The 55612-nt window shown below is 64.5% G+C and carries 56 protein-coding genes (1 of these 56 running past the window's edge); 30 read left to right on the top strand and 26 right to left on the bottom strand.

Going from position 1 to position 55612, the window contains the following annotated elements:
- Window positions 1-494: the start of a fibronectin type III domain-containing protein gene (locus ACZ5KP_RS08415; RefSeq protein ID WP_460922480.1), read on the bottom strand. 5704 nt of this gene lie to the left of the window's left edge; the window shows 494 of its 6198 coding nt (coding positions 1-494); it begins with the start codon at window positions 492-494; its stop codon lies beyond the left edge, outside the window.
- Window positions 495-897: 403 nt separating this feature from the next.
- On the opposite strand from ACZ5KP_RS08415, the gene ACZ5KP_RS08410 reads away from it, so the two are divergent.
- The 4 genes from ACZ5KP_RS08410 to ACZ5KP_RS08395 all read left to right on the top strand — a co-directional run bounded on the left by ACZ5KP_RS08410 (window position 898) and on the right by ACZ5KP_RS08395 (window position 5215).
- A complete protein-coding gene (locus tag ACZ5KP_RS08410; RefSeq protein ID WP_460922482.1) occupies window positions 898-2205 on the top strand; it encodes an adenosylhomocysteinase in 1308 nt (435 codons plus the stop codon).
- A gap of 554 nt (window positions 2206-2759) precedes the next feature.
- On the top strand, window positions 2760-2924 hold the full coding sequence (locus tag ACZ5KP_RS08405) for a hypothetical protein (RefSeq protein ID WP_460922484.1): 165 nt from the start codon (window positions 2760-2762) through the stop codon (window positions 2922-2924).
- A 95-nt stretch (window positions 2925-3019) separates the two neighbouring features.
- Window positions 3020-4207 (top strand): mandelate racemase/muconate lactonizing enzyme family protein, encoded by a 1188-nt coding sequence (locus tag ACZ5KP_RS08400; RefSeq protein WP_460922487.1) that lies wholly within the window; start codon window positions 3020-3022, stop codon window positions 4205-4207.
- Between the two features lie 60 nt (window positions 4208-4267).
- Window positions 4268-5215, top strand: a complete 948-nt coding sequence (locus tag ACZ5KP_RS08395; RefSeq protein WP_460922489.1) for a VOC family protein — start codon at window positions 4268-4270, stop codon at window positions 5213-5215.
- Between the two features lie 64 nt (window positions 5216-5279).
- Here ACZ5KP_RS08395 and ACZ5KP_RS08390 read toward each other — a convergent pair whose 3' ends face one another.
- Window positions 5280-5591, bottom strand: a complete 312-nt coding sequence (locus ACZ5KP_RS08390; protein WP_460922491.1) for a hypothetical protein — start codon at window positions 5589-5591, stop codon at window positions 5280-5282.
- Between the two features lie 62 nt (window positions 5592-5653).
- On the opposite strand from ACZ5KP_RS08390, the gene ACZ5KP_RS08385 reads away from it, so the two are divergent.
- Window positions 5654-5794: a hypothetical protein gene (locus tag ACZ5KP_RS08385; RefSeq protein WP_460922494.1), complete on the top strand. Its 141-nt coding sequence runs from the start codon at window positions 5654-5656 to the stop codon at window positions 5792-5794.
- Window positions 5795-6219: 425 nt separating this feature from the next.
- Here ACZ5KP_RS08385 and ACZ5KP_RS08380 read toward each other — a convergent pair whose 3' ends face one another.
- The gene (locus tag ACZ5KP_RS08380) at window positions 6220-6543 is read right to left on the bottom strand and encodes a hypothetical protein (protein WP_460922496.1); all 324 of its coding nucleotides are present in this window, start codon (window positions 6541-6543) and stop codon (window positions 6220-6222) included.
- A 114-nt stretch (window positions 6544-6657) separates the two neighbouring features.
- Here ACZ5KP_RS08380 and thiC point away from each other — a divergent pair, with 114 nt between their 5' ends.
- The gene (gene thiC / locus ACZ5KP_RS08375) at window positions 6658-8127 is read left to right on the top strand and encodes a phosphomethylpyrimidine synthase ThiC (protein WP_460922499.1); all 1470 of its coding nucleotides are present in this window, start codon (window positions 6658-6660) and stop codon (window positions 8125-8127) included.
- Between the two features lie 42 nt (window positions 8128-8169).
- Here thiC and ACZ5KP_RS08370 read toward each other — a convergent pair whose 3' ends face one another.
- The 4 genes from ACZ5KP_RS08370 to ACZ5KP_RS08355 all read right to left on the bottom strand — a co-directional run bounded on the left by ACZ5KP_RS08370 (window position 8170) and on the right by ACZ5KP_RS08355 (window position 12136).
- Complete coding sequence (locus ACZ5KP_RS08370; protein WP_460922502.1) at window positions 8170-8526, bottom strand: hypothetical protein; 357 nt, start codon at window positions 8524-8526, stop codon at window positions 8170-8172.
- 186 nt (window positions 8527-8712) lie between these two features.
- A complete protein-coding gene (locus ACZ5KP_RS08365; protein ID WP_460922505.1) occupies window positions 8713-10461 on the bottom strand; it encodes a potassium channel family protein in 1749 nt (582 codons plus the stop codon).
- A gap of 137 nt (window positions 10462-10598) precedes the next feature.
- Window positions 10599-11573: a homoserine dehydrogenase gene (locus ACZ5KP_RS08360; RefSeq protein WP_460922508.1), complete on the bottom strand. Its 975-nt coding sequence runs from the start codon at window positions 11571-11573 to the stop codon at window positions 10599-10601.
- Window positions 11573-12136: an amino acid-binding protein gene (locus tag ACZ5KP_RS08355; RefSeq protein WP_460922511.1), complete on the bottom strand. Its 564-nt coding sequence runs from the start codon at window positions 12134-12136 to the stop codon at window positions 11573-11575. The genes ACZ5KP_RS08360 and ACZ5KP_RS08355 overlap by 1 nt, the downstream gene beginning before the upstream one ends.
- A 192-nt stretch (window positions 12137-12328) precedes the next feature.
- On the opposite strand from ACZ5KP_RS08355, the gene ACZ5KP_RS08350 reads away from it, so the two are divergent.
- Window positions 12329-13411, top strand: a complete 1083-nt coding sequence (locus ACZ5KP_RS08350; protein WP_460922514.1) for a S1C family serine protease — start codon at window positions 12329-12331, stop codon at window positions 13409-13411.
- An 808-nt stretch (window positions 13412-14219) separates the two neighbouring features.
- Window positions 14220-14435, top strand: coding sequence for a hypothetical protein (locus tag ACZ5KP_RS08345; protein ID WP_460922517.1), 216 nt, complete (start codon window positions 14220-14222; stop codon window positions 14433-14435).
- Here ACZ5KP_RS08345 and ACZ5KP_RS08340 read toward each other — a convergent pair.
- Together ACZ5KP_RS08340 and ACZ5KP_RS08335 are read right to left on the bottom strand one after the other, a co-directional pair.
- A complete protein-coding gene (locus ACZ5KP_RS08340) occupies window positions 14426-15862 on the bottom strand; it encodes an argonaute/piwi family protein (protein WP_460922521.1) in 1437 nt (478 codons plus the stop codon). The two genes, ACZ5KP_RS08345 and ACZ5KP_RS08340, sit on opposite strands and share 10 nt — an antisense overlap.
- A complete protein-coding gene (locus tag ACZ5KP_RS08335) occupies window positions 15846-17231 on the bottom strand; it encodes a hypothetical protein (RefSeq protein WP_460922524.1) in 1386 nt (461 codons plus the stop codon). Before ACZ5KP_RS08335 ends, ACZ5KP_RS08340 begins: the two co-directional genes overlap by 17 nt.
- A 157-nt stretch (window positions 17232-17388) precedes the next feature.
- Here ACZ5KP_RS08335 and ACZ5KP_RS08330 point away from each other — a divergent pair, with 157 nt between their 5' ends.
- From ACZ5KP_RS08330 to ACZ5KP_RS08320, 3 genes are all read left to right on the top strand, one after another.
- Entirely contained in the window at window positions 17389-18267 is an 879-nt protein-coding gene (locus ACZ5KP_RS08330; RefSeq protein WP_460922527.1) for a hypothetical protein, read from the top strand.
- 4 nt (window positions 18268-18271) lie between these two features.
- On the top strand, window positions 18272-19042 hold the full coding sequence (locus ACZ5KP_RS08325) for a hypothetical protein (RefSeq protein WP_460922530.1): 771 nt from the start codon (window positions 18272-18274) through the stop codon (window positions 19040-19042).
- An 83-nt stretch (window positions 19043-19125) separates the two neighbouring features.
- Entirely contained in the window at window positions 19126-20160 is a 1035-nt protein-coding gene (locus tag ACZ5KP_RS08320; protein WP_460922533.1) for a Cdc6/Cdc18 family protein, read from the top strand.
- A 44-nt stretch (window positions 20161-20204) separates the two neighbouring features.
- Here ACZ5KP_RS08320 and ACZ5KP_RS08315 read toward each other — a convergent pair whose 3' ends face one another.
- A complete protein-coding gene (locus ACZ5KP_RS08315) occupies window positions 20205-20954 on the bottom strand; it encodes a hypothetical protein (protein WP_460922536.1) in 750 nt (249 codons plus the stop codon).
- Window positions 20955-21171: 217 nt separating this feature from the next.
- Here ACZ5KP_RS08315 and ACZ5KP_RS08310 point away from each other — a divergent pair, with 217 nt between their 5' ends.
- A complete protein-coding gene (locus tag ACZ5KP_RS08310; RefSeq protein WP_460922538.1) occupies window positions 21172-22203 on the top strand; it encodes a CRISPR-associated protein Cas4 in 1032 nt (343 codons plus the stop codon).
- 91 nt (window positions 22204-22294) lie between these two features.
- Here the strand turns inward: ACZ5KP_RS08310 and ACZ5KP_RS08305 are convergent, their stop codons facing one another.
- Complete coding sequence (locus ACZ5KP_RS08305) at window positions 22295-23197, bottom strand: restriction endonuclease (protein ID WP_460922541.1); 903 nt, start codon at window positions 23195-23197, stop codon at window positions 22295-22297.
- A 210-nt stretch (window positions 23198-23407) separates the two neighbouring features.
- On the bottom strand, window positions 23408-23872 hold the full coding sequence (locus ACZ5KP_RS08300; RefSeq protein ID WP_460922544.1) for a hypothetical protein: 465 nt from the start codon (window positions 23870-23872) through the stop codon (window positions 23408-23410).
- Window positions 23873-24112: 240 nt separating this feature from the next.
- Between ACZ5KP_RS08300 and ACZ5KP_RS08295 the strand changes: the two genes are divergently transcribed.
- Together ACZ5KP_RS08295 and ACZ5KP_RS08290 are read left to right on the top strand one after the other, a co-directional pair.
- Complete coding sequence (locus ACZ5KP_RS08295) at window positions 24113-25255, top strand: hypothetical protein (RefSeq protein ID WP_460922547.1); 1143 nt, start codon at window positions 24113-24115, stop codon at window positions 25253-25255.
- 148 nt (window positions 25256-25403) lie between these two features.
- Window positions 25404-27290 (top strand): transposase, encoded by a 1887-nt coding sequence (locus ACZ5KP_RS08290; protein WP_460922550.1) that lies wholly within the window; start codon window positions 25404-25406, stop codon window positions 27288-27290.
- Between the two features lie 430 nt (window positions 27291-27720).
- On the opposite strand, the gene ACZ5KP_RS08285 is transcribed toward ACZ5KP_RS08290, so the two are convergent.
- From ACZ5KP_RS08285 to ACZ5KP_RS08255, 7 genes are all read right to left on the bottom strand, one after another.
- Window positions 27721-28626: an outer membrane protein assembly factor BamB family protein gene (locus ACZ5KP_RS08285; RefSeq protein WP_460922553.1), complete on the bottom strand. Its 906-nt coding sequence runs from the start codon at window positions 28624-28626 to the stop codon at window positions 27721-27723.
- 412 nt (window positions 28627-29038) lie between these two features.
- Window positions 29039-29686, bottom strand: coding sequence for an ArsR/SmtB family transcription factor (locus ACZ5KP_RS08280; RefSeq protein ID WP_460922556.1), 648 nt, complete (start codon window positions 29684-29686; stop codon window positions 29039-29041).
- Window positions 29687-29848: 162 nt separating this feature from the next.
- Window positions 29849-31066, bottom strand: coding sequence for a cation:proton antiporter (locus tag ACZ5KP_RS08275; protein ID WP_460922559.1), 1218 nt, complete (start codon window positions 31064-31066; stop codon window positions 29849-29851).
- Window positions 31059-31217 (bottom strand): hypothetical protein, encoded by a 159-nt coding sequence (locus tag ACZ5KP_RS08270; RefSeq protein ID WP_460922562.1) that lies wholly within the window; start codon window positions 31215-31217, stop codon window positions 31059-31061. The genes ACZ5KP_RS08275 and ACZ5KP_RS08270 overlap by 8 nt, the downstream gene beginning before the upstream one ends.
- Entirely contained in the window at window positions 31218-31706 is a 489-nt protein-coding gene (locus ACZ5KP_RS08265) for a cation:proton antiporter regulatory subunit (RefSeq protein WP_460922565.1), read from the bottom strand. It abuts the gene before it with no gap.
- 580 nt (window positions 31707-32286) lie between these two features.
- A complete protein-coding gene (locus tag ACZ5KP_RS08260) occupies window positions 32287-32787 on the bottom strand; it encodes a 2'-5' RNA ligase family protein (protein ID WP_460922568.1) in 501 nt (166 codons plus the stop codon).
- Window positions 32788-32925: 138 nt separating this feature from the next.
- Complete coding sequence (locus ACZ5KP_RS08255) at window positions 32926-33111, bottom strand: DUF7554 family protein (RefSeq protein WP_460922571.1); 186 nt, start codon at window positions 33109-33111, stop codon at window positions 32926-32928.
- 171 nt (window positions 33112-33282) lie between these two features.
- Here ACZ5KP_RS08255 and ACZ5KP_RS08250 point away from each other — a divergent pair, with 171 nt between their 5' ends.
- The 11 genes from ACZ5KP_RS08250 to argF all read left to right on the top strand — a co-directional run bounded on the left by ACZ5KP_RS08250 (window position 33283) and on the right by argF (window position 45648).
- On the top strand, window positions 33283-34665 hold the full coding sequence (locus ACZ5KP_RS08250; protein WP_460922574.1) for a helix-turn-helix transcriptional regulator: 1383 nt from the start codon (window positions 33283-33285) through the stop codon (window positions 34663-34665).
- A gap of 142 nt (window positions 34666-34807) precedes the next feature.
- Window positions 34808-35695, top strand: coding sequence for a hypothetical protein (locus ACZ5KP_RS08245; RefSeq protein ID WP_460922577.1), 888 nt, complete (start codon window positions 34808-34810; stop codon window positions 35693-35695).
- A 373-nt stretch (window positions 35696-36068) separates the two neighbouring features.
- Window positions 36069-37373: an argininosuccinate synthase gene (locus ACZ5KP_RS08240; protein ID WP_460922580.1), complete on the top strand. Its 1305-nt coding sequence runs from the start codon at window positions 36069-36071 to the stop codon at window positions 37371-37373.
- A gap of 4 nt (window positions 37374-37377) precedes the next feature.
- Entirely contained in the window at window positions 37378-39009 is a 1632-nt protein-coding gene (gene argH, locus ACZ5KP_RS08235; RefSeq protein WP_460922583.1) for an argininosuccinate lyase, read from the top strand.
- Between the two features lie 228 nt (window positions 39010-39237).
- The gene (gene lysW, locus ACZ5KP_RS08230) at window positions 39238-39402 is read left to right on the top strand and encodes a lysine biosynthesis protein LysW (RefSeq protein WP_248517699.1); all 165 of its coding nucleotides are present in this window, start codon (window positions 39238-39240) and stop codon (window positions 39400-39402) included.
- A 1-nt stretch (window position 39403) separates the two neighbouring features.
- Window positions 39404-40291, top strand: a complete 888-nt coding sequence (gene lysX / locus ACZ5KP_RS08225; RefSeq protein ID WP_460923432.1) for a lysine biosynthesis protein LysX — start codon at window positions 39404-39406, stop codon at window positions 40289-40291.
- 13 nt (window positions 40292-40304) lie between these two features.
- Window positions 40305-41366: an N-acetyl-gamma-glutamyl-phosphate reductase gene (gene argC, locus ACZ5KP_RS08220; protein ID WP_460922586.1), complete on the top strand. Its 1062-nt coding sequence runs from the start codon at window positions 40305-40307 to the stop codon at window positions 41364-41366.
- 39 nt (window positions 41367-41405) lie between these two features.
- Window positions 41406-42332 (top strand): acetylglutamate/acetylaminoadipate kinase, encoded by a 927-nt coding sequence (locus ACZ5KP_RS08215; RefSeq protein WP_460922589.1) that lies wholly within the window; start codon window positions 41406-41408, stop codon window positions 42330-42332.
- Between the two features lie 2 nt (window positions 42333-42334).
- Complete coding sequence (locus ACZ5KP_RS08210; protein WP_460922592.1) at window positions 42335-43483, top strand: aspartate aminotransferase family protein; 1149 nt, start codon at window positions 42335-42337, stop codon at window positions 43481-43483.
- Between the two features lies 1 nt (window position 43484).
- Window positions 43485-44645 carry a [LysW]-lysine hydrolase gene (locus tag ACZ5KP_RS08205; protein ID WP_460922595.1) on the top strand — a complete coding sequence of 387 codons (1161 nt, stop codon included), beginning with the start codon at window positions 43485-43487 and terminating at the stop codon, window positions 44643-44645.
- Window positions 44646-44721: 76 nt separating this feature from the next.
- Window positions 44722-45648: an ornithine carbamoyltransferase gene (gene argF / locus ACZ5KP_RS08200; protein WP_460922598.1), complete on the top strand. Its 927-nt coding sequence runs from the start codon at window positions 44722-44724 to the stop codon at window positions 45646-45648.
- A gap of 246 nt (window positions 45649-45894) precedes the next feature.
- Here the strand turns inward: argF and ftsY are convergent, their stop codons facing one another.
- The 4 genes from ftsY to ACZ5KP_RS08180 form a co-directional block, all read right to left on the bottom strand.
- Window positions 45895-47073 (bottom strand): signal recognition particle-docking protein FtsY, encoded by a 1179-nt coding sequence (gene ftsY / locus ACZ5KP_RS08195; protein ID WP_460922601.1) that lies wholly within the window; start codon window positions 47071-47073, stop codon window positions 45895-45897.
- An 11-nt stretch (window positions 47074-47084) separates the two neighbouring features.
- Window positions 47085-47531, bottom strand: a complete 447-nt coding sequence (gene pfdA / locus ACZ5KP_RS08190; RefSeq protein ID WP_460922604.1) for a prefoldin subunit alpha — start codon at window positions 47529-47531, stop codon at window positions 47085-47087.
- Window positions 47528-47704 carry a 50S ribosomal protein L18Ae gene (gene rpl18a, locus ACZ5KP_RS08185; RefSeq protein WP_460922607.1) on the bottom strand — a complete coding sequence of 59 codons (177 nt, stop codon included), beginning with the start codon at window positions 47702-47704 and terminating at the stop codon, window positions 47528-47530. Before rpl18a ends, pfdA begins: the two co-directional genes overlap by 4 nt.
- 125 nt (window positions 47705-47829) lie before the next feature.
- Complete coding sequence (locus ACZ5KP_RS08180; RefSeq protein ID WP_460922610.1) at window positions 47830-48057, bottom strand: hypothetical protein; 228 nt, start codon at window positions 48055-48057, stop codon at window positions 47830-47832.
- A 296-nt stretch (window positions 48058-48353) separates the two neighbouring features.
- Between ACZ5KP_RS08180 and ACZ5KP_RS08175 the strand changes: the two genes are divergently transcribed.
- From ACZ5KP_RS08175 to ACZ5KP_RS08155, 5 genes are all read left to right on the top strand, one after another.
- Complete coding sequence (locus tag ACZ5KP_RS08175; protein WP_460922613.1) at window positions 48354-49097, top strand: DNA polymerase sliding clamp; 744 nt, start codon at window positions 48354-48356, stop codon at window positions 49095-49097.
- Window positions 49098-49300: 203 nt separating this feature from the next.
- Window positions 49301-49471 (top strand): hypothetical protein, encoded by a 171-nt coding sequence (locus ACZ5KP_RS08170; RefSeq protein WP_460922616.1) that lies wholly within the window; start codon window positions 49301-49303, stop codon window positions 49469-49471.
- Between the two features lie 7 nt (window positions 49472-49478).
- A complete protein-coding gene (locus ACZ5KP_RS08165; RefSeq protein ID WP_460922619.1) occupies window positions 49479-50114 on the top strand; it encodes a class I SAM-dependent methyltransferase in 636 nt (211 codons plus the stop codon).
- Between the two features lie 118 nt (window positions 50115-50232).
- The gene (locus tag ACZ5KP_RS08160; RefSeq protein WP_460922622.1) at window positions 50233-51591 is read left to right on the top strand and encodes a sulfatase-like hydrolase/transferase; all 1359 of its coding nucleotides are present in this window, start codon (window positions 50233-50235) and stop codon (window positions 51589-51591) included.
- Window positions 51592-51693: 102 nt separating this feature from the next.
- The gene (locus tag ACZ5KP_RS08155; RefSeq protein ID WP_460922625.1) at window positions 51694-52227 is read left to right on the top strand and encodes a hypothetical protein; all 534 of its coding nucleotides are present in this window, start codon (window positions 51694-51696) and stop codon (window positions 52225-52227) included.
- A gap of 37 nt (window positions 52228-52264) precedes the next feature.
- Here ACZ5KP_RS08155 and ACZ5KP_RS08150 read toward each other — a convergent pair whose 3' ends face one another.
- The 3 genes from ACZ5KP_RS08150 to ACZ5KP_RS08140 form a co-directional block, all read right to left on the bottom strand.
- Window positions 52265-53722 (bottom strand): flippase, encoded by a 1458-nt coding sequence (locus tag ACZ5KP_RS08150; protein WP_460922628.1) that lies wholly within the window; start codon window positions 53720-53722, stop codon window positions 52265-52267.
- Entirely contained in the window at window positions 53722-54852 is a 1131-nt protein-coding gene (locus ACZ5KP_RS08145) for a sulfatase-like hydrolase/transferase (RefSeq protein WP_460922631.1), read from the bottom strand. Before ACZ5KP_RS08145 ends, ACZ5KP_RS08150 begins: the two co-directional genes overlap by 1 nt.
- A 293-nt stretch (window positions 54853-55145) precedes the next feature.
- Window positions 55146-55574, bottom strand: a complete 429-nt coding sequence (locus ACZ5KP_RS08140) for an HVO_A0114 family putative DNA-binding protein (RefSeq protein ID WP_460922634.1) — start codon at window positions 55572-55574, stop codon at window positions 55146-55148.
- Window positions 55575-55612: the final 38 nt, after the last annotated feature.

Below are 55612 nucleotides of genomic sequence, written 5' to 3'. Positions count from 1 at the left end.
ACGTCGAGCCCCGGGCTCCCGTCGTAGTCCACGGAGACGTTGCCGGTCTCGGCTGGGTTCGATCCCCAGTCCGTCGCGTAGAACGTCCGGAACCCGTCGCCGTTCTCCTTCGAGACGACCATCTGCGGGACCGCGTTGGTCATCCCGAAGCCGTCGGCGTACGGTTCGATGTCCGGGTTGTTCGCGGCACCGATCAGCTCCCGGGTCCACCACCCGTTCGTCGGATACGGCGCGTCGACGTCGTCGGTCGCGAAGAGCATGTTTCCGCCGGGCGGATCGTTGACGCCGCCGGGCTGGGCCGTCGCGTAGCTCCCGCTGCCGACGGTCACCGCGTTCGCGTCGTCGATCGCCCCCTGTACCTCGTCGGCTGACAGTCCGAGGCCCGCTACGAGCCCCGCTGCGCCGAGTCCCTTCACGTAGTCGCGGCGCGAGAGTCCGAGTTCGTCCCCCGCCGATCGGTCGCCGTTCGCTGGTGTCGCGTCGTGCTCTGTCATGGATGCCTATCTCTACCGCGCGGTACACTCCCACATGCACCGTCTGTCAGGTGCAACACGTACGGGAGTAAAATATTTGCGAACCGACAAGAAAATCGGTAGCGAGATTGCGAGTGGCTGTACTCTAGGTCGCTAGAAAGCAGTAATACGAATTATCCAACGTACTGAAGCCCGACAGTAACCTTTCGTGTGGATCACTGCAACGCTGATACCAACGGAAAGGGCGACGAAATTTCGCAACTTCCGAAGTGATATATCGAGAATCAAAACTATTCGCCGTGCGAGTCGTACGCGACTTGTACGCGAGTCGCGCGCGAGCGCGCTCGACTTCGCCCGCCACCACCCCTCCAGTCACCGTTCGCCCATCGCTACCGTTTAGGGCCCGCTACTCCTCGCCACGACCATGACAGCGTATCCGCCGATCCGTGAGCTGCTCGCGGAATCGGCTGCCGACGACGATCCCGACCCGGCCGACGCGATCGAGTCCGGCGAGCGCAAGCTCGAGTGGGCGCGCCAGCACATGCCGATCCTCGCCGCGCTTCGCGAGGACGTCCGCGAGAGCCAGCCCTTCGCCGGCCACACGATCGGGATGGCGATGCACGTCGAGGCGTCGACGGGTGTCCTGGTCGAACTCCTCGCGGAGGGCGGTGCGGAGGTCGCCGTCACGGGCTGCAACCCCCTTTCGACCCACGACGACGTCTCCGCCGCGCTCGACGCGATCGACGGCATCACCAGCTACGCCCGCCGGGGCGTCGACGACGAGGAGTACTACGCAGCGATCGAGTCCGTGCTCGCCCACGAGCCGACGATCACCGTCGACGACGGGATGGACATGGTCGCTGCCGTTCACGAGGACTACCCCGAGCTGATCGAGACGATCGTCGGCGGCGCTGAGGAGACCACCACCGGCGTCCACCGCCTCCGCGCGATGGCCGACGACGGCGCGCTCGACTACCCCGTCTTCGCCGTCAACGACACGCCGATGAAGCGCCTGTTCGACAACGTCCACGGCACCGGTGAGTCCTCGCTGGCCAACATCGCCATGACGACGAACCTCTCCTTCGCCGGGAAGACCGTCGTCGTCGCGGGCTATGGCTACTGCGGCAAGGGGATCGCTGCGAAGGCCAGCGGCCAGAACGCCGACGTGATCGTCACCGAGGTCGAGCCACGCCGCGCGCTCGAGGCCCACATGGAGGGCTACGACGTGATGCCGATGACCGAGGCCGCCGCGGAGGGCGACGTCTTCGTCACCGCGACGGGCAACCGCGATGTCATCACCGAGGAGGCGTTCGCCGAAATGCAGGACGGCGTCGTCCTCGCCAACGCCGGCCACTTTGACGTCGAGATCGACCTCGAGGGACTCGAGGAGCTGGCGGCGGACACCTACGAGGCTCGCGACGGCGTCCAGGCCTACGAGATGGACGACGGCCGCCGGATCAACGTCCTCGCGGAGGGCCGACTCGTGAATCTCGCCTCGCCCAACGCCCAGGGCCATCCGATCGAGGTCATGGACCAGAGCTTCGGCATCCAGGCCGTCGTCGTCCGGGAGCTGATCGAGAACGGCGACGCCTACGACGCCGGCGTCCACGACGTCCCCGACGAGCTCGATCGGGAGGTCGCGGAGATCAAGCTCGCCGCCGAGGGCGTCGATCTGGATTCGATCTCCGACGCCCAGGCGGAGTACATGGGCAGCTGGGATCACGGAACGTAGATTCGGTTTCTGGAGCGAGGGTTGGTGTGAGTTGTTTCGGCGGTATCGCTTCGACAGCAAACAGCCAGGAAGCCCCCTCCCGCTCGCGCCCGCTCGCTCGCTGTGCGCGGCCTCGCTGACGCTCGGCCGTGCTTACTTCGCGAGCGAACGCGAGCGGTCGGCCCCTTCCAGTCCCACCCGGATTCTCTGGCGGTGTCTGAGCGCGGTGGATCCTCCGGCTGCTGTAGCCGGTGGCCGACCCAATGCACGCAGCTCCGTGGACCGTCCACCGAGCTATGCTCTTTGGAATCTACCACAGGGCGGGACTTCGGAAGGGGCCGACCGGTCGCGTCCTCCGACGAAGTAAGCACTGCAGCGAGCGAACGGAGTGAGCGAGTGAAGCGCGTGGTTCGAAAGAGCTTCGCTCTTTCGTCATCTCGAAAATCTTCGATTTTCGGCGACAGCGAGTCAGAGGTCGCGAGCGGGAGGGGGCTTCCGTAGCGGTTCACGGTCCGTTCAATCCAGACTGATCACCATCCAAAACAACTACAGTAGCTCCATCTGACCTCCCATCCGTGATCACGTTCGGCCAGAAGCTCGTCGCGCTCGCCGTCGTGTGCGGGCTGAACCTCGTCTTCCTCTCCTTGAGCTTCGCGTACGGCTCCGGATTCCTCCTGCTGATCGCGATCCTGTTCGCGTTCTCCTCCGCCGCGTTCGTCCTCCGGCTGCTCGCGGTCTGAGCGGTCGACTCGTCGCCGATTGCTCCAGCTCTCAGCTCTCACCTTCCCTCGCCGCTGCCCCACCGTTGAAGCCCCCGGCCGCGAAACCCCGGCGCATGACCGACGTGGAGATCATGGACGTACAGACGACGCAGGTCGACGCCGACTGGTCGTGGACCTTCGTACGGCTCTACACAGACACCGACCTCGTCGGCGACGGCGAGTGCTACTGGGGACCGGGCATCGGCGACGTCGTCGAGCATCTCGCGGACCGCCTGATCGGCGAGGATCCCCGCGACGTCGATATGCTGGTGGATCGGCTGTTCGAGTCGAGCCAGCACCTCGGCTCGGAGGCTGGCGTCGTGGCCTCCGCGATCTCCGGGCTGGACCTCGCGCTCTACGACCTCGCGGGGAAGGTCATCGAGGAGCCCGCCCACCGGCTGCTCGGCGGGCAGTACCGCGACGAAGCGAGAGTCTACGTCGACTGCCACGCCGGGATCCACCAGACCGCTGCACAGCGCGGCGAAGACGAAGAGATCGGCGACGACCCCTACGCGCCGGAAGCCTACGCCCAAGCCGCCGAAGCGGCCGTCGCCGAGGGGTTCGACGCCCTGAAGTTCGACCTCGACGGCGACCACCGCTACGAACGCGATCAGCGCAATCGCCAGCTCGACGGCCGTGCCGTGGAGTACCGCCGGCAGGTCGTCGAGGCGATCGACGCGGCGGTCCCCGAGCACGTCAACGTCGCCTACGACTGCCACTGGCGCTACGACCGGGACTCCGCGATCCGGCTCGCGCGTGCGATCGAGCCCTACGACGTCTGGTGGCTCGAAGACGTGGTGCCGCCCGAGAATCTCGACGTCCAGCGGGAGCTCACTCGCGCCACCACTACCACGATCTGCGCCGGCGAGAACCGCTACCGCACCCACGGCGTCCGCCAGCTGATCGAGGAGCAGGCGGTCGACGTGCTCCAGCCCGACGTCCCGAAGTTCGGCGGCATGCGCGAGTCCGTCGACGCCGCCCGCGCCGCGGACGACTACTACCTCCCCGTCGCGCTGCACAACGTCTCCTCGCCGCTGGGGACCGTCGCGGGCGCCCACGTCGCCGCCGCGATCCCGACCTTCCTCGCGATCGAGTTCCACGGCCGCGACGACGAGCACTGGGCTGACTTCGTCGAAGAGGACGGGATCATCGCCGAGGGAGCGATTCCGGTGCCGGAGGAGCCCGGCCTCGGCGTTACCTTGAATCTGAATGCCATCGAGACGCACATGGCCGACAGCGAAACTCTCCTGGATCCGGCGTAGCGGCGTCGATCCGAATTCCGCGGCCCGTGGCGTTATTCCGCTCCGCCGCGTTGCGTTCGTATGTCCACGGACGCCCTCCCCGCCGCTGCCGGTATCGGCCGCGTTTCTCTCCGCGTCGCAGATCTCGCGGACGCTACAGCGTTCTACGAGGACGTACTCGGCTTCGAGCGACTCGACGCGGCGACGGTCGCCGGTGCGGCACCGCCAATCGACGGCGATCGCGCCGTCCTCGGTGTAGCCGGCGAAGCGCTGCTCGTCCTCAAGGAGGCACCCGACGCATCGACTCGCACCCCCGCCCAGGCGGGTCTCTACCACGTCGCAATCTGCGTCCCCGACCGCCCCGCGCTCGGCGCAGCGATCGCCCGCCTCCAGCAGCGGGATCTGATCGACGGCGCCGCCGATCACGGCGTCAGCGAGGCGATCTACTGTCGCGATCCCGAGGGCAACGGGCTCGAGGTCTACGTCGACCGCCCGCGTGCGGAGTGGCCGATGCAGGGCGACCGCGTCCAGATGGTCACCGATCCGCTCGACCTCGACGAACTCGTTGGGCTCGCCGACGCGAAAGTCGGTGACGACGCGGGGACTGGCGACGGCCCGGAGACCGATAGCAAACTCCCGGCGGGGACGACGATCGGCCACGTCCATCTGGAGGTCACCGACCTCGATCAGACGCACGACTTCTACGCCGACGGGCTCGGGATGGCACTTCGCCAGCGGATGGGCGACCAGGCGCTGTTCCTCGCCGCCGGCGAGTACCACCACCACGTCGGCGCGAACACCTGGCGGCGCCGTTCGGAGCCCGCGGGCGAGGACGCGCTCGGACTCGCGTGGTTCGAGGTGGTGGTCCCCGACGAGGGAGCGCTCGAGGCTGCCGAGACGTCGCTACGGGAAGCGGGCCACGACGTCGAGCGCGACCACGACGGCGCCGTGCTCGCCGTCGCCGATCCCGACGGAATCGGCCTCCGGCTGCGCGTCGACGACGCGATCGCGGCTCCCACCGGCGAGTAGGCCCGACCGGCAGTGATCGTCTGGTGTCGTGGGGGATTCCCCCGCGACGAATCGCCCGGCCCGATCAGCGCTGCACCTCTACTTCACTCACGTCCACGCCGAAGCCATCCGCGAGCCGCTGTCTCACCACCTCGTCGGGGGGTTCGTCGCCCAAGCGCTGGACGTCATCGACGACGCGAACCCGCGCCCGGACGTCCACGGAGAGGTCGTTGAGCCCGGGCTGCAGGCCCGCCACGTCGACGGGCTCGACGACCTCCACGCCGTCGACGCGGGCGAGCTGTGTCTCGGCGCCGTCGGCGAGCGTGCCGTCGGCGTCCCGGGCGACTTTGACCGTACAGTTCACCGTCGCATCGACCGCTTGCTGGCTGGTAGCCATAGACCCCCGGCGCGAGTCGAACGCGCGCCATCCGGCCGAGCACGTCGAACGGGCTCCGGCGGATGGATCCACGTAGCGGGGGCGATCGCCACGGCTGCCGACGGCAGGTGATCCAGACGAACCGGCGGCTCGCGAGTGGCGAGGAACGTCGGCAGCCACCGGTCGGCGAGCGGACTACGGAACTCGGCGACTGGTCGGCGTGACCGACGTGAAAACGTCGTCAGCGCTCGCCCGCTCCGGGGCGAACGTGGGTCCCGTCACGCCGCGGGCGTGACGACCAACGCGACGAGATTGCGGGACCGAAAGTGGGTGGGCCAGGAAATCGGGGCAATACTCCCCGAAAGAGCGGCCAGGGCGTCTCCGTTTGGAGTGGCCCCACCGGCCCGCTCTACCGCCCCGGCATACCCGCCGGCAAAATGCATACCTGCGGCTGCCTTCGGGGCAGCGAGCAGGTCTCGGCGGGCGCGGGATACGGTCGTCATCTGGTCACCACGGACGCCGACGCGGGTGGGCGTCCAAGCTACCAGCATCTGTTACCGGTTGAATAATAAAATTTGTGATAGAATGAGACGTGTTGACGTGGCACGAGGGCGTGCGCGCCTGGGTGCCGATAGCCCGTCCAGCGGGGTCATATTCCGGCAGCGAGCACCCAGTAGGCGCCCGCCCCGACGAGTAGCGCTCCACTGCCGATCACGATCGCGACGACCGGGCTGCGTTCTTCGAACTCCGCTTCCCACGTTTCGCGATCACGCAGAAGCGCCTCCCGACCGCTCGTGACGGCGAGACCGAGTCCACCGATCGACAGGAGCGCTGCGATCGGTGATACGTCGGTCGGTCCCGAGGCCTCGAGCAAGCGCGGCAGCTGTCCAGCGACCATCGCGAGCCCACAGATCACCAGCGAGCCGTAGAACAGTTCGAAGCGACGGCGTTCGAGCGGGGTCGGGAGGGCCATAACGGTTCTTCGTTCGGACGGCGACCCCGTAAACGCAGCGCACCCGCTGTCGATCACGGGTGCTGGACGGCCGGAGAACCAGATTTATCATCTAGTAATACAACCTAGTTATCTATGCCGCCGACACAGCTTCAGCGAGCCCGCGACGGCGAGGTCACCCCCGCGATGGAGCGCGTCGCCGAGCGCGAAAATCGCGAGCCAGAGTTCGTTCGCGAGCAGGTCGCGGAGGGCCAGGCAGTCATTCCGGCCAACCATTTCCACGACTCGCTCGATCCGATGATCATCGGCCGCGAGTTTGCGACGAAGGTCAACGCCAACATCGGCAACTCCGAGACGACCAGCGACCTCCAGGGCGAGCTCCGGAAGCTCCACACCGCGGTCCACTACGGCGCGGACACGGTGATGGACCTCTCGACTGGCTCGAACCTCGACGAGATCCGCGAGACGAACGTGGACTACTCGCCGGTGCCAGTCGGGACCGTGCCGATCTACGAGGCCGTCAAGGAGGCCGGCACCCCCGAGGAGATGACCCACGAGCTCCTGCTCGACGTGATCGAGAAGCACGCCGAGCAGGGCGTCGACTACATGACGATCCACGCGGGCGTGCTGATGGAGCACCTCCCGCTCACGGACGGTCGCACGACCGGGATCGTCTCGCGTGGCGGCTCGATCCTCGCGCAGTGGATCGAGGAGAACGGCATGCAGAACCCCCTCTACGCGAAGTTCGAGGAGATCTGCGAGATCTTCGCCGAGCACGACGTCACGTTCTCGCTGGGCGACGGCCTCCGCCCGGGCTCGCTGGCCGACGCCAGCGACGAAGCGCAGTTCGCGGAGCTGGAGACCCTCGGCGAGCTGACCCGCACGGCGTGGGACCACGGCGTGCAGGTCATGGTCGAGGGACCCGGTCACGTGCCGATGAACGAGATCGCCGACAACGTCGAGCGCCAGCAGGACGTCTGCGACGGCGCACCGTTCTACGTCCTCGGGCCGCTGGTCACGGACGTCGCGCCGGGCTACGATCATATCACGAGCGCGATCGGCGCGACCGAAGCGGGCCGGGCGGGCGCTGCGATGCTCTGCTACGTCACCCCGAAGGAGCACCTCGGCCTCCCTGACGAGGAGGACGTTCGCGAGGGGCTCGCGGCCTATCGCATCGCCGCCCACGCCGCCGACGTCGCCAACGGATTGCCGGGCGCACGGGACTGGGACGACGCGCTGTCCGAAGCTCGCTACGAGTTCGACTGGCGCCGGCAGTTCGACCTCGCGCTCGATCCCCAGCGGGCACAGGACTCACACGACCAGACGCTCCCCGGTGACAACTACAAGGAGGCCCGCTTCTGCTCGATGTGTGGCGTCGAGTTCTGCTCGATGCGGATCGACCAAGACGCCCGCGAGGCCGACGGCGAGATGAACGCGATCGACAACCGGACCGACCTCGACGCATCCCCCGCCGCGGACGTGAACCTCCCACCCGCCGGCACCCACGACACCAGTTCGGTGCCGGACCTCCCCGACTTCGTCGACGAGGCGGCCGTCCACGGCGGCGCCGAGCACGACGACGTCGAAGAGCCCGCCGACGACTGACGACCGGATCGGCCGGGTCATCGACGGTGCCGTCGGATACCCTTACGCTTCCGTCACGGACTGACAGTCTGCCAGCAGTCGAATCTCCGGCGTTCCGTCTTGGGCGCTCTCGATCCACACCTCGATCCCCGCCTCGTTCGCGTCGTTACACGGGAGTTCGGGGTGTTCGAAGCCAGGCCAATCGCGCTCGAACCGCGTCCCATCGACGGTCACGACGACGGTCTCAGGCTCGGACGATGCCGGGAACGTCGCGTCCTCGTCGGCCTCGTTGCCGTCGGAGAGCCGGTACTCCTCCTCGAAGACCGCGTTCCCGTCTCCGTTCGCGATCGTGATCGAGACGTCACGGGTCGTTTCGCGGTCCACGAGATACACCGTCACCCAGTGTGGATCGGGTTCCACACTGGCTTCGGCCGAAAACGGGTCGGCGCTAGTGCACCCAGCGGTAGCGGAGAGTGCGACACCGGCACTGGCGAGCAACGAACGTCGGGTACGAGAGGGCATTCGTCCTGAATACCACGATCGCTCCGCTTTAACAATTAGTAACAATTCTATATATTCGCACGTACCGCCCGATTCACTCCCGATCTAGCTCCTCGTCCGCTCGAACCGCTGGATCGCCTCGTCGCTGCCGGCGACGAACACCTCGTCGCCCTCGCGTACCGTCTCCCCTTCGTCAGTACGCACTGCGCCGTCCCGAACGAGCCCCACGACTGTCCAGTCGGAATCGTCCTCCTCTCCGCGGCCGCTGCCGTCCGCTCCGCCGCTACTGCGCCCCTCGGGCTCGCCACGCAGGTCGCCGAGTCGCTCACCCAGGAACGGATCGGGGCCGACGCGAACGACCCGGATCTGGCTGGCGAAGTCGACGACCCGCTCGCCGTGGACCTCCGCGGCGACGAGTCGCGCGCTGACCCGCTGGACGGAGAGCACGTAGTCCGCGCCGGCCCGGAACGCCGCGGCGGCCTTCTCACTCTCCGTCACTCGCGCGAGAATCTCGACGCCCGGCGAGAGCGCGCGTGCCATCGCGATCGTCAGCAGCGCGGTCGCGTCGTCGTCGACGGTCACGACGAGTGCGCTCGCGTCCTCGATCCCGGCGGCTTCGAGGATCTCCGGCTCCGTGACGTCGCCGACCACGTCCGGCTCCCGCGACTCGGTCTGGTCGACGGTCGTGAGCTCGACGCCGTCGGGCAGCACGTCCACCGCGGCACGGCCGCCCTCGCCGAGCCCCGCGACGACCACGGTGGGATGGATCCGCTCCCGCGGCGAGCGGACCGCCGACACCTCGCCGACGAGTTCGTCCATCTCCGCTTCCGGCCCGGCGACGACGAGCACAGCGTTGGGGGTCAGCCGTCGCGAGGCCGCGGGCGGCACCTCGAGGTGGCCGTCGAACCAGCCCGCGACCAGCGTCAGGTCTGGGTGGCTGGCGAGCGGCGATTCACCGATCTCCACGCCGTGGAGCGGGCTGTCCCGCCGGATCAGGATTTCGCGGATACCGACGCCGCTCGCGTCCGGCGGGGCCGCCTCGCCACCGTCCCCGCCCCAGTCGCCAGTACCGCCGTTCCGTTCCAGCGCCACCGGCGTCGTCGCCTTCTCCGCGAGTCGCTGGCCGATGAGCGCGTGCGGCGCGACGCTGCGATCGACGCCGACCTCGGCGAGCGCGGCTTTCCGGCGAGTGGACTCGGTGAAGCTCACGACGCGGAGCTCCTCGTTGCACTCCAGGGCGGTCAGCACCACGCTCGCGGTCCGGTCGCCGGCGTCGGTGATCAACAGCGTGGCGTCGCCGATCGACGCCCGCTCCAGGTCCGCGCGCTCCTCGGGATCGCCGTCGATCGCCTGGTAGCCCTCGTCGGAGAGCCGCTTCGCCTCCTCGATCTCGGACTCGAGGAGTACGTACTCGACGTCGAGCTCCTCCAGTTCGTCCAGCAGCACCTCGGAGTCCCGCTCGTACTCGGCGATGACGACGTGGTCGTGCTTGGGCGGGAGCCGGTCGTCGAGGTGGAGCGGCGTCTGTTCGAAGAGCGGGATGACGAGCACCCGGAGCGTCGCGAGCCCGATCAGGACGCCCGAGAACTGCATCATCACCATCAGGAGATTCATCCAGGGGCTGTCCCAGGACGCGTCCGAACCGTACCCGGTGGTCGTCATCGTCTCGACGACGATGTTCAGCGAGTGGAGGACCGTCCGGGGGCGATTCTCCAGACTCCGCATCCCCCAGTAGTAGAACAGCGTGTAGATCGCGACGACGGTACCGATGCCGATCGCGAGCCAGACGATCAGGCGCTGGCGCCGGGTGAGCTCGCTCGGCCGAAGATCGCCGATGGAGTCCGGTCCTCGCATGTGGTCGTTCGTCGGTCCGGTTCCCGCCGGATCGCCGTAAATGGTGGCGTCGTGACTGTCGGAAGCGCAACCGTCCGAAATCCCTCCGCAGAAGCGACCGCGCTGCCGTCCACTCCACCGGCCCTTCTCCCGGGGCGCTACTCCAGTCGCCCGACGTCGGCCAGCACCGCGGTCGCGGTCTCGGGCCCACCGGCGCCCCGTCCGGAGATGTTCAGTCGCCCTGCGTGCCCGGTATCGAGCTGGACGATGTTCCGGGTTCCCGTCACCGCGAGCGGCCCGTTCTCGGGCACGAGCCGCGGGCCGACGCGAACCGTATCCCGGGTCGCCTCGCCGATCAGCCGGACGGTCCGGCCCTCCTCCGTCGCCAGCTCCAGCGCGGAGCCGGGGACGTTCCGGATCCCCTCGACCTCGGCGTCGTCAAGGGAGAACTCCGGCTCACCGCCGGTGAGGACGTTCGCCAATATGACGCACTTGAGCGCGGCGTCGGTGCCGTCGACGTCGAAGCTCGGATCGGCTTCCGCGACGCCGAGGTCCTGGGCCTCCGCGAGCACGTGTTCGTAGCCCAGCCCCTCCGCGGCCATCCGGGTAAGCACGAAGTTCGCGGTGCCGTTGAGTACGCCGCGGACGGCATCGACGGTGTCCGCGCCGTAGTCCTCGATGGTGCAGATCGCCGGGATCGCACCGCCGACGGTCGCCTCGAAGCGGACGGTCCCGGCGCTGTCGGCTTCGAGCGCCCGGAGGTCGGCGTAGCGCTCGGCGACCGGCCCCTTGTTCGCGAGTACGACGTCGCGGTCCCGTTCGAGTGCGGCCTCGCAGTGGCCAAAGCCGGGCTCGGCGTCACCGAGCGTGGTGGGCGTCGCTTCGACGAGGACGTCGTAGTCGGCAGCGAGCGCGTCAGCAGGATCGTCGTCGCCGACGACGCCCTCGGCGTCCTTCCGCTCGAGTATCTCGTTCGCGTCCAGGGCAGCGTCGCCGTCTCCAGCACCGTCGCTGCCGTCGGCGACCGCAGCACTTCGGGAGTCCGCGACGGCGACGACCTCGTGGCCGTACTCGCCCGCGAGGTCGACGACGGAGCGCCCGACGGCACCGGCGCCGAGGACTGCGAGCCGCATCAGGCATCACCTCGGCCGTCGAGCTGCGGTTCGATCACGTGGAGCTCCTTCTCCTCGGCGATCGCGCGGACGTCGTCGAGCACGCCGTCGGTCTCGTCCGCGGCGGTCGCGATCCGGAGCCGGGCGCTGGAGACCTCCTCGGTGCCCTCCGGCGCGGAGAGCGCGAGGTCGGTCACCGAGGCCGCCGACTCTGTCTGGATCCGTTCGAGTGTGTCCGAGAGGTCGGTGTCGATCACGTGACCGACGAGCAGCACGGTCAGCTCCTCGCCGTACTCCTCGCGCCCGGCCTGGACGACGTTCATCCCGGCCTCGCGCAGCGCGTCGACGATCGTCTCGAACTGCTCGGGGTGGCACTCCAGGTCGACCTCCACGGGGATCCGTCCCCGCGGCGTGACGTTCCCTCGCTCGTGGAAGATCGAGAGGAGGTTCCCGCCGTTGTCGGCGATCGGCTGCAGGGCGTCGAGGAGCTCCCCGGGTTCGTCGGCGAGCTCGAGGCGGACCGTGTAGGCGCCTGTCTGGCCGCCGTCGGGCGTGGCTTCGGGTTCGATCGACTCCTCGGTCATCGCGCCACCTCCGAGCGGCCGCGTCGTGCCATCTCGCCTTCGACTGTGCCGCGCCGGCGCTTAAGGGTTAGCACTTCGCGGGCGGTCGGTTCGGCTCCGGCGCACTCCGGGAATCGATCGCCACGATCCCCAATTCGTCCGGTCAGTGCCGCCGTCCGTGGGCTTAACTCGCGGGCCGTCCTACCGACCCGCGTGTCCGACGGATTCTCCCGCCGCGACGTGCTCGCGACGCTCGGAACGGGTGCGATCGCGGCCGTCGCCGGCTGCAGTCAGCCCTTCGACGAAGCCAGCGACGGGAACGGCGGCCTCACCCGTGCCGCCGGCATGCCGCCCGGGCAGGCACAGGGCTCCGTCTACACCGAGGTCTACCAGGAGGCGATCGACTCCGTCGCACTGCTGGAGGTCTACGGCGGCCAGGCCGGCCAGGGGTCGGCGTTCGTCTTCCAGGACGACTACCTGGTGACGAACCACCACGTCGTCGACGACGCCGACACGATCGACGTGCAGTACGCCGACAACGACTGGACCGGCGCGGACGTCGTCGCGACCGACCCCCACACCGACCTCGGGGTGATCGAGGTCGACGAGCGTCCCGGCTACGCCACTGAACTCCCACTCGCCGACGAGAAGCCGATCGTCGGCCAGGAAGTGATGGCGCTTGGCAACCCGCTGGGCTACGACGCCTCGGTCTCCCGGGGCATCGTCAGCGGGACGAACCGCACGCTCACCGCGCCGACGGGCTTCTCGATCCCCAACGCCGTCCAGACGACGGCCTCCGTGAACCCTGGCAACAGCGGCGGGCCGCTCGTGGACATGGACGCGAACGTCGTCGCGGTGATCAACTCCGGCGGCGCGGAGAACATCGGCTTCGGCATCTCCGCCGCCGTCACCGACTGGATCGTTCCCGAACTCATCCAGGACGGCGACGTCGCGCACACCTACGTCGGCATCAGAACCTACCCCGTCGATCGACGGGTCGCAGAAGCAAACGATCTCGACGAGGTGCGCGGCGTGATGGTCTCCGAAGTCGTCGATGGCGGGCCGGCCGACGGCGTCCTGCAGGGTGCCGAGGACGAGGTGGTGGTCAGCGGCCGGTACATCCCCCTCGGCGGCGACGTCATCGTCGCCATCGACGGGACGTCCCTCCCGACGCGCCACCACCTCTCGACGTATCTCGCGTTGGAGACGGTTCCACACGAGACGGCCGAGATCACGGTGATCCGGGACGGCGAAGAGCAGACCGTCGAGATGACCTTCGGCGAACGGCCGGAGTAGCGTCGCCGCTGTCGGGCCGACACACGAGTTTCCTTCTCGATCCGACTGCTTCGTGATTCGCGCTAGCGCCGTTTCTTTATATGATATAGCTATGTCGCGATACAGAATCTACTCGAGCCCCTGTTCGCAGAGGTTCGGAGGGTACGTTTCTACAAACCAGTTAATATCTGATACTATGGCGTTCAAATTTGGATCTAGCGTTCCCTCACGGCCTATTCGTCAGAATTTCGACCTCATGTAGCGAAATATCAAATTCTACATGGAATAGAGCTGCTTTCCTTGCGGTGATTCACCGGAATGGACGAGACACCGTGTATTGTATATCGAAGTTGATACCACAGCTCATACGAAGTAATACTGGTCGATGAGCCCGATCTCACCAGTTCATTGGTAACCGGGGAATGTAACTGGGATAAAGCGTCGATGGTGCCGGCTTTCGCAGTCCATCGCACCACTCCCGCCGATCTATCGGCAACACGCGGTTCAAACGGGATTCGCCCGGAGAGGTTCCGCGTGGAAACGGGGGTGGAGGCAGGGACCCGCACCAGTATCTGCTAGACTGTCTTCGATTAGAGTTCGTCCTGTAGTTCTTGTTCGAGGTCTTCAACCTCGGCTGCGAGCGCTTCCTCGTCGATCTCAGGGGCTTCGGGCTGGTCTTCAGGGACTTCCCGACCGAACATTACCATCATCCTCCGCAGTTGCTTCCGGGAGGAGCGATGATGGGCGAGGTCCTCTTCAGTGGGCATGGCTCGCTAGTTGAAACGCTGACGTGAGGGAGACATAAGTGCTGTCGTCGAGCCGATCCGATGTGAACGATTCCGACGAACCCGGCGATACGGACTACGATCGCTGCGTACGTGCTGCTGTTGGTCACAGTGTAGCTGTGCTAGCTTCCCATGAAGAAGAGGGAGAAAGGCCACAGAAATCTGAGGGGGAGGAATACGCCGTTGACCCGCGCGAAAAACGGCCTGAACAGATTACGCAGATCGAATCGCTCGTCGATCCGTTCTCTTTCTACATGTAATGATAGTAATGAGAATCCAGATTTATCTCTGATGCCGCTGGCTCGGCAAGGATACTCCCAACGTCATCAGCGATGCTTAGCGTAACGGGCTTACTTCGACAGAAGTCGGAGCTATTCCAGTCTAGCTTCGTGAATTTCAATATCTCATTACAGATTCTTAGATAATCTCCGGAAAAATATTCCTCATGAGGCTTGATAACGAGGGGATTTGGTGTCCCGGCGTGATCATACACGGACTTCTCTGGAACATATCCAGTTGAATAGAGATAGTATTCCTCCTCACCAGGAGGGATAGCGAGGGTCCCTCTGAGCGGGGGATTATCGCCCTTCGTGAAGAATTGGAGCGGATGGTTCTGACGAATCGTGATTAATTCCACCCCGCTTACGTCAGATGCTCCATCGCTAAACCCGCGAGTCTCCTCTTCGAGGAAGTTTGATGATTTATGCAGAACCAATCGGGAAGGCTTCTCTTCTCTCCGATCGCCATAAGCCTCTAAAATATCATTCACAATCCGATTCGCATCTTCATACGAGAGGTGGGTCTGGGGCTCATCGGCAGCTGCGTCCTCTATCGTACCTCCCTCGATTACGAAGGGCTCTCCGGTAGACAGAAATACTTGAGCGATAGCGGCCCGGGTTTCAGGATCAGCATCATTCTCCTTGAAAAACGATATACCTGCATAGCAGGTCCGATTCTGGAAATCCGCCAGCTTCCAGGGCCTCCCCTCTCGGGCCTTGTATAGCATCCCCACTGCTAAGTTCCAAGCAATCTCGGATTGCTCTTGGACCCCCTTGCCGCCATGTAACGACCGTGGGGTCATGATTTGGGTGGGTTTGTGTTTCATTCCCATAATTTTGATACGACTATGGAAATCTCCCCCATTCTTTGTTTGTATTCGTTGGGTATCAGTAGTTGGGTCAGCACAGAGATTAACTAATTCTTCAGAGAGGGATACGAAAACGAGGTCGGGTGGCGGAGTTTGTTTACAGACCGTCTTTATGTTATACTCGATCACGTCACAAATTGTCTCAATCCGTTTATCTCGATCGTCAAGATTCCTTATTTTTTCAAGATCTCTGTTCCTGATCCTCGACTTTCTGGACTCTGATACGTGATAATCTAGGCGAAGTTCAGAATTTACCCCTAGGCCTGGAAAGTGCGGCTTCCATCTTGTCCGCTGATTCTTGCTTTGGATCCCGTTTCGCATACGCCTCAGGAGAGACTCCGTCATCGAGATCGACCTGCTCGTTCCAACTATTCCGATGTTCACTACTTTACCATCTTCTTGGGCCGTTCTGGGAACGGGGCCATGATCAAGAAGGCCTGCTCGGGGATCAGCGGATTCGCCACCGTTTGCGAATACAAGGGGTGGCTCGTCCAATATCTCTGTGCGCCATTCTGAGGAGAATTCAGGCAACTCGATCACCTTCCATGAGAGTATCCCGCTCGTCGCTATTTTTCGGGGGCCGGACCTGAAGTTCCATGTTGCTAGGTAGAGCTAGTTCGACCCTCTGAGGATACGAAACATCCAGGACTTTTGCAGGGTGTTCGACCTCCTCTCCTTGGTCAATTTGGAGATAGGTCTTCCAGGCATTCAGTTGACTTCGGTGATTTGAGACCTGGTCGTAGCCGTCGTTTCGTAACTTATCGCTCAACTCCTTCGCACGCTTGCCACTGATAATCTCTTCCCCGGCACCATCTTTGCTGAATACCCACCCAGTCCTCAAGAAAACGTAGTGTTGATCAGAATACTGCCGTGTCATGGGCCTACAGTATCGATGACCGACATCGCCTTTGACGCTGCGTGTCATCAGGTAGCCATCCCTCTTTGTTCGGTACCGATCGCCCGAACTAGCCTCGTCTGTCAGAGTTGTTTGGACTGGACGGATCCTAAAAATCAGTTTCTTGGAATCTGGGGTTACTGTGCTATAGTCCCCACGAAGAATCCCTCTCCAAAGCAGCTGCTTGTTGAGGAGGATCTTCGAAATATGCTGCGTTCTGTCGTTTTGCCACATCCAGTCGCTGAATTCGTGAGAGTCTCCTCGTTCACTGACGATGATATCTTTTAGCGAAGTCGGCATCTCCGACGGATCTACGAGAGTGTACAACTGAGAATCCTCGAACCAGATAGGGAGATATCGCTCTATCCCTTCTCTGTCATATCCTTTCCTGGGGTTGCTTACTCCAGTGGGGAAAACCCAAATTTTCTCAGGGTAATGTGATATCTTGAAAAAGTTGGGGGTTAGATTGCCGCGCTCTTGGACTGGTTTATTCTCCCGAATATAGAATTCCCACTTTTGCCGTCTCTTCTCCTTATCCTTTCTTTCTTCAGTGAGCTCAATCAGACGCCCGAATTCTGCCTTCTTGACACCGACCTTCTCAAGAAACACCCAGAGATGATCTAACTCAAATTCGGCAAAAATCTCTTCCTCATCGTCATTCAGGCTGTGATTTTCTTGGATTTTGTCCCATAGCCACTCAACTTCGTCACGCTTCCGGATTCGATCATTGAAGATGTCTTTCCAGCGGGGAGGGTTCTTGAGCTCTCGTGCAAAAATCAATAACTCGAATTCTTCATCCCCACGGTTGAAATCAATGAGATGCCTTGCCAGTTCTGTAACAAAGCCGGAAGCTTTGAGATCAGCTTTTGAATTTTTGCACTCTACTCTGAAAATCTTCTCTTCTTTGTGCGCCGGTCGCGCGAGACGGATGTCACTAGTTCCGGAATGCTTGTCCCCAACTCCGGAATACTCTCCTGCTTCAAGATACTCTTCAACACAGTCGGAGTACGCCATCCCCCTATGATGAGAAGATTCAGCTCCAGATTGAAGATTTTCGAATGACACTCTTACTCACCATATTACACAGGTCAATTTAAACACTTAGTCTTGGCCCCTGCCGAGGGCAATAACTTATGGCGACCGAGCGTAACGAATACGTAAGACCACTAGTATGACTAGCCCGCTCACCTTGGATGAGATAACCGCTCTCCTATTAGAGAAGTTCGAGGAGAAAGGCGGTGAGCGTCTCCCTCCCACCGCTCACAACAAACTCGTCCACTTCATCGAGAAAGGGTTAGAAGAGAACCATGTCGAGCATGATCTCCCGTTGTTCTGGTACATGTTCGGGCGAGTTACAGCGAAGTCTAACTCCAGTATCTACGTAGAGAGAATTGAGGGCGACCAATCAGTGAAGTGCGATTTGGAAGCTTCTGATATCAGTGCTTCAGAAGTTCAATTGCGAACGCTGGAGAAAGAGGTCGAGGGGGCTCTGGGGAAATACTTTGAAACTGATTTGGAGACTTTAGTTCGCTCCTCCTACGATGATGCACCATACGATGCTCAACGAACATATCTAGATCTTAAGGATCAGTTGGAATCTGAGGCTAACAGTGACCAAGCCACGTTCAATGAATTCGCTTCGTCTAAGAACAGGCAAATCCGCGAGTTACTCTACCAGTTTGTTCAGGAATTCCCTCTCGATGATTTCCCCGAGTATGAGCAAGATCTCAATAAATGGTATCGCTTGATCAGCGGAGAGCTGGATTCTGATGATTTTGACCCCGAAACTGCTCTCAGATTGACCGAGCAATTCTGGCGATTATTCTGCTTGGAACTTGCGTGCGTTCAAAATAATGGCCTGACACCAGAAGAGATCGCTGAAGAATTACGGGGTGTGGAATCCATTGAGTCAGAAAAGCAGGATCTCCGGAACTGGATCTTCGAAAAGGAGAAGGTGAAAACTCGGAGGAATGCACGTGTAGATAAAACTGCGCTTCGGGCAGCTAGCGCGATGATTAGCCCGAAAATTGAGGCAGGGATCGATTCCTAGTACTATGGCACGATATTTCCTGGATACCGGGGTGGTCATCGGCTATACATTTCTCCACGACATGTGGCATTCCGAGTCAGAGGAGGTATTCGACTCCGATAATTCGCTCTATGTGAACGAAGCAGTCATCTTCGAGTACTGCAACAGCACTGATAATAATTACCTGGAGTCAACCGATGTCGATTGGGAAACTGAAGAAGGCAGGTTTGGTGACATTATTGCCATGGCGGAGGCAGCTCAAATTCCATTTGATCTAAAGATCGATTCTTACGACGATTCTGAATTGGATATTGAGACGCTCGTTGAGGATGTCATCTCCACGATGCAGATAGATGACGAAGTGGATCCCGAGATGATTGAGGAATATATTCGCCCAACGCTTCGAGATTTCATCTCCGATGAGCTGGGCGATCGAGAACTGACCTTGCCTATTGCTCGTCAAATTGGAGAGGTACTGTTTGATACCATAATTGACGGTGGTCGTAGGAAACGCGAGGAAATCCGTGAGAGGGTGACGGAGTGCTCCGTCTCCCAAGACCAGCGAGAAAAGTACTTTTCAGAGATTGACGGATTCATAAACGGCTACATAGACACGGTAATTATCTCAGAGGTAGGTCATTTGGAAGACACGGGATTTGTCAGCACTATAATCTCATCCGACAAGAACCACATGTATTCGAACAAAGAGAAAATCAAAGCGATAACTGGTGCTGAAATCAATTATCTCAAGGATACAGTGGCTCACCACGATTACCCAACTGCCAAAACCGACTAACCTCATTAGTCCCCCGCTTTTCGGAAGTTTCGGAAATTACACCCTGCCAATTATTACTGTCCAGATACGTGTCGACGTGACTCATGATCACGGACGCACGGGTGCTCCAACCGGAGTTCACCCCGAAGGAAGTGCAACACCGGGACGCGGAGGTGAACTACCTCTCCAGCGTGCTCGACCCGCTGACCGACGGCCGGCAGGCCGACCCGGCGTTACTGCACGGGCCGACCGGGGTGGGGAAGACCTGTATCGCCCAGTTCCTCGTGGAACAGCTGCGCGGAAGCGTGGTCGATCTGAACCACCAGTACGTGAACTGCTGGGAAGACCACAGTCGCTTCCAGACGCTGTACCGCTTGCTAGATGGGATCGGCCGCACAGTGGACGTTCACCGGCAGTCCACCCCGACGGACGTGCTGCTGGACCGGTTACGTGAGGCCGACGAGACGCCGTACGTGGTGATCCTGGACGAGGTCGATCAGCTGGAGGACAAGGCGCTGCTGTACGACTTGTACCGGATGCCGCATCTCACGATGGTCCTGATCGCTAACGACGAGAAGGGGCTGTTCGCGTCGATGGACGACCGGCTGAACAGCCGACTGACCGACTGCGAGCACATCCACTTCCAGGCGTACCGCGAGGACGAGCTCGTCGCCATTCTCCAAGATCGCGTCCGGTGGGGCCTCGCTGCAGACGCGATCGATCGGTCGGAGTTGGAGGTGATCGCCGCGAACGCCGGCGGGGACGCCCGAGTGGCGATCGGGACGTTGCGCCGGGCTGCGCGGCAGGCCCGAGACGCGTCCAGCGAGCACATTACCGCTGAGATGATTCGGAACGTGGTTTCGGAAGCGAAATCGGAAATTCGTCAGCAAACCGTTGATCGGCTGACTCCCCAGCAGGAGATTCTGTACGAGATCATTTCGGAGCATGGAGAAATCGAGCCGCAGCCACTGTACGACGCCTACTGCGAGGAGGCGGAGGATCCGAAATCCCGGCGCATGGTGAGGAACTACTTGTCGAAGCTGGAGCACTACAATCTGGTCTCGGCGCAGGGGAACACGAAAGGGCGAACGTACAAAGCGAGAACTGGGTCAACCCAGAATCCCCCGGCGACCGTTTGATTTGACTCAGAGAATAGTCTTCGCACAGGGTGATGGGATGACTTTCAGACGCGTTCCTTCCGCTGCTCCATCTTCTTGTGAGTGTTTTTGGCAAAGTCAGTCATGACTGAAACCATCGCCTCAAGTGCATCGTCCACTACTAAGTTGAAATCCTCGTCAGAAGCGAAAGCATTCTGAACTGTCTCAATTGGTATGTTCAGAGCTTCTTCAATCGTAGTCGGGTGGCCCGCTTCAAGGGATTCCTCATGGAATTCACTACGGAGCTGCTGAGCCACATCTTCGTCAACCTCAATATCCCTATCAATCTGCTGGGCAAATTCATCAAAGTCAAATGATGAACTCAGGGCCTCAAGATCATCCATGGTGTAATCGCCGTCGAAGTTCTGAATAGCATCGTTTTGGACCGTTTTGAGGAATTCAAGAGTGTCTGTCTCCGTGCTCTTCTCGGTTAAGGAGGTAAGTGCGGTGGTGAACGCACCGATCATGGCGAGTTCTAATTTCGCTGAGTGAGACACGCGCTTCGGCGCTTCATTGGCGTGTCTCATGATTTCCCTGTCCAAGTCATCAAAGAGATCGGGGAGGGCTCTGGTATTTACGCCGTCTCGGTATCTCGTCGCCGTCTTGCTTGCTTGAGAATGATTTGAGAGTAGCCCCGTGGCTTCCCCATACCACTGCCGAGCAGCTCTTTTCTGTCGATATCGTCGTCGAATCAGCCATAAGATAGCGCCGGCAATAAGGGAAGATATCGTTCCGGCAATGATCGAGTTAGAGGAGATAACTTCGAAGAGTGTCACTGGGCGAAGGGTAGTCGTCTTGTGAGGTAAATATTCGGTTGCGTTAGCAGTATAGTGATCTAGTTTCGGAAACTGCACGCCGATTCCTATACCGATTGCTGGGCAGCATCCCAGTGTAATGTCTGGAGATCGTGAGACCGGTCCGGTGCCGATTCGATTCTCGGCCGCCTCGGACCGCCAACCCGAGACCTTGCGGCGAGCACAGATCGTAGACGCCGTGTCGAACGCGTCGTTCAACAACTGGTACCAGGAGCAGCAGTTCACCGAGAATATCTTGGAGGGACGACCGTACTTCAATGGCGCTTCTCCGCCCCCAAGCGCGAAGAAGCATTCCCCGAGCAAACTGCTGCAATGCCATCGAAAGGTCCGGTATTACGCGGAGAATGCTCCGCAAGAGGGGGACCCACCGCAGGGCTTGTTCTGGGTCGGCTCAAAGTTCGAAGAGGAAATCATCGTCCCATACCTCCTAGAGGCGGTGACCACTGAGGACACGTATGTCCGGAACTCAATGTGGATCGACACCGAAATCGAGACGGAGAGTAGCTCCGTCCGAGTGAAGGGCGTGACCGACCCAGTGATCGTAGATCCCGACGGGGACCCAATCCTGGTGACGGAGATCAAGACGACTTCTTCATTGGAGTATCTTGACGGGCCGAAGCCTCACCACGAGGCGCAACTCCACGCGTACATGCACGCCCTGGATGGCCAGCACGATCGGTCGATTCGGGACGGGATGCTGCTGTACGGGAGCCGGGATACGCTGGATCTCGCAGCATTCCACGTCCCGTTCGATGAGCGGTTCTGGACCGAGACGGTCGTCAAGTGGATGGAGCAACAAACGCAGTACAGGGCAGACGATGTGCTCCCGCCAGGTGACCCGACATTCGACTGGGAGTGCGATACGTGCCCATTCAGAAATCGGTGTGGCGAGACTGATGCTCCGTTCCATGATGAGGGATTCACCGGGTTGCTTCCTGGGCTCGATTCGTACCGGAAGCAACAGTTGGTGGAGTACTTCGACGCAGCCCCGGACGCCAAGTTGACACCGACGTTGGCGAAGGAATTCCCATCGTTAGCCGAAAAGCATGGAGTATTCGACTGGGAGTGCTCAACATGTGGGGCAACGTACGGGTGGGATACGATTGACGCTGGGGGGCGGTCTACGTTATGTGAACAGTGTGCTGAGGATGGCGAACTAGTTTCACTCACCGTCCCTGGACCAACTGAACCCGATCCAAAATTGGAATGAGGTGCATCATCAGTCAGCAGTGCGTCAGCTATTGATCAGGGCATGTGTCATGAATGGGGGTACTCTTATCCGGACCTGACAATATTCAAAGTCAGCTTGATGCCGCCAAGAATGCTTCCAAGGCATTTTCGGAATTAATGTAGTCTCGCCTCTGATCTAGTGCGTCGATTAAAACCATGTCGAACCTATCAAATACTACATCTTCCAGCGTGGTTTCTGATTCCAGAACAGGAACCCAATCTATGACCAATTCATAGTCAATCGATTCAATCTCAAATATCGCATCTCCTTCAGCTATATACGTATCATCAAATTCCGCTGTATCGGTGAAACTGGAGGAATTCTCTTCCTGAAAACTTGGTTCCAAATGCTCACTGTAAGTGCTTTCAACTTGTGAAATCCAGCGGGGGAATAGCATCTCACCAGTTGGTTCACCATCCAAAGTAACTACTTCGGGACTCTGGAACATACTTAATTGAAACTCCATCTCATGGTCTTCAGCTGCCTCCGTCACGGGAGAAACAACGGCTTCTTCAATATTAACATCAGGAGATGGAATATTGATTGTGGTGGTAATACTGTTGATTGTCGTCTCGAAATCTTCTTCTTCATCGTATAATCTCAGTTCGAATAAGTCAACCCTCATATCCGTATCTTGGAGGGATCTTGCCCTCTCTAAGGCACCGCTTTGAAAGCCAGTCTTCGTTATGAGGATAGCCCTATCTACATCAGACTGACATAGCAGCCCGACCATCTCATCCACATATCCTTGGTTTAAGTTTGACCCATGGTATTTGCATTCAACGAGAATTTTCTCTTCCTCTTCCGACCTCCGATCCCAGATCATCACATCAACTTCTTTCTCTCCACCTGTTTCAAGCGCATAATCACACTGATGCTCAACGTCAACCTCGTCAACCTCGACCGAGAGTCCAGCTACGAGTTTCTCATACGAGGTTGATTCCAGAGGCATCAAATCCTGTGGGTCGGGCATTGCTGAATCTTCTCTTCTTACCAAAAAGAAACTATCCCTCCCAACTGATTGAGGATACGATCGTAACGACGAACTGCTACCAAAGAGGATTTAGCTGTATCTCGAAATTACCCGTCCCCTCCAATCCAGATAGTCGTCAGCAACGGTGTAGTGTTCTTCCAGCAATAGATTCAGAACAATATCCAGAATAGTCGCGTGGATCGACTCGGTCTAGAGTTGATTGTGGAGGTGTCGGGCGAATTCGTCGTTTAGCTCGGAGGTCTTCTCCGCGAGCGAGCTCTCGAACTCGTCGAGGTGTTCGTCGAATTCGGCCTCCAGTTTCCAGATCTCCTTCTGAATCCTAGCGAGATCGGTGAGCTGGAGTTCGTCCGCAATGACTCGGCCTTTGGGGGTTAACGGGTGACGTTTGTATCCACCACCACCAGTGTAATCCGGATCTTCAGAAACAAGCCCGATTTCCTTCGCTTCATCTATCCGGTCTTGGACGGTTGCCGGCGAGACTCGCAACGTTTCACGTAGCGCGACAAATCGCTTCGCTCCGTCCTGCAGTTCCGAAAGCAGCACCACCGCGCCTTTCCGTGCGAGGAAATCTCCGATCCGCTCAATCTCGTCCTCGGTGAACTCCTCAGGTGATGGCGGCCCACCTGTATCTGCGGAGTCGCTGCTATCAACCACGGCGTTGCACCTGTTTGCGGTAGCCTCGGCAAGAAACGTTCGGTTCAATGTATATCTTGAGTTTAGTTCAAACTATTAGTGTGGGTTGACGCGTCGATTCGGAAAATACCTGAAGTAGCATTAACGGCGTTCTAACCCCTTCAAGGCCCCCGATCCATAAGGATAGGGTGGGTAGATTCGGAACCGCCACCCCGGCAAATTAGGTACAATGTGTACCATTCCGGACTGCCCTGCCCAACCATGACGCAAGCAAACGACAACGAACCGTCGCCGACGGACCGAACAGCACGACAGAACGCGCGAGCAGCCGTACTTCCAGCAGTCGAGGAAGTCGAGCCAGACCCGGAGAACGCATTGCAGAAGGTCAGTCTGCTCGGCGATACGCCGCGATGGGTCACCGACACTACCGCACTCGCGGACAACAATGATAGATCACGTGCGTTCGCGCGCCTGCGCACCGACGCGCACATTGCCTACCGAACGTCCATCGAGACACTCCTCGAAGCCGTCAATCGAAATCCCTGCACCGGGGGAGAGACCGTTGCGATCGACATCATCACGTTCGACAGGGCGCACTGGAATGAGACGGAACCGCGTCCAGAGGAGAAAGAGCAAGGGATCCGGAACCACTCTTGGGAGAAGCCTCACCTGGCCATCGCAGTTGCCGTTTCGACGCCGGTCCCGATCGTTCTCAGCATCGAACCCCTGGCTGGTGTCCAATGTATCGAAGGCGAGAACGGCCCTGATCCCGACGAAATCGCACGCCTACTCCTGAACGCCGCCAGCGAACACGTCGCGGTTGATACCGTTCTCGCAGATCGTGGATTCAGCACCGCAGGCGTCGTCGCCGAGCTGGATCGCCGAAACTACGAGTACATCATCAGTGCCCGACGAACCGAGGAGATCACAACGGCCATCGAACAGCAGCAGGGCAACGGAGGCGATGGACCTGCGGTTGCGGCGGATACGACGTTCAGCGCCGGAGCGGACAGTGAGACTACTGCCCACGTCGTCGCCTCACCGAGCGAAGCATTCGGTGAAGAGACGGATTTCATGCCGTTCATCACTAACAGGGACACTGCTCTGGAGGCTCCGGAGAAGATTGCAGAGCAGCAGAAACAGCGGTGGAACGCCGAGGTGCTCTGCAGGCTATTCCGACGGCGGTTTCTAGAAAAATCGGTCTACCAGACGGGGCTGCCCCTGCACCAGTGCAGGAGCATCACTGCGGAGATCAACGCCTACAATTTGGCGATATACCGGCTCGCCGCGGAGTCAGACGCTGAGGCCTCCGCGCTGACGTTCGCTCGATTCCAGGAAGTCCTCAAGACCGAACGCTACCGCCGAGCCATGGAAGCCGCCGGCGAGTGGGCTGCCCACGAGTAACCGCACCCCTTCGCGCATCGCCGGTCATGATTCCCGCTCGCTCGTCGTCACGGTCGCGTTCGACGCTCGCCCCGAGTCCGGTCCGGGGCACCGAGCGCAGCGACCAGCGAGCGAGCCAGCAGCCTCGGCGTTTCTCGGAGGTCGGCCGATGACCGACGACGCCCCGGACCCGATCGAGGCCAGGCTCGTCACCCAGGCCACCTCACTACTTGACGTTCACGACGACGTGTCCAGGGTGCTGAAGAATCTCGATCTCCCCGCGGAGGAGTTTCACGACCGGTACAACATCACGACGAGCAAAACCTTCGAGTTTGACCCAATGGTCCGCCTTTACCTCTACATGCGGATCACCGGCCTTGGCCAGGAAGATGTCACGGATCGCGTAGCGAACTGGCCGCACCTGCAGGTCAGATTCGGATTCGACCGCACGCCCAGACAACAATCACTTTCATACACGAAACGGACCCGGTTCTCGCTTGCCCTCCGCCAGTTACTCGACGACGTTGCCGAAGCGATCCGAGAAGCCGCCCAGGAACGCGATATTCACTCGAAACACCTCAAAGAGCCTGAGACTCCATCACCGGACGAGGTCCAGCAATCCACTATCCCGATCCACCACTACGTGGACGACCACGCCCCGGACATCATGTCCGCAACGTTGAACGAGATCTGTCCAGCACTCGATACCGGGCGACGGCATAACGTCGTTCACCCAGACCGCTCCGTCTGGGAGCACCAGCTCCTGATGAGCCTCAACGACCGAGCAGGAACACCCTCAGCTTTCCGTACCTTCAACAAGTTCCGCGGCAACGCCCTCCACCACGACACGCACGTCCGCGCAGTGAAGAAACTCGGCAAGCCGTCATCCTACCAGTACACCTTCGACGACTTCACCAGCGGCGACCAGCTCGTCCCCGAGTGGCGGCAAATCACCAACACGATCACCCCACAGTTCAACGACGCGGTAGAGAATCTCATCTCACTCATTGAGCCCACTGCGGAGTTCTCCAAGCCGTTTATCGCAGCGATCGACACGGTCCGAGTCCCCGTCAGCGTAACCCCCTACAAAGGCGAAGACGACGTGGAGCCCGACGACGAACCAGTTATTGTAGATAAGGAAACTGGCGCAACACGCGTCCCGAAGGACGATTACCCCGAAATGATCAACGGGCGCAAAGGCAAGAACTACGCCTACGAGTACGCCACCCTCACCATCGTCGGCCGTAACGCCCCGATCGTCCTCGCCGTCGAACCGGTCCGCCACGACTCCACCTGGGAGGGCGGCTCCGGGGAGTCAGTCTCCTGGGCGGAGACCGTCGATCGGCTCATGGACCAAGCCACCGACATCGTTGACATCGACCTCGTCATGGCCGATCGAGAGTTCGATCAGCACGGCGTCTACCACGTCCTTGACCAGTACCACGACGTGGACTATCTGATCCCGAAAAAGCAGAACTCGTCAGGGCTACGCGAAGACACGAACGTCGTCCGGTACGACCCGACCCTGAAGAGTCGCGTCCGACCCGCCTCACTCTATCTCCGCAAAGGAACGCCGTACATCGATCTGGAACGAGATGACACCGTCGATGCCGACAACTACAGTCACGACGTGAACTTCATGTTCGTCCCGGCGGAGAAGGACGACTGGATCGTGAAGAAGGCCAGCGATGTCAACTACACCGCGTTCGCCACGAACCGCGAGGATATCTCCGCAGAGGAAGCCCTCCGATTGACCGACCGGTACTCGAAAAGATGGGACATCGAGAATGAATACAAGACTATCAAGCCGCTGACACCTTCGATTGCGTCGAAGGATTACCGAATGCGGTATTTCTCCTTCGTCTTCAACTGCCTCCTCTATAACCTCTGGCGTCTCACCGATCACGCACTGAAGACGCTTACCAGCGAAGCGTACGACGACTACGGGCGACTACCGCTCGACGATCGCCTCCCGCCACTCTTGACGATGCCAGATTTCCTCTCCTCATCGTTCATCCTGATGTTCCGTAGGCGAGGGCTCGACCCGCCCGACTGACGGCCAGTTTCCTCCGGCGCTCGTCTTCATTCTCGATAGCTGAGCATTTACCCCTCAACTGTTTATTTCCCGAGTTCGTATCAGGATTAGATAGTTTTCTCGCGTAGGGTCACGATCGAGCTGCTGCTGAGCGCTCAGGACCAGTCAGACACCCGATCACCCCTGCAACCATTTGTAAAATTTCTACCCTCCGAACCTCTGCCTGTTCGAGCGGTCGAGCACCCGCCTGGACGAACCGATCGTTCTGCCTCGATCGTGAATTCACATCGAAATCGCTAGCTGTGAGCGCTTCGCTGCCAGAGACGACGGTTTCAGCGTAGCAGACCGAGCGCAGCAGCGTTTCGCAACGCCTCGCACTCACTCGTGGGGCCGGACGTTCTCGCTCTCGCTCGTGTAGTGTCGGCTGCGACGAACGCCAGCGGGCATACGCTCAGCGTCGAGGATGGGCGAGGGCGTAGAGCGTGCCGTTTGCCGTTTGTACGAACACCCGTTCGTCACCGGCTCCGAGGAGGAACGCTTCACTCGAAATCGTCGTCTGCTCGAAGGACGACAGTCCATCGACCCACGCTATCTGTCCGGAGTCCGTCCCCACGACGAACGAATCTGCGGTCGCTGTCGTCCGTGCCACGGGTGCCGAAAACCGTCGTTCGTAGCGCTCGGTACCGTTCTGGAGTGAGAGTTCGTACAGCGTCCCGAACGTCCCCGAGGGCGGTCTCGTCGTCGACTCGGCAACGATCAGCGACGACTCCGTTCGGTGCAACCCCTGGACTCTGGCATCCATTCCGAACGACGACCGCCAGCGAAGCTGGCCGGTTTCCCGGTCGAGTCCTGCGACGATCCCGTCGCCGCCGACGTATACGCGATCATCGGTTGGACGAGGGCCGACCGTCGTCCCCGGCCAGTCGTCCGGCCGCCAGGCCCACTGGAGGGTTCCGTCAGCGGGGGAGAGCGCGACTGTGCCTTCTCGATCACCGAAATAGACCGCCGCGTCATCGGCTGCGAGCTGGTCGTCCGGTGCGACGATCACAGTGAAGCTGCTCCCAGCGACCGACGACCGCTCCCAGCGGACCGTGCCGTCACTCGTCTCGAGTGCTGCGAGTGAGCCGTTCGCCGCGTAGAGGGTCGTATCTTCGACGGCGAGGGCCGAGGCGAGGTTGTTCACTCCTTGGGTCCACAGCTGCTCGCCACTCGCTGCACGAAACGCGTAGATCTTCCCCTGGGTGCCACCAGGACCGCCCCTCTCACCGACGTAAATCCGCCCGTCCGAAGCGGCAAGGCCAGTCATCCGTCCGAGGTCGACGTCCCACTGGTGGGTCCCCTCGGCCGTATCGAACACTGTGAGCCGGCAGTTTTCGGGCTGTCCGTTCCGGGACCCACCGACCGCGACCAACCCGTTCGTCACGCGCGGCGGAGAGAGCGACGTTGGGTCTGGTACCGAGGCTGTCCATCGTGTTCCTTCCGACGACTGGGAGAGCAGTGGTCCGGAGCAGCCGGGGAGCGCACCGAACAATAGTGTACCACTCGTTGCGAGAAATGAACGGCGGGAGGGCATGATAGAAAAACCCCGGCTGGCCTATAGAGATTTTTGGATGCAGTTCCCGGAGCCACTGCATTCGGCACGATCGCGCTGGGCCGAACTGCCACACGTCGGTCCGCCGGCTCCGTGCTCTGGGCAAATGCGGGGGGATCGGTATCGCCGGCGGGCCGCCGGGAAACCGATCGCCCGCCCTCTCAGTATTTGGGCACATTCACGCTTGCCACGCGCGGGACCGATCCCCACCACGATAGGCCACCCAGTACCAGGCCAGGAACCCGAGGACGATCGCGAGGAGGCCCGCAGCGAACGCGGTCCCGCCCGGCCCGGTCGCGAACTCGACGATCGTCTCCCAGTAGGTCGGGTCGGACCGGGCCGGTTGCTCGCCCATGATCCCCACGTCGGAGCCAGTATTCTGCCCCGCCGTCGCGTGGGTGTGGATCAGTGCGCTCGCGAGGCCGACGATCCCCACTGCCCCGAGCGCGCGGTGCAGGGCGTCGCTGAGCGACGGTTTCGCCTCCTCGGCGCCGGCGTAGAGCACGAGCGCGCTGTTGCCCGGGGCGTAGACGTCCATCTCGCGCCCGCGCTCGGAGTACCACACCTCGACGACCTCGAGGATGCCGGCGTCCTCGAGCCGGTCGAGGTGGTAGCTGACGTTCTGGAGCGAGGAGTCGAGCTCCTCGGCGAGCTCGGAGGCGGGCCGGGGCTGCTCGTAGACGAGGTCGAGGATCCGGCGTGCCGTCGCCGAGGAGATCGCCGAGAGGACCTCTTCGGCCTCCGGATCGTCGACGCCGACGAGTCGCGGCTCCACCTCGCGGTCGTCCCGGGTCGTGGTCGGCTTGAGCGGGAGTAACGAGGCCATACCGGTGGCTCAGTGCTGGACTGGGTTAGTGTCGTGGAACGCTCAAAGGCGCGTTTGAGTCTTCGCGTGGCGTCGATTGCTCGCGACGAGCTGCTTCTCGCACCCGATCGGGACGTCGGTGCGCCGTTCCGGTGTGCCGTCCCCGAGCGCCGCGACGGCGAGCTACTCCGAGCCCGCCCCGAACCGTTCGACGGCGATCCGCTCGAACGGCTCGGAGTACTGCATCAACAGCGTCCCGAGGATGCTCATCGCGAGCACGTAGCCGACGGTAAAGGAGTAGATGTCGGCCGCGACCGTCTCCGAGAGCGTCCCGCCGGCGCCCTCGAGCGCCACCGCGGCGATGATCAGCGAGAACTCCCCGCGGGTGACCATCCCGAGCCCGACGCGCGTCGAGCGTCGCGGCCCGAGATCGTAGGCTCGGCCGCCGAGATAGCCCGAGAGCAGCTTCGTCGGCGTGGTGACGAGCACGGCGATCGCGACCAGTCCCGCGACGCCAGCGACCAGCACCGGATCCGTCTCCAGTCCGATCCAGACGAAGAAGATGGCGGCGAACACGTCCCGCACTGGCTCGAGGAGCCGTTCCAGGCGCTCGACGTGGGTGGTCGAGGCGAACGCCATCCCGACGAAGAAGGCCGCGACCGCCTCGCTGACCCCGATCGCGAGTGCGATCCCCGCGACGAGGACGGTCACGCCGACGACCCTGAGCACCAGGTACTCGTTGGAGCTGCCGGCCAGGAGGCGCTCGAACGCCGGGCCGCCGAACTGGACGACCGCGAGCAGGAGGACGATGAACCCCAGCGCGAGGCCGACGGACTGTGCGAGCCCGGCCGCCCCGCCGCCCCCAGCGACGAGCGCCACGGCGATCGCGAGGTAGACGGCGATCGCGAGGTCTTCGAACACGAGCGTGCCGAGCATCGGCCCGGCCTCGTCGTTCGCGATCCATCCGCGGTCGATCAGCGACTTCGTGATGATCGCCGAGGAGGAGATGTAGACGATCCCCGCCAGCAGGAAGGCCGCCAGCGGCGTGCCAAAGAGCAGGTAGCCAAGCACCAGCCCGGCACCGAAGTTCACGACGAGGTCGATCGTCCCCGCGGTGACGATCCGGCTCCGGCTCTCGATCAGCCGGTCGAGGTTGAACTCGAGACCGAGGAAGAAGAGCAGGAAGACGATCCCCAGCTCCGCCCCGACCTCGACGAACTCCCCGGTCTCGATCGCCGGGAGGTCGTAGCCCGCGACGACCAGCTCCCCCGCGACAGCAGGCGAGACGACCATCCCGAGGACGATGTACAGCGGGATCACCGACGTGCCGATCCGGGCGGCCAGCAGGCTGGCGATGGCGATCGCGGCGAACAGCGCGCCGATCGTCAGCAGTTCAGCCACCGCTCGATCCCCCGTCTGCCGGCGTGGTACCGTCGATCCTCGCCGCCGTGCCGCCGCTCGGCTCCTCGCCGACCTCCTCAACGAAGGTCGTCTCGCCGCGGGAGCGCTCCCCGCTCGCAGTTCCGCCGCGCGGTTCCCCGGCCCCCGACATCTACTGCTCCCCTTTCAGCAGCGCCTCGAAGGCGTCGCAGCTCTCCCGATCGCCAACCACGACCAGGGTATCCTCGGCCTCGATCTCGATCTGGGAGGTCGGTGCGGAGATGACGTCCTCCCCGCGCTGGATCGCGACGACCGTCACGCCAGTGTTTCGACCGACGTCGGCGCTCTCCAGTGTCTCGCCGACCAGCGGCGAGTTCGCCTCGACGGCGTACCACTCCAGCAGGGTCCCCTCCGTGAGCATCGTCTCGACGTGCTCGGACTGCACCGGCTGGAAGTACGCGCCCTCGAGGATCGTCCCGACCATCCGCGCCATCCGATCGGAGAGCTCGACGAGTTTCTCGGAGTCGGCGTCGTCGTCGGGTTTGCGGTACAGCTCCCGCTGGCCAGTGTTGTGCGTCACGATCACGAGGCTCGATCCGTCGCCCAGGTCAACCTCGTGTTTCTTCCCCACGCCGGGAAGGTCGCTCTCGATGACGTCCATGGCGGTCGTTTCGCGCCCGAGACCATAACGGTGGGCCTCTGGACGCTATCGTTCTGCGTCGGTGTTGGCCACGCTCGTGTGATCGATTCGACTACTAATTAGAGTGGAGCGTGGGAGTTGACTGGACCGCAACGCCTACGGAAGCCCCCTCCCGCTCGACGGATCTAACTCGCTGCGCACTTCGCTCACTATCGCTCGCTGCAGTGCTTACTTCGTTACATCCGCCGACCGGTCGGCCCCTTCCGGAGCCCCGCCCAGAATGCGTCCCAAGGAGCGAAGCGCGGCGGAAAATCGGGCATGCTCAACACTGGAGATCGACCGCTGGCTCCGCCCCACTGGCCGATTCACCGGAGCGAAGACCTACCTCAATCCACCGGGTGGGACTGGAAGGGGCCGACCGCTCGCGTTCGCTCACGCAGCAAGCACTGAACGAGTGACCAACGGGAGCGAGTAAAGCGCGCAGCAAGTGAGCGGGCGCGAGCGGGAGGGGGCTTCCAGCGGTTTTGCCGTCCAGCTCACTCCGCGGTCAGCAATTGCAATACTCTGTAGTCAAGTATCACAGCACTGTATCCGGTTCTGCTCACTCCCCGAGCGGAATCGAGCCGATGGCGTTGTCGTGCAGCGCGTCGGTGAACTCCAGTTCCGAGACGGTCCAGCGCACGGGTTCGATCTCGCGCTCAGCCAGCCGCTCGGCGTCCGCGAGGTCCCCATCACGAGCGAGCGTCACGTGCGGCGTGAACTCCTCGCCCTCCAGCCCGGGCAGCGCTCCGAACGAATCCACCAGCGTCGCGTGGACCTGCTCCAGCCCCGGACTCTCGACGGTCAGGTAGACGACGGGCGCCGTGCCGCTGGTCGGTTCGGCGAAGTAGTCGATCCCGGTCACTGCGACCTCGAACGCCGGCGCGTCGGCGAGCGCGGTGCGTGCCCGGTCGGCGAGCGTCTTGTAGGGCTCGTCGTCGCCGAGGCGCTTGACGCAGATCGAGTGGTCCTCGCGAACGTCGGCGAAGCCGGCGAGCTGGGGGTACAGGTCGCCAGCGATCCCGCGGACGCGGCCGGGGACGGCGGCGTTGAGGCTGTACACGCCAGTGGCTCGTCGAGCCGGGCGAATAGTGGTGTCGATCAGTACGGGCGAGCCCCTCGACCGTTTCTGGACTCGTGTCCCTCGTCCAACGTGCCCGGCCGCACGTCGTCCGGTCCGACGCCGCCTCGACGGCCAGTTTCAGATCTCGTCGAGGAGGTAGAGGAGGATCAGGACCACGAGGATCAGGGTGATGATCCCGGAGCCGACGCCGACGAGCGCGTGCACGAACGTGCCGACGATCTCGAGGACGAGCATCAAGATCAACAGTACGAGCACGATCTTGAGCAGCGTCTCGACGTCGATCTTCCCTCGGTTGCCGAACATACTCGGCTCTGTTCCGCCGTCCGCCAAATGTCTTGTGCCGCGGCGTTGGATCCGCTAGCCCGTCCCTACCGCCCGAGGACGGCCGAGCGCCCGGCGCCTGCCCATCGTCCGACGGCGTGCGTGGCGACCGTGCCATAGCGGTTTTGCGTCTCGGCGCCCCAGATTCCCTCGATGCATACCGAACGCGAGGGGATCGGCGGTGGCGTCTCCCGCCCCTGGCAGGTCCTCCTCGTCGCCGTTCTCCTCGTCGGTTCCCTCGCTGCGCCAGCGCTCGCTACCGATGCGGCGGGGCCGGCCGGGCCTGGCGCGGGTACCACGACCCTCTCGGGCGACGCCGCCGGAGCCGAGTCCGTGGATTCGACGGGCGCTGCGACCGGAACCGCGACGGCCGCCGACGGCCAGACCGCGGACGCTGCCGAGCTGGCACAGGAGATCGACACCGACCGTACGCGGATCCGGATCGACCTCCGGGCGAGCGGCGACGGCCAGTGGACCGTCGAGCTCTGGACCCGGCTGGCGGACGACGCCGACGAGGCGGCGTTCGCGGACCTCGAGGCCGACGTCGAGAGCGACCCCGGCAACTACACGGCGGACTTCCGGGACAGGATGGCCGGCTCGCTGGCGTCGGCCAGCGACGCGACCGGCCGCGAGATGGCGATAGAGAACCTCACCGTCGCGACCAGGACCGAGGGCGTGCCCAGCAGCTACGGCGTCCTCGCCTACGAGTTCACGTGGACGAACTTCGCCGCCGTCGACGGCGACCGTCTCCGGGCGGGCGCCGCCATCGACGCCTTCCTCCTCGAGGAGAACACGCGGCTCACGATCGGCTGGCCCGCGGAGTACCGGGCGACGACCGTCTCCCCCGCGCCCGACGATCGCACCGAGACGGCGGCCGTCTGGCGAGGCGGCGAGACCGACTTCCTCGCCGGCGAGCCCCGCGTCGTCGTGACGAGCGCGCCTCCGGCGGACGACTCGCTCCTGCCGATCGCCGGCCTGGTCGTCGCGGTGCTGGTCGCACTGTTCGTGCTGGCCTGGCTGGTCCACAGCGGTCGCCTCCGCGTTCCGGCGTCGTTCGGTGGCGAGTCCGATCAGCAGCCTGCCTCGGCGGGCGATCAGTCACAGACTGCGAACTCGGAGGGCGGCGACGCGACGTCGCCACCCGCGACCGCCGCTGGGACTGCCGACAGCGGGGACGAGGAGCACGCGGCCGATGCCTCGCCCTCGCCCGACGCCTCGGCGGCAGACGACACCTCGACAGCTGCCGACGCCTCGGCCGGCGAACCGGAGGCCGGCGACGAGACCGACGGCTCGGCCGCGGCCGCCGCCCCCGACGAGGAGCTCCCGGCGGAGCTGCTCTCGAACGAGGAGCAGGTGCTGCGCCTGCTCGAGGCCGAGGGCGGTCGGTTGAAACAACAGCAGGTCGTCGCCGAACTGGAGTGGACCGACGCGAAGACGAGCCAGGTGGTCACCTCGATGCGCGAGGAAGGACAGATCGAGGTGTTCCGCATCGGGCGAGAGAACGTGCTCGCGCTCCCGGGGGAGATGGACGTATGACCGGCATCTCGATCGCGGCGAGTCACCGGCGGACCGCCAGACTGCGGCGGGGAAAAACGCGCGTAAATTCGGCTAAACCGTCGTTGATCCGGCGCGAGCGTCTGCCCGCTATATGGGGACGGCGCTCGGAGGTAGCATCACGATGAGACGACCCGCCGCGGTCTGCCTCCTGGCGCTGGGGCTCCTCCTCGCCCCGCTGGCAGCGGCGGCCGCACCCGGCTTCGCCGGCCCGTCGGGGATCGTCGGCTCCGACGCCGCCGGCTCGCAGGGTGCACCGGCACAGTCCGCCAACGGATCGATCTCGGCTGGCGAGCAGGTCGCCGGCGCGATCGGTGCGGAGGGCGCGTCGCTCGACGCCGAGGTCTCCGAGCGCTCCTTCGGGGTGAAGCTCGCCGCTGCCGAGACGAACGGCTCCACCGCCGCGGTGGTCGCCGAGCGCCTCGCACTGATCGAGCAGCGCCTCGACGCCCTCGCGGCGACGAACGAGAGCCTCACGGCCCGGGCCGATAACGGCTCGATCACCTACGGCACCTACGCAGCCCGGATGGCCGCCGTGGAAGCCGAGCGCTCCAGCCTCGCCAGGCAGCTCAACGCGAGCCAGACCGTGGCCGAGGGGCTCCCCGCCGACGTCCTCGCCGACAACGGGGTCGACGCGGCGGCGATCGACGAGCTGCGGACCCGCGCCAGCGAGCTCGGCGGCCAGCAGCTCCGCGAGCTGGCCCAGTCGATCGCGGGCCCCGGCGTCGGCAACGGGTTCGGCCCGCCCGGGAACTCCCCGGGGACGATCCCCGGCATGGGCGATGGACCGCCCGACGCGCCGGGCTCCGGCGGGAACGGTTCGGACCCCGGTGACGGTGCGGGCGGTGAGCCTGCCGGTGGCTCGCAGGACGGCAACGGTACCGACGGGACGGAAGACGACGAGCAAGACGGCGGACAGGAGGACGGCGAGACGACCGAAGGCAGCACGGGCGCCGGCCAGGGGGACGGGACCGACAGTGCGGAGTCGACCACCTCGGCCACGAACGACTGACGCTGCTCCCCTCGCGACCGGGGCCGTCAGGTAGGGAGTCTGCGTACGCCGAACGCCCGCGAACGGGCGGTTCGGGCCGTCTGCGTCTCGAAAGCGTTTAGTAGCACGCTTGGACTACGTTCCTACACGATGACGCGGACCATCGCTCCCGGCGCGACGCGACAGTCGCCAGCGGTGAGCGCTGGCGCCGCCGCCCTTCTCCGACGACAGCGACGACGGGCCCCCTAGGCCCACCTACATCCCACCTCCCACGACGCAGTTCTGTTCGGAACGTCACTCCTCCTTCGGTCGATTAGCCGCCTCTCCATCCATTTCTTGCATGATTAATATGGACAAATTTATCCCCGCCAAGTCGTTTTCCTGAACCACACACATGTCACGCGTTGCACTCGCCTTCTCGGGGGGCCTCGACACCACCGTCTGCGTCCCGCTGCTCGAGGAGGAGTACGGCTACGACGAAGTGATCGGCGTCACCGTCGACGTCGGCCAGCCCGAATCGGAGTTCGAAGAGGCCGAAGAGACCGCGGAGGCGCTGGGGCTCGACCTCCACGTCGTCGACGCCAAGGAGGAGTTCGCCGACCTCTGTCTGGACGCCGTCGCCGCGAACGCGACCTACCAGGGCTACCCGCTGGGCACCGCGCTCGCGCGCCCAGTCATCGCCGAGGCGATCCTCGAGGTCGCCGAGGCCGAGAACTGCGAGGGCATCGCCCACGGCTGCACCGGCAAGGGCAACGACCAGCTCCGTTTCGAGGCGGTCTGGCGCGGCTCCGACCTCGAAGTCATCGCGCCCGTCCGCGAGCTCGGGCTCACGCGCGAGTGGGAGATCGAGTTCGCCGACGAGCGCGACCTGCCGGTCGAGGCCGGCGACGGCGGCGTCTGGTCGATCGACCAGAACCTCTGGTCCCGCGCGATCGAGGGCGGCGACCTCGAACACCCAGACTACGTCCCGCCGGAGGACATCTACCAGTGGACCCAGGAACCGGGCGACGAGGCAGCCGGCCCCGAGCTCATCGAGATCGAGTTCGAGCAGGGCGTCCCCGTCGCCGTCGACGGCGAGGCGATGGAGCCCGTCGCGCTGATCGAGCATCTCAACCAGTACGCTGGCGAGTACGGCGTCGGCCGCACGGACGTCATGGAGGACCGCATGCTCGGCCTCAAGGTACGCGAGAACTACGAGCATCCCGCTGCGACCGTCCTCCTCACCGCTCACCAGGCGCTCGAGGACCTCGTCCTGACGAAGGAGGAGCGTTCCTTCAAGAAGGGGATCGAGCAGGAGTGGGCGGAGAAGGCCTACGAGGGGCTCGTCTTCGCGCCGCTGGTCGACGCCCTCGACGCGTTCGTCCAAGAGACCCAGGACGTCGTCACCGGCACCGCGACGGTCAAGGTCCAGGGCGGGTCCTGCCGCGCAGTCGCCCGCGACAGCGAGTACGCGGTCTACTCCGAGGAGATGGCCTCCTTCAACACCGAGGACGTCGCCGGCATCGCCCAGGAGGACGCCACCGGCGTCGCGAAGTACCACGGCCTCCAGGAGCGCCTCGCCAACTCCGTGAAAGCAGGCGTCGAGGACCGTTCCCCTGCCATCACCGACGGCGGTGAGGCGAGCGAAGCGAGCCGATCCTCGTCAGCGCAGAGCGCTGACGGCGGTGCGGAGAGCGACGGTTCGGAGAACGAGGAGTAATCCGATGAGCGAGGACGACGCCACACCGGACCGCGGTACCCCGAACGGCACCGAGACAGCGGCCGAGGACAGCGCGAGCGCCGAGGACGCAGCCGGCGAGCCCGCAGACGACGAGGGCGTCGTCCGCCGCGACCGGTTCGCCGGCGGCCCCGCCCGCGAGTTCATGTCCTCGCTCGACGCAGACCGCCGCATCTTCGCGGCCGACCTCGCGGTCGATCGCGCCCACGTGCTGATGCTCGCCGAGCAGGAGATCGTCGAGGAAGACACCGCCGGCGAGATCCTCGCCGCGCTCGACGAGATCGAGGACGCGGTCGACGAGCAGGGCTACGGTGCCGTCCTCTCCGAGGGCGAGGACGTCCACGAGGCCATCGAGACGGCCGTTATCGAGCGCGTCGGCCCCGAGGGCGGCCGGATGCACACCGCCCGCTCCAGGAACGACGAGGTGGCGACCTGCATCCGCTACCGGCTGCGCGAGGACGTGCTCGACGTGCTCGAGGCGGTCGCGGAGACGCGCGAGGCGCTGCTGGAAGCCGCCGAGGCCCACTCCGAGACGCTGCTGCCCGGCTACACGCACCTCCAGCCCGCCCAGCCGGTGACCGTCGGGTTCTGGCTGGCGAGCTACGAGCGCGCGCTGGCCCGCGACGCGAGCCGTCTGCTCGACGCGTTCACGCGGATCAATCAGTCGCCCCTGGGCGCAGCGGCGTTCGCCGGAACGACGTTCGACGTCGACCGCCAGCAGACCGCCGCGTTGCTGGGCTTCGACGGCATCGTCGAAAACGCGATGGACGCCGTCTCGACGCGGGACTTCCTGCTCGAGACCGCCGGGGCGCTGTCGGCGCTCTCGACCACTCTGTCGGGGATGGCCGAGGACCTCGTGGTGTACGCGAATCGCGGCTTCGTCGACCTCGACGACGACTACGCGTCGACGAGTTCGATCATGCCCCAGAAGAAGAACCCCGACTCCCTGGAGCTGGTGCGTGCAGTGGCCGGCGACGCCGCCGGCGCCCACCAGGCGCTCGCGACGACGCTCAAGGGGCTGCCGCGCTCGTACAACCGCGACCTCCAGCGCGCGGGCCCGCACGTCTGGGACGTGATCGACGACGTCGAGAGCGCCGTCGACGTCGCCGGCGGGGCGGTGGCCACCGCGGAGTGGGACGAGGACGCCTGCGCGGCGGCCGCCGGCGAGGGGTTCTCGACGGCGACCGGCGTCGCGGACCTGCTTGCGCAGTCGGGCGTCCCCTTCCGCACGGCCCACGAGGTCGTGGCAGTGGCGGCGCCGGACGTCGCAGCGCTGGAAGACGACGGAGCGGCCGCGGGCTCGACGGGAGCGGCAGGCGCCCGCGGCGCGGCCGATCCCGACGCAGCGATCGAGGTCCTCGACGACGCCGCCCACGCGGTGCTGGGCGAGTCGATCACCGACGCCGTCGACGAGGCGGCCCTGCGTGCGGCGCTCGATCCCGCAGAGAGCGTTGCCAGCCGGGACTCCCCCGGCGGTCCCGCACCCGAGGCCGTCGAGGACGCCGTCGCGAGCGCGAAGGCCGACCTCGAGGACGACCTCGTGGCGATCGTCGCGACGCGCAAGAGTCTGGACGGGGCGGCCGAGCGCCTCGACTCGGAGGTGGCCGAGTATGTCTGATCGGCTGCGGCCGGTTCCCCGGTCGAACCGACGGCACCGGTCGTCCCGATTACGGCGACCGATCCGACGTCCCCGTCTCGGGGACGAATGACACATCCAGCTGACACTGGAACCGACTGATCGCGGCCGTTCGCTCTTCTTCGTGCGATTAGCCGGCAGTACGATTCGTGTTCACGTTCTGGTAAGTTCGATGGGTTTAAGGTATCGCGTCGACGACGTGGGTACACGATGACCGAATGCGTCGAGTGCGGGGCCGAGGTGTCCCTGCACGAGAACCTCGAAGTGGGAGAGATCGTCGACTGCACCACCTGCGGCGCCGAACTCGAAGTCGTCGGCGTCGACCCGGCCGAGCTCGAGACGGCTCCCGAGCTCGAAGAAGACTGGGGTGAGTGAGGTGCAGGTCGGGATCCTCTACTCCCGGATCCGCAAGGACGAGAAGCTCCTGCTGAGTGAGCTGCGTGAGCGCGGCCACGACGTCGTGAAGATCGACGTCCGCAAGGAGGTCTTCGACGTCCACGGGGCAAGCGAGGCGCTCCAGGAGCTGGACGTCGTGCTCGACCGCTGCCTCTCGACGAGCCGCTCGCTCTACACCACGCAGTTCTGCCAGGCCTACGACGTCCCCGTCGTCAACAGCGCCCGCACCGCCGACGTTTGCGCTGACAAGGTCAAGAACTCGCTCGCGCTCCAGGGAGCGGGGGTCCCGACGCCCCGGACGAAGGTCGCGTTCACGAAGGATTCCGCGCTCGAAGCGATCGAGTCCTTCGGCTACCCCTGCGTGCTCAAGCCCGTGATCGGCTCCTGGGGCCGCCTGATGGCCAAGATCGACTCCCGCTCCGCGGCGGAGGCGATCTTGGAACACAAGGACACGCTGGGCCACTACGAGCACAAGATCTTCTACGTCCAGGAGTTCGTCGACAAGCCCGGCCGCGACATCCGCGTCTTGACCGCCGACGGCGAGCCCATCGGCGCGATGGTGCGCTCCTCGGAGCACTGGCTGACCAACGCCGCCCAGGGCGCCGACGTCGAGGAGTTCGAGCTCGACGACCGCGCCCGCGAACTGGTCGAGAAGGCCAGCGACGCCGTCGGCGGCGGGCTGCTCGGCGTCGACCTCATGGAGACCGTCGACGAGGACGGCGAGCCCGAGGACTACACCGTCCACGAGGTCAACCACACCGTCGAGTTCAAGGCGCTGAACGACGCGACCGACGTCGACGTGCCCGCCCGCGTGATCGACTGGCTCGAGGCGACCGTCGCCGACGACTCGGTCGAGGCGACTGCCTGAAGAGGACGTTTCTATGACTGACGACACCACACCTACCGACACGCTCACCGCGTCCGTCGTCGGCGGCACCGGCTTCACCGGCGGCGAACTCCTGCGCCTGCTCGATGGGCACCCGAACTTCGAGATCGCCGAGGCCACCAGCCGCTCGAAGGCCGGCAAGTCCGTCGGCTACAAACACCCGAACCTGCGCCACCTCGACCTGCGCTTCACCGATCCGGAGGAACTGGCGTCGGTCGACGTCCTGTTCGCCGCGACGCCCCACGGCGTCTCGATGGAGCGCATCGACGCGTTCCAGGAGGCCGCCGACACCGTCGTCGACCTCTCGGCGGACTTTCGCCTGCCGACCGCCGAGGCCTACGACGAGTGGTACGACGGCCACGTCGCGCCGGAGTACCTCGACAACGCCGTCTACGCGCTGCCCGAACTCACGCGCGAGGAACTCCCGGGTGCCGACCTGATCGCCAGCGGCGGCTGCAACGCGACCGCGTCGATCCTCGGCCTGAAACCCCTCGTCGACGACGGCATTCTGTCGGGAGACGAGCAGATCGTGATCGACGTCAAGGTCGGCTCCTCGGAAGGCGGCGCCGGCGGCGGCGAGGCCTCCTCCCACCCCGAGCGCTCGGGCGTCGTCCGCCCCTACGCGCCGACGGGCCACCGCCACGAGGCCGAGATCGAGGCGTACCTCGGGCTCGACGTCTCCTTCACCGTCCACGCGGTGGACATGATCCGCGGGGCGTCCGCGACCTGTCACGTCTTCCCCGGATCGCCGGTCTCCTCCGGCGACCTCTGGGGTGCCTACCGTGGCGCCTACGAGGAGGAGCCGTTCGTCCGCATGGCCTCCGGCGGTGGCGGGGTGTATCGCTACCCCGAGCCGAAGGCAGTCGCTGGATCGAACTTCGCCGAGGTCGGCTTCGAGGTCGACGCGTCGAACAAGCGCCTCGTCGTGTTCTCGGCCATCGACAACATGATGAAGGGCTCGGCGGGCCAGGCGGTCCACGCCGCGAACGTCGCGCTGGGCCTTGAGGAGACCGCCGGGCTGGGGGCCACGGGCCTCCATCCCGTCGGCGCGCCCTAACCCACGTTTTCATACCGCTGTACACGGAGGTTTCACACAATGACTGTCGTACTCAAGATCGGCGGCGCGCGGGCGGTCGACCCCGCGGGCGCGCTCGCCGACGTCGCATCGCTCGTTGCCGAGGGAGAGGACGAGGAGCATGGCTCCTCGGAAAACTCGAGCGGGCACGGCCCGCGAGAGGACGTCGTCGTCGTTCACGGCGGCTCCACCGCCGTCGACGAGACGCTCGAGGAACTGGGCGAGGAGCCCACCTACGTCGAGACGCCCGGCGGCGTCGTCGGCCGGTTCACCGACGAGCGCACCATGGAGGTCTTCGAGATGGTGCTCCCCGGGAAGCTCAACACCGACCTGGTCGCCGGCCTCCAGAACGAGGGCGTCGACGCGGTCGGCCTCTCCGGCGTCGACGGCAAACTGCTCGCCGGACCGCGCAAGTCCGCCGTCCGCGTCCAGGAGGACGGCAAGCAGAAGATCAAGCGCGGGGACCACTCCGGAACGATCAAGCAGGTTAACGCGGACCTGCTGGAGACGCTGCTCGACGGCGGGTACACCCCCGTCGCGACGGTGCCGATGGCCGGGAAGGATGAGGACGAATGGCTGCCAGTCAACGCCGACGCCGACCGTGCCGCAGCCGCGATCGCCGGCGCGCTTGACGCGACGCTCGTGGTTCTCACGGACGTCCCTGGCGTGCTCGCCGATCCCGACGACGAGTCGACGCTGATCGAGTCGGCGGAGACGCCCGCGGAGTTCGAGCAGATCGAAGACGCCGCGGAGGGGTTCATGACGAAGAAGGTCATGGCCGCCACCGAGGCGATCGAGGGCGGCGCCGAGCGCGTGATCGTCGCCGACGCGAACGTCGACGAGCCGGTCGTCTCGGCCGTCGACGGCGGCGGAACGCACATTCAGGCGAGCGCGCTGCAGGATGAGGACGAAGAGAACGATGCAGACGAAACGGCGGAGGTGTCCTGACCATGGGGAACGCAGGGTTCGTCTTCTCGGAGAAACCGATTCGCATCGAGCGCGGCGAGGGACCGTACCTCTACGACGACAGCGGGAACGAGTTCCTCGATTTCGGCGCGAGCTACGCCTGCACGCCGACGGGCCACTGCCATCCGCAGGTCGTCGACGCCGTCGTCGAGCAGGCCAGAAAGCTGCTCTACGTCCAGGGGTCGTATCCCGTCGACGCCCGCGACGCACTCTACGACCGCCTCGCGGCGATCGCGCCGGGTGATCTCGAGAACGTCTGGCTGTGTAACTCCGGCACCGAGGCCAACGAGGCCGCGCTGAAGTTCGCCCGCGCGGCGACCGGCGACGCGAAAATCGTCGCGACCCGCCGCGGGTTCCACGGCCGCACGATGGGCGCGCTGGCAACGACGTGGAAGGGGAAGTACAAGGCTCCCTACGAGCCGCTGATCGACGGCGTCGAGTTCGTGGATTACGGCGACGCAGACCAACTCGTCGACGCCGTCGATGCGGACACCGCCGCCGTCATCCTCGAGCCCGTCCAGGGCGAGGGCGGCGTCCACCCCGCGCCCGCGGAGTACCTGCAGGCCGTGCGCGACGTTACGGAGGACGAGGGCGCGGCGATGATCGTCGACGAGATCCAGTCCGGGCTGGGCCGCACCGGGTCGCTGTGGGCTTGCGAGCACGCGGGCGTGGAGCCCGACGCGCTCACGGCCGCGAAGGGGATCGCCAGCGGGCTGCCGATGGGCGCGACGCTCGTCGCCGACTGGCTCGCCGAGGAGCACGGCGATCACGGCTCGACGTTCTCGGGCGGCCCGACGGTCAGCGCCGCTGCGGAGGCCACCCTGGACGTCATCGTCGAGGAGGACCTGCCTGGCAACGCCGCGGACGTCGGTGGCTACCTGCGCGACGAGATCGAGGCCGGCATCGAGTCCGGCGAGATCGACGCCCGCGGCGTGCGCGGTCAGGGGATGATCCTCGGCATCGAGGTCAAGCGCGGTGCGAACCGCCTGCTGAAGGAGCTCGCACTGAACCACGGGATCCTGGCACTGCCGGCGGGCCGCACCGTCCTGCGCCTGCTGCCACCGCTGACGATCGACGAGTCCCACGCCGACGAGGTCGTGGCGGCGATCGCCGACGTGACGGGAGGGAACTGAGATGACGGCGAGCACCGTCCACGCGGTCGACGCCGACGCCGCCGAGGCGCTGCTCGTCGACCTCGTCGAGACGTCGTCCCGCTCCGGCGAGGAGGACGCCGCCGCCGAGCGCCTCGTCGAGTTTTTCGAGGCCCACGACCGCGAGGTCTATCGCGACGAGGTCGGCAACGTCCGCGCGCCCGCCGACGATTCGGTGCTGCTGACGAGCCACGTCGACACCGTTCCCGGCGAGATTCCCGTCCGGATCGAGGACGATCCCGACGACGAGGTGCTCGCCGAAACGGGCGGGGCTGCCGAGGAGGCCGACGATCCGCGCGTGCTCTGGGGCCGCGGCAGCGTCGACGCCACCGGCCCGCTCGCGTCGATGGCCGTCGCGGCGATCGAGACCGGCGTCTCCTTCGTCGGCGTCGTCCGCGAGGAGACGGACTCGGCGGGGGCGCACTTCCTCGTCGACGATCGCGAGGCCCCCGGCGCGGTGATCAACGGCGAGCCCTCCGGCTGGGACGGCATCACGCTGGGATACCGCGGGCTCATCGCGGGCACCTACGTCGCGACGAGCGAGTCCGGCCACACCTCGCGCCCCGAGCCCAACGCGATCGAGCACGCGGTGGGGTGGTGGTCGTCCGTTCGCGAGGCCGTGAGCGAGGTCGGCGGCGACGAGTTCGATCCCGTCTTCGAGCAGGTCACCGCCAAGCCCGTCGAAATCGACGGCGGGACGAGCACCGACGGCCTCTCCGTCGAGGCGACGATGGACGTCCAGCTCCGGATCCCGCCGTCGCTCGACGCCAGCAGCCTGCGCGAGCTGGCCGACGGCGAACTCGAGCTGGGTACCGTCAACTGGGGGACGCCGATCCCACCGGTGATGGAGAGCCCGCGGACGCCCGTCGCTCGCGCGCTTCGCGGGGCGATCCGCCGCGCGGAGGGCGACCCGCGCCTCCTGCGCAAGACCGGCACCAGCGACATGAACGTCTACGCTCGCGAGTGGGACTGCCCGATGGCGACCTACGGCCCGGGCAATTCGGACCTCGACCACGCCCCCGACGAGCGCCTGCCGCTGGCGGCGTACCACCGCGCGATCGCCGTGTTGGCGGATGCAGCCGCGGACCTGTCGGATGGAGACGACGCGGAGGAAGCAGCCGACGCGGAGGCGGATGCGCAATGACTACGTGCCCCGGGTCCGACGGTGGGAATCTCGCGGCCGCAACCGCTCTTCCCACTGCCACGGAGGGTGATACCCAATGACCGAATCCAATCCACGCCACTTCCTCGACGTCGACGACCTGAGCGCCGACGAGCTCGACGAGGTACTCGGGCTCGCGGCGGAGTACAAGGCCGAGCAACAGGAGGGGATTCTCCACGACGACCTCGACAACCAGACGCTCGGGATGCTGTTCGAGAAGCCGTCAACGCGGACGCGGGTCTCCTTCGAGACGGGGATGACCCAGCTCGGCGGCCACGCCGTGTTCCTCAGCGACTCGGACCTCCAGCTCGGCCGCGGCGAGCCTCTGAAGGACACCTCCAGGGCGCTCTCGCGGTACGTCGACGTGCTGATGGCCCGCCTCTTCGACCACGAGTCCCTCGAGGAGATCGCGGCGTATTCGGACGTGCCGGTCGTCAACGGGCTGACCGACGACGCCCATCCCTGCCAGACGCTGGCGGATCTGTTGACGATCCAGGAGCACGCCGGCGGGCTGGCGGGAACGTCCGTCGCGTGGGTCGGCGACGGCAACAACGTCGCGCAGTCGTTCGTGATCGGTGCGGCACTCGCCGGGCTGGATCTGACCGTCGCGACGCCGGAGGGCTACGAGATCGACGAGTCGGTCGTCGAGCGCGCCGCCGAACTCGGTGGCGAGCCCGAGATCGTCGACGATCCCGCCGAGGCAGTCGCTGGCGCCGACGTCGTCTACACCGACGTCTGGGTCAGTATGGGCCAGGAAGACGAACGGGAGGAGAAGCTCGCCAACTTCGAGGGCTACCAGGTCAACGACGAACTGCTGGAGAGCGCTGCAGAGGACGTTTCCGTCATGCACTGTCTCCCTGCGCATCGTGGGGAGGAAATTACGGATGACGTGCTCGAGAGCGATCAGGCGATCGTCTGGGACCAGGCCGAAAATCGGTTGCACGCCCAGAAGGGGCTGCTCGTCTGGCTCTGCGAATACGTCTGAATTCTGCGGATTCGATCTTTGATTCTGGCATTGTTTCTTCCGCCTTGGAAGCCCCCGACCGCTCGACGGTTTACGCTCGCTGCGCTCCTCGCTCCCTTCGGTCGCTCCGGTGCTTACTTCGCCTAAACCGACGAGCGGTCGGCCCCTTCCAGTCCCACCCGGAGGATGGCCCACCGAGCGCTCTTGGGCTTTCGGAGATCACTGTCACTGTGCGAGTAGCAACGATCGAATCGAACTTCCGCAACCCTACTCCCCGAGCAGTTCGCTGGCGATCCACTCGGGATCGAACCGCTCGATGTCGTCGTAGCCCTGGCCGGTCCCGAGGAAGAGGATCGGCTTTCCGGTGACGTGGGCGATCGAGATCGCCGCGCCGCCGCCGGAGTCGGCGTCGGCCTTCGTCAGAATGGTCCCGTCGATCGACGCGGCGTCGTCGAACTCCCGGGCGCGGTTGACGGCGTCCTGGCCGGCGACCGCCTCGTCGACGAAGAGGGTCATGTCCGGCTCGACGACGCGGTCGATCTTCGCGAGCTGGTCCATCAGGCCGTCGGAGGTGTGCAGGCGGCCGGCAGTGTCACCGAGCACGACGTCGACGTCGTTGGCCTCGGCGTACTCGACGGCGTCGTAGATCACGGCCGCGGGGTCGCCGCCCTGCTCGTGGGCGATGAGTTTGCGATCGAGTACGTCCGCGTGCTCGCGGATCTGCTGGTTCGCGCCGGCGCGGAACGTGTCGCCGTTGGCCATCACGCTCGAGAGGCCCCGATCGGCGAGGTACTCGGAGAGCTTCGCGATCGAGGTGGTCTTGCCGACGCCGTTGACGCCGGTGAAGACGATGACGACGGGCTTGTCCGCCTGCTGGAGCCGTTCCTCGAAGTCGAACTGGCCGACGCTGATCACGTCGAGGAGGGCGTTCTGGAGGGCCTCCTCGACGACGGCGCCGGTGCTCGTCGTGACGGTGCGGGTCTCCCCGACGAGCTCCTCGCGGATGTTATCGAGCAGTGCCTGCGCGACGTCCATCTCGACGTCGCTGGCGAGCAGCGACATCTCGAGGTCCTGGAGCGGCCCCTCGAGGTCCTCCTCTTCGATGACGAACTTCCCGCGGGTCAGCGACTTCGCCTTGCGGACGAAGCCGGTGTCGGGGTCGTCGGATTCGTCGGTGGCCTCCGCGTTCTCGTCGTCGGCCGCCGGCTGCTCTGCCGGCTCGCCGGCGTCCATCTCGTCGACGGGCTGCTCGGCGTCGCCGCTCGTCGGCTGTTCTTCGGTAGCGACGGCCTCCGCGGCAGCCTCGCCGTCTCCGCCAGCGTCCGACTCCGCTTCGCTGGCAGCCGACTCTTGCTCGTCGGCCTCGACCTCCTCGACGTTCTCGTCGGCTGCCTCCTCCGCGTCGTCACGGAAGCTTCCCAGCGTCTCCTTCAGCCCGTCGAACATGGGTTACGTCCTCACTCGCCGTCGCCGCCCTGCATCTGCTGCATCTGCTGTTGCATCTGCTGTTGCTGCAGCGACTGGGCGCGACCCTCCATCTCGTCCAGGGTGTCCTCGAGGTCGTCGACGTCGTTCTCGAACTCCTCGATGCGGTCGTCGATGGTGTCCTGCTTCGAGCGCAGGGTTTCGACGGCGTCCTCCTGGTCGCGCTCGGCAGCGTAGCCGCCGCCGAGACCGACGATGATCTCGTCGATGTCCTCGATCTCCGCGTGGACGTAGGTGTCGCCGCCGAGGGGGACCTTCACGGTGGAGCCGGACTCCAGCGCCTCGATGGCTTCGATGGCCTCGTCGATCTCGTCCTGCTCGTCGTCGAGCTCGTCGATCTCCTGCCCGACGAGCTCGATCTGCTGTTCGACCTCGTCGATCTGCTCCTGGATCTGCTGGAGCTCCTGGTTTCCACTCATGCTGCGGACACCTCCTCGAGCTCGACCTGCCGGCGCTTGAGATTGTGCCGCGCGCCCATCTCGGCGAAGGCGTGTTCGCGGGCAACCGACTCGTTCGCTCCCTCGACTTCGGTCTCGAAGTCCTGCCAGCCCTCGCGGGCCTGGAACCGACCGCTCACGGTGTACTCACTCATGTACCAGAACTGGGCCCGGGAGTCGGAAGTACGTTCCGACTCGGAAAGCGGACGGTCGCGGCCCGGATTCGACTCCCCGCTTGCGATCGGAGCGGTCACTGCGCTTCGCCCCGGATTTGCTCAGCTCACGCGCCATTGGACTCGCCGCTCTCCTGGACAGTGGCGTCTCCGCCCTGACGAATGCGCCCGAGGACGAGGCCGTCGACGAACGCGAGGAGGGCGAACAGTCCGATCGCACCGATCATGATCCAGATGCCGTCCGCGCCGCCGAACCACGTTCGCCAGACGCCGAACGCCGTGGCGGTCGCGAGGAGGGCGTAGCCGAACTGCCAGGACTCAGGGACAGCGTCCATACGTCGCCCGTCTCGGCCGCCGGTAGAAAAGCTGTCGCCGGTCTCGGTGGACTCCGTCGCTCCGCTCGGCGCTGGCGTCCGCGCCTGGCCGATGCCCGAACGGTCGGTGTTTGCGTTCGGATCGGCCGGTGGTGTTCCGTTTCGAATCAGCCGTTAGTGTTCACCTTCGGATCGATCGTGGTGTTCACCTTCGGATCGGTCGGTGGTGCCCGCCTTCGAACCGGCCGAATACCTCGCGCGTGCTCGCGGGCGTACCGCGGGTCTTTTTATGGGCCGGGGGGCTACCCACGGACGATATGTTCAAGGCCATCGTGGACGCCGAGACGCTCGGCGACGCGCTCGACGCGGTGAGCGTGTTGGTCGAGGAGTGCAAGATCCACCTCGAGGAGGACGGGCTCGCCATCCGGGCGGTCGATCCCGCGAACGTGGGCATGGTCGATCTCGAACTCGACGCCAGTGCGTTCGAGTCCTACGAGGCCGACGGCGGCCTCATCGGCGTCGATCTCTCCCGTCTGCAGGACATCGCGGGCATGGCCGACAAGGGCCAGCTCATCGAGCTCGAACTCGACGAGGAGACCCGCAAGCTCCACACCCAGATCGACGGGCTCGAGTACACCCTCGCGCTGATCGACCCCGACTCGATCCGCCAGGAGCCAGACATCCCCGACCTCGACCTCTCCGCGGAGATCGTCCTCGAAGGCGCCGACATCGATCGTGCGGTCACCGCCGCCGACATGGTTTCGGATCACATCGCGCTGGGCGTCGACGCCGACGAGGAGCTGTTCTACGTCGACGCCGAGGGCGACACCGACGACGTCCACTTCGAACTCGACCCCGCCGACCTGATCGGGCTCGAGGCCGGCGAGGCCCACTCGCTCTTTAGCCTCGACTACCTCGGCGACATCCAGAAGGCGATCCCCGGCGACGCCGAGGTCACCGTCGAGCTCGGCGAGGAGTTCCCCGTCAAGCTCCACTTCGAGATCGCGGAGGGCCAGGGTCGCGTGACCTACATGCTCGCCCCCCGCATCCAGAGCGACTAGGGAAACCGCGGTCTGTGGCTGTTTGGGGCTCTTTGGCTGATTTCCTCGGCCGTCCACGAGTGGTGAACGGCGCTCGTTCTCTCACTCGGTGTACTGCGAAACTCGCACCGTGAGATTCTTTTCTCGAAACCGACCCTGGGAGCTGCGTAGTACTCGCCGAATATGTGGAAAATATAACTGTATTGTCGGTGCAGACACGTCCAATGGCCGGAACCGTCCACCCCCGCTCGGTCGCGCCGCTCCCAATTGTGAACCTCGCGATCCCGACGACGCTTATCGTCCTCGTCCTGCTGTTGGGGACAGTGATCACGGGCGGGGCACTACTGCTCCTCGTCTACCTCGTTCGCAGGTTCGTACTGAACCGGGACGGCTAGGACGGTGATGCGAGCATCCACGCGCCACAGCAGGGAGTGGTACGACGCGCTCAGTCCCTACTACGATGCCCTCGTCGATCCGTTTCAGGGCCGGCTCCGACGGCGCGGCATCGAGCACCTCGACGCAGCGCCCGGAGACGTCGTCCTCGACGTCGGCTGCGGGACCGGCCGCGGCCTCGCCAGGTTCGAAGCCACTGTTGGGCCCGAAGGCCACGTGATCGGCATCGACGTTGCAGCGCAGATGTGCCAGCTGACGCGGGATCGCCTCGACGAGACTGGTCCGTCGGAGGTCATCTGCGGCGACGCACTGTCGTTGCCGTTCGCCGCCGACAGCTTCGACCACGTGCTCGTGAGCTTCACGCTCGAACTGTTCGACGCCGATCACCGGGCGACCCTACTCAAGGAACTCCGTCGCGTCCTCGAACCAGGGGGCCAGATCTGCGTCATCAGCCCGTCGACGGCACGAAGCCCGATCGTCGCTCCGCTCTACACCCGACTCAACGATGCGTTCCCGAGGCTGGTCGACAGTCGTCCGCTCGACGTCAGCGGCGTCCTTCGCGATGCGGGGTTCGAGCTTCGCCGCGGCCGAATCGAACGGGTACTCGTCGTCCCGGTCGAACTCGTCGTCGCTCGTCGGGAGTAGTTGGGTGCGGCCGATTCCGTCGCGATCGCCCCTTCAATCACGTACCACGGTCCACCGACGGAACTGAATTCGACTACCGAGCGACACCGTTAACTCCCGAGTCCCGATACCACGGCCAATGAGCGAGATCCGGAACGTCCTGCTGGTCAGCGTGGACTGTCTCCGCGAGGACGTGTTCAAGGAGGGCCTCGAGGACGGGCTCTTCCCCAACTGCGCCGAGCTCTACGACGAATCCCTCGACTTCACGGAGACCTATACCGTCGCCAACACCACCGACCCGAGCCTGACCGCGTTCATGACGGCGAAGTACCCCTTCGAGCACGGGGTCGTCGAGAACGGCTGGGGCCTCGACGAGACCCACGACACCGCCGGCGAGCAGTTCCAGGCCGCGGGTATGGACACCTTTGGCGTCGTCAGCGTCGACCACCTCGCTGCCGACCACTCGAAGCTCGACCGCGGGTTCGACCGGTACGAGGACGGCCAGAACTACGGGAAGCTCTATCCCATTCTCTCGCGGATCTACGACACCAAGACGTTCAACACGGTCTTCGGCGCGGTCAAGAATCTCGGCATCGGCCGGTACACCGTCAAGAATCTCCTGCGCGATCTCGGCCTCATCTCGCTGCACTGCCGCTCCGCCCGGAGCGTCACCGACGACGCGAAAGCGTGCCTCGACGACGTCGCGCCGAAGTCCGCTACGGCTGGCGCCGCGGACGATGACGACAGCGAGGCCGCCAACGCCGAGGAATCCGGCTTCTTCGGCTGGGTCCACTACTTCGACGTCCACGAGCCCCGGAACGCGCCGCGGGACCTCCTCGACGAGCACGACGAGTACACCGCCGCGATGATGCGCGTCGACGACCACGTCGGCGAACTCCAGGCTGAACTCGAGGCCCGCGGGATCGCCGACGAGACGCTCGTCGTCTTCACCGGCGACCACGGCGAGGCCCTGGGCGAGCACGGCTACGAGGGCCACGGCCGCACGCTCTACGACGAGGAGATCAACGTCCCGCTCGCCTTCGACCACGACGCCCTCCCCGACGAACAGGTCGACACGCAGGTCCGGACGATCGACATCCTCCCCACCCTCCTCTCGCTGGTCGACGCCCCCGCGCTCGACGCCGCTGGCGAGCCGATCTTCGAGGGCCCAGTCGACGAGGGCGAGACATCGACGGTCGAGCCGGTCGAGGAGGACCGCCAGCTGTTCACGATGGCGTACCCCACCTTCGGCGACCGCGTGGCCACCAGGACGCCCGAGTGGAAGCTCCTCCGGGACCGCGAGGAGGACGTCGAGGAGCTCTACGACCTCGAAGCCGACCCCGGGGAGCGCGACGATCTGGCGGACGACGCGGGTCAACGACGCGACGCGCTCGCCCAGGATCTCGATCAGTGGCTCGCCGAGTTCGGCGAGATCGAACGCCAGGAGATCGATTCTGACACCGAGGAGATGCTCGCGGATCTGGGCTACATGGAGTAGCTGGGAACGCTGAGTTGCGATCGGCGACGACCCAGCGGGGGTTCCAGCGGGGTCCGGCGAACCGACACAAGACTCATTATTTCGGGATCGTCGATTCGAAACGTGCACCGCCGACAGCTGCTTGCCGCCCTCCCAGTTGCCGCGTTGGCGGGGTGTTCGACGGCGCTCGACGACGGGGACGACGGGTCCTCACAGCCCAACGACGCGGAGAACGACTCCGGCGACGCTGCAGACGAACCGCCCGCGGACTCCGACTGTCAGGTGACGAAATCACTGCTTTCGGCCGAGCCCGTGACGCTGACCGCCGAGCAGCGCACGCACGTCGTTCCGGTGGTGGTCTCCGAGCAGACGGAGTCAGTGACGATCGTGCTCGAGCGCTCCATCGACGGCGAGGAGATCACGGCGTGTCCCACCGGGTCGCCGACGTCGGAGACGGCGGAAACGCTGGCGGCTGCGATCGACGTGATCGACGAAACGCTCCAGCGCCAGCGCGAGCAGTACGACGGCGATCCGCCGAACTGGGTCGACCAGACTGCCTATCTCCAGTTCGAGGACGACCTGTTCGTTTGCAGGGCCAGGTTGTCCGACGTGGTGGTCTCCATCGGCACGCCGCCGGCCGACACAGCATCGGCGTAGCCGCTCCACGACGGGTACCGACCGCACGCTCGCCCGGTCACTCACTCGGCGCAAACTCGCCGGCCAGTCCCCGAATCTCCTCGATCGTCAGCACGTCGAGCAGCTGGCAGCCGGCCGCGTAGACCGCCAGCCCGATCCAGGGCAGCACGAACAGGTCGACCCACCACGGACCGAGCGGTAACAGCACCCAGAGCAGGCCGATCGTCCCGACGCCCAGCGCAGCGACCCGGAGGATCGGCAACCCGTCGAGGGGTCGGATGTCGACCGTCCGCGCCGCCACGACGTGGGTCACCGCCATCGTGCCGTAGGCCACCGAGGTCCCGATCGCCGCGCCGACGATGCCGATCCGCGGGATCAGGAGCAGGTTCAGGACGACGTTGATCACCACGGCCGCGCCCGTGGCGAGCAGCAGGGTCCGGAGGTGGCCGCCGGCCTGGAGCACCGGCCAGATGACCCGTGCGATCGCGAACCCGAGCACGCCCGGCAGCAGGACGCGCAGCGGCAGCACGCTCGCCTCGTACGCCGGTCCGAAGTACAGCGTCAGGAACGGCTCGCTGAGGACGAACACGCCCGCGACGAGCAACACCGTGATCACGACTACGTAGCGGAGCATCCGCGAGGTGAGGCTCGTCAGCTCCTCGATGGCGTCCTCCTTCCAGAACTGCGCCGTCGACTGGATCATCACTTGCTCGACGCCGATAGAGACCACCCACATGAACTCCGAGACCTGGAGGGCGGCGCGGTAGTGGCCGGTGTCGACGTTCCCGTGGAAGTAGCTCACCAGCAGGACGTCGACTTTGTACATGCTCGTGAGCAGGAGGACGAGGGCCATCGTCTGCGCGCCAAAGCGCAGCAGTGGGCGGCCGTACACCGCCAGCGCGAGCCGCTTCGGCGAGGGGAGAAAGCCAGCCTCCCGGAAGGCCAGCAGCGTCGAGAACGCACCCGTCAGCAGGAAGCCGGTCGCGAACCCGGCGAAGACGCCGGGGACGCCGAAGCCCTGCGCGGCGAGCGTGAGCCCGACCACCGCCATGATCGCCGAGCGCACCGGAATGAGCGGCTCGACGATCGCCTCGCGCTTGTACGCGTGGAGCACGCCCCGGCCGAAGTAGTAGAGCTGCTCGCCGACGACCGCACCCAGCATCAGGTAGAGCGCGCTCCGCAGCGCGCCGTCCGTGAAGATCGTGAAGAGTCCCGCCAGCAGCGGAATCCCGACGAGGAGCATCCCCGCGTGGAGGGCGAAGGACGTCGCGATCACCTGGTCGCGCTCCGTGCCGTCCTCGCGGCTCGCGTAGGTCTTCGTCGCCTCGAAGAGGCCCATGTTGAGGATCTTCCGGCTCGGCAGGAAGATCGCCATCACGAGCGCGTAGCGGCCGAAGCCCGCCTCGCCGACGGTGCGGGTGAGCACCGGGATGAACGCCGCGAAGATCAAGAGCCGCCCGAGATCCCCCGTGAACACGGAGAGGTAGCCCTTGAGGATCGCGCCGTCGTCCGCCATTACTCCACGTATCCGAGGTCCCGCATCTGCTGTTTGAGGTCCTCGTCGACGTCGGACCGCTCGGCCTCGACCGTCTCGCCGTCACGAGAGAGTGCCACGTCGGCGTCTTTCGCCACGATCTTCGTCTCGAAATCCTGCCAGGCCAGCGTCGCGGAGCCGTGCCACGGCGCGACCGTGAGGGCGTGGTTCCGGGGGCCCTGGCCGCCCGCTGCCTCCGGGCGGACGTCTTTCCCGTGCCACTCCGGTGGGACGGCGTCGGGGCCGGCCTGATCGGCGAGAATGGACGGAGCGATGTCCAGCGAGGACAGCGGTCCGGCGAGCTCCAGGTCGTTCGTCGCCGCGGGGACGGTGATCAGTGCGTCCGCGACGCGGCCGCGCTGGGGCTGGTGGAACCAGACGCCCTCCTCGCCGAACTCGTCGCCGTGGTCGGACGTGAACACGACGAGTGGGTCCTCCGAATCGACGGATTCGACGAGGCGCTCGATCTCCGCGTCGGCGCGTTCGAGCGTGGCGCGGTACTTCGCCTCGATCGTCTCCCGCTCGGCGTCGGTCAGCTTCTCGGGCTTGAACAGCGCCTTGCGGTCGACGTCCTTGGGCACCGCGTCGTCGCCCAGCCCGTAGGGTCGGTGCGTGCCCATCATGTGCAGCCACATGAACCGCGGGCCGTCCTCGGCGTTGAACGCCTCGATGGACTCGTCGATCAGTTCGTCATCGGGCAGCCGGTTCGAGAGCTTCGCGTGTGGCGGTTTGAACCGGTGGTAGACCTTCCGGATGAGGTCGAACTGCGAGGCGAACTGCCGGATCGGGTTGCCGCGGTTGCCAGCCTCCGAGAAGTGGTGGTAGACGTCGAAGCCGGAATCGAACCCGAAGCGGGCGTCGGTGTGTGGCGAGGAGGAGAGCCCGATCGTCGTGTAGCCAGCGTCGGAGAAGGCCTCGGCGACGGAGGGCTCGACGACGCGGGACTCCACCGCACCCTGGTAGTTCGACGTGAGGAGACTCGCGAGGGAGGGCCGGGTGTAGTGGGCGCCCGTGATCGCCTCGTGGTTGTCGAGGTTCGCGGAGACGTACGGCATCGCGTCGAGGAAATCGTGGCGTACGGAGTCCGCAGAGACGAGGATAACGTCGCGCATTGGGTGAATGAGCGCGCGAGCGTCACTTGAGTCCTGCGCTCTGGAGGCTGCATTGGATTGAAGGGTGGGTATTCGGAGTTATACTTGCAGCCGGGAGAACCGATACGACCGCGAACCGATCGGAAGCCCCCTCCCGCTCCAGTCGCGCGGCTCGCTGCGGTCCTCGCCTCACTTCGCTTCGCTCGTTCGGCTGTGGTCCTTGCTTCACCGTGCTTCCCGGAGCGGTCGGCCCCTTCCAGTCCCACCCTGTGACTGGTTCTGGAGAGCGAAGTCCGGACGGACCTCCAAATTCGCTACGCTCGCGCCGGGTCGACGGAGCGATCGCCGAGTGGAATCTCCACGTCGATCTCGTCGTACCGGACGACGGGCCGTTTCGCCCGCCCGTCTTGCTCCAGTTCGAGCAGGCCGTAGTCCTCGAGTTCGCGGACGTTCGCGAGCACGTCGGGCGGGTGGCGGTCGACGGCGTCAGCGAGTTCCCGGATGCTCGCCGGCTCCGTCTCGACGATCGCCTCGAGGAGTTCGAGGTTCGTCCCCCGGAAGATTCGGGCAAAGGTGTCGAGGGCCCCGATTGCAAGTGTGGGGTCCTGCGACTCGATCTCCTCGCCAGCGTCGAGTGCTGCAAACGCTGCTTCGAGGTCTCCCCGGTCCCGATCCGTCCCGACTACGACGTGAAGCGTGGATTTCGATTCGGTGACGGCGGGTGGTACCGTCTCCCGATTCATACCGATTGCGACGCGCTGGTTAGGAGCGAAACGATACC

It is taken from the genome of Salinarchaeum chitinilyticum, assembly GCF_055390775.1.
This window is presented reverse-complemented; position numbering and strand designations above follow the sequence as displayed.

What these genes read in the sequence shown, in the direction of transcription:
- ACZ5KP_RS08330 (WP_460922527.1), top strand. Translation starts at nt 17,389, where the DNA reads ATGACTAGCCCGCTCACCTTGGATGAGATAACCGCTCTCCTATTAGAG.
- ACZ5KP_RS08380 (WP_460922496.1), bottom strand. Translation starts at nt 6,543, where the DNA reads ATGGCCCTCCCGACCCCGCTCGAACGCCGTCGCTTCGAACTGTTCTAC.
- rpl18a (WP_460922607.1), bottom strand. Translation starts at nt 47,704, where the DNA reads ATGAGTGAGTACACCGTGAGCGGTCGGTTCCAGGCCCGCGAGGGCTGG.
- ACZ5KP_RS08140 (WP_460922634.1), bottom strand. Translation starts at nt 55,574, where the DNA reads ATGAATCGGGAGACGGTACCACCCGCCGTCACCGAATCGAAATCCACG.
- ACZ5KP_RS08410 (WP_460922482.1), top strand. Translation starts at nt 898, where the DNA reads ATGACAGCGTATCCGCCGATCCGTGAGCTGCTCGCGGAATCGGCTGCC.
- argC (WP_460922586.1), top strand. Translation starts at nt 40,305, where the DNA reads ATGACTGACGACACCACACCTACCGACACGCTCACCGCGTCCGTCGTC.
- pfdA (WP_460922604.1), bottom strand. Translation starts at nt 47,531, where the DNA reads ATGAGTGGAAACCAGGAGCTCCAGCAGATCCAGGAGCAGATCGACGAG.
- ACZ5KP_RS08180 (WP_460922610.1), bottom strand. Translation starts at nt 48,057, where the DNA reads ATGGACGCTGTCCCTGAGTCCTGGCAGTTCGGCTACGCCCTCCTCGCG.
- ACZ5KP_RS08145 (WP_460922631.1), bottom strand. Translation starts at nt 54,852, where the DNA reads ATGCGCGACGTTATCCTCGTCTCTGCGGACTCCGTACGCCACGATTTC.
- ACZ5KP_RS08365 (WP_460922505.1), bottom strand. Translation starts at nt 10,461, where the DNA reads ATGCGAGGACCGGACTCCATCGGCGATCTTCGGCCGAGCGAGCTCACC.
- ACZ5KP_RS08165 (WP_460922619.1), top strand. Translation starts at nt 49,479, where the DNA reads ATGCGAGCATCCACGCGCCACAGCAGGGAGTGGTACGACGCGCTCAGT.
- ACZ5KP_RS08250 (WP_460922574.1), top strand. Translation starts at nt 33,283, where the DNA reads ATGCATACCGAACGCGAGGGGATCGGCGGTGGCGTCTCCCGCCCCTGG.
- ACZ5KP_RS08390 (WP_460922491.1), bottom strand. Translation starts at nt 5,591, where the DNA reads ATGGCTACCAGCCAGCAAGCGGTCGATGCGACGGTGAACTGTACGGTC.
- ACZ5KP_RS08290 (WP_460922550.1), top strand. Translation starts at nt 25,404, where the DNA reads ATGACCGACGACGCCCCGGACCCGATCGAGGCCAGGCTCGTCACCCAG.
- ACZ5KP_RS08160 (WP_460922622.1), top strand. Translation starts at nt 50,233, where the DNA reads ATGAGCGAGATCCGGAACGTCCTGCTGGTCAGCGTGGACTGTCTCCGC.
- ACZ5KP_RS08215 (WP_460922589.1), top strand. Translation starts at nt 41,406, where the DNA reads ATGACTGTCGTACTCAAGATCGGCGGCGCGCGGGCGGTCGACCCCGCG.
- ACZ5KP_RS08335 (WP_460922524.1), bottom strand. Translation starts at nt 17,231, where the DNA reads ATGGCGTACTCCGACTGTGTTGAAGAGTATCTTGAAGCAGGAGAGTAT.
- ACZ5KP_RS08385 (WP_460922494.1), top strand. Translation starts at nt 5,654, where the DNA reads ATGGATCCACGTAGCGGGGGCGATCGCCACGGCTGCCGACGGCAGGTG.
- ACZ5KP_RS08265 (WP_460922565.1), bottom strand. Translation starts at nt 31,706, where the DNA reads ATGGACGTCATCGAGAGCGACCTTCCCGGCGTGGGGAAGAAACACGAG.
- ACZ5KP_RS08255 (WP_460922571.1), bottom strand. Translation starts at nt 33,111, where the DNA reads ATGTTCGGCAACCGAGGGAAGATCGACGTCGAGACGCTGCTCAAGATC.
- ACZ5KP_RS08205 (WP_460922595.1), top strand. Translation starts at nt 43,485, where the DNA reads ATGACGGCGAGCACCGTCCACGCGGTCGACGCCGACGCCGCCGAGGCG.
- argH (WP_460922583.1), top strand. Translation starts at nt 37,378, where the DNA reads ATGAGCGAGGACGACGCCACACCGGACCGCGGTACCCCGAACGGCACC.
- ACZ5KP_RS08170 (WP_460922616.1), top strand. Translation starts at nt 49,301, where the DNA reads ATGGCCGGAACCGTCCACCCCCGCTCGGTCGCGCCGCTCCCAATTGTG.
- ACZ5KP_RS08325 (WP_460922530.1), top strand. Translation starts at nt 18,272, where the DNA reads ATGGCACGATATTTCCTGGATACCGGGGTGGTCATCGGCTATACATTT.
- ACZ5KP_RS08400 (WP_460922487.1), top strand. Translation starts at nt 3,020, where the DNA reads ATGACCGACGTGGAGATCATGGACGTACAGACGACGCAGGTCGACGCC.
- ftsY (WP_460922601.1), bottom strand. Translation starts at nt 47,073, where the DNA reads ATGTTCGACGGGCTGAAGGAGACGCTGGGAAGCTTCCGTGACGACGCG.
- ACZ5KP_RS08295 (WP_460922547.1), top strand. Translation starts at nt 24,113, where the DNA reads ATGACGCAAGCAAACGACAACGAACCGTCGCCGACGGACCGAACAGCA.
- thiC (WP_460922499.1), top strand. Translation starts at nt 6,658, where the DNA reads ATGCCGCCGACACAGCTTCAGCGAGCCCGCGACGGCGAGGTCACCCCC.
- argF (WP_460922598.1), top strand. Translation starts at nt 44,722, where the DNA reads ATGACCGAATCCAATCCACGCCACTTCCTCGACGTCGACGACCTGAGC.
- ACZ5KP_RS08320 (WP_460922533.1), top strand. Translation starts at nt 19,126, where the DNA reads ATGATCACGGACGCACGGGTGCTCCAACCGGAGTTCACCCCGAAGGAA.
- lysW (WP_248517699.1), top strand. Translation starts at nt 39,238, where the DNA reads ATGACCGAATGCGTCGAGTGCGGGGCCGAGGTGTCCCTGCACGAGAAC.
- ACZ5KP_RS08210 (WP_460922592.1), top strand. Translation starts at nt 42,335, where the DNA reads ATGGGGAACGCAGGGTTCGTCTTCTCGGAGAAACCGATTCGCATCGAG.
- ACZ5KP_RS08355 (WP_460922511.1), bottom strand. Translation starts at nt 12,136, where the DNA reads ATGACCGAGGAGTCGATCGAACCCGAAGCCACGCCCGACGGCGGCCAG.
- ACZ5KP_RS08240 (WP_460922580.1), top strand. Translation starts at nt 36,069, where the DNA reads ATGTCACGCGTTGCACTCGCCTTCTCGGGGGGCCTCGACACCACCGTC.
- ACZ5KP_RS08280 (WP_460922556.1), bottom strand. Translation starts at nt 29,686, where the DNA reads ATGGCCTCGTTACTCCCGCTCAAGCCGACCACGACCCGGGACGACCGC.
- ACZ5KP_RS08150 (WP_460922628.1), bottom strand. Translation starts at nt 53,722, where the DNA reads ATGGCGGACGACGGCGCGATCCTCAAGGGCTACCTCTCCGTGTTCACG.
- ACZ5KP_RS08175 (WP_460922613.1), top strand. Translation starts at nt 48,354, where the DNA reads ATGTTCAAGGCCATCGTGGACGCCGAGACGCTCGGCGACGCGCTCGAC.
- ACZ5KP_RS08305 (WP_460922541.1), bottom strand. Translation starts at nt 23,197, where the DNA reads ATGCCCGACCCACAGGATTTGATGCCTCTGGAATCAACCTCGTATGAG.
- ACZ5KP_RS08270 (WP_460922562.1), bottom strand. Translation starts at nt 31,217, where the DNA reads ATGTCGGGGGCCGGGGAACCGCGCGGCGGAACTGCGAGCGGGGAGCGC.
- ACZ5KP_RS08360 (WP_460922508.1), bottom strand. Translation starts at nt 11,573, where the DNA reads ATGCGGCTCGCAGTCCTCGGCGCCGGTGCCGTCGGGCGCTCCGTCGTC.
- ACZ5KP_RS08245 (WP_460922577.1), top strand. Translation starts at nt 34,808, where the DNA reads ATGAGACGACCCGCCGCGGTCTGCCTCCTGGCGCTGGGGCTCCTCCTC.
- ACZ5KP_RS08395 (WP_460922489.1), top strand. Translation starts at nt 4,268, where the DNA reads ATGTCCACGGACGCCCTCCCCGCCGCTGCCGGTATCGGCCGCGTTTCT.